Raw genomic sequence first — 56,570 nt, forward strand, 5'->3', positions numbered from 1 at the left:
GGCGTCCTCGTCTGGCACCTGCCGCTGCCCGGCGCCGCCAAGAGCGAGCTCTCCCTCGTCCGCCGGGGCGACGAACTGCTCCTCGGCGCCGGACCCTTCCGCCGCACCCTGCCCCTGCCCGCCGCCCTGCGCCGCTGCACCGTCACCGGCGCCGGCCTCGTCGACGGCGACCTCGGCATCCGCTTCGCCCCCGACCCCGGGCTGTGGCCCACGCCCTCCTGACGGCCCCCTCCGGCGTGTACCGTCGAAGGGAGGAGTCGAGGAGAGCCCGACGGAGGAGTACGCCATGAGCAGCGATCCGGACGCCTGGGCCGCGGCCTGCGCCGAGGACCTGGAGGCGGAGAAGACCCGCCGCCGCGCCGAGCACGGACAGGAACCCGGCACGCCCGCCGAGGAGTTCCGCAAGCTCTTCGAGGCCGTCGCCGAGAAGCTCTCCGGCGGACTCGGCGCCGCCGCCCCGCTCCTCGGCGACCGGCTCTTCGGAGGCCAGGGCGCCGCCGAGGCCGCCGACCGGGCCGCCGAGACCGTCAGGGGACTCGTCCACCAGGCGAAGGCCGCCGTCGAACCGGTCATCGAGCGCAACCCGCAGGTCTTCGACCACCTCGCCGCGGCCGGCGGCGAACTCCTCGCCGCCTACCGCTCGGCCGTCGAGGGCCACGAGACCCGCTGGACCCGCGGCCCCGCCGCCGGGGACGGCCCCCGGACCTCCGCCGACACCCCCCGCGAGCCCGGCTCCGAGACCGGCCGGGGCGGCGACGAGGGTCCCGCCACCGGCCGTCCCATCGACCTCGACTGACCGGCGGGCCGCCTCCCCTCGGGTACGGTGGGCCCTAGCGGGGCTCGACCGAAAACTGAGGGACACATGGGACTCACCATCGGCGTCGACATCGGCGGCACGAAGATCGCGGCCGGCGTGGTCGACGAGGAGGGCACGATCCTCGACACCCACACGGTGCCCACCCCGCCGACCCCCGAAGGCATCGTCGACGCCATCTGCGCCGCCGTCTCCGAGGCGGGCAAGGGGCAGCAGATCGAGGCCGTCGGCATCGGAGCCGCCGGATACGTCGACGACAAGCGCGCCACCGTCCTCTTCGCGCCGAACATCGACTGGCGGCACGAGCCGCTGAAGGACAAGGTCGAGCAGCGCGTCGGCCTGCCCGTCGTCGTCGAGAACGACGCCAACGCGGCCGCCTGGGGCGAGTACCGCTTCGGCGCGGGCCAGGGCCACGAGGACGTCATCTGCATCACCCTCGGCACCGGCCTCGGCGGCGGCATCATCATCGGCAACAAGCTGCGCCGCGGACGCTTCGGCGTGGCCGCCGAGTTCGGCCACATCCGGGTCGTCCCGGACGGCCTGCTCTGCGGCTGCGGCAGCCAGGGCTGCTGGGAGCAGTACGCCTCCGGCCGCGCCCTCGTCCGCTACGCCCGGCAGCGCGCCAACGCCACCCCCGAGCGGGCGGAGGTCCTGCTCGGCCTCGGCGACGGCACCCCCGAGGGCATCCAGGGCAAGCACGTCAGCGAGGCCGCCCGCGCGGGCGACCCCGTGGCCGTCGACTCCTTCCGCGAGCTGGCCCGCTGGGCCGGCGCCGGTCTCGCCGACCTGGCGTCGCTCTTCGACCCCTCCGCGTTCATCGTCGGCGGCGGCGTCTCGGACGAGGGCGACCTCGTCCTCGACCCGATCCGGAAGTCCTTCCGGCGCTGGCTGATCGGCGGCCAGTGGCGTCCGCACGCCCAGGTGCTCGCCGCCCAGCTCGGCAACAAGGCCGGCCTCGTCGGCGCCGCGGACCTGGCCCGCCAGGGCTGATCCCGCCGCCGTTCCGGGTCGATGCCCGCCGCGCCCCCTCGGGCGGGGCGGGCATCCGTCCTATGGTGGGCCCATGGCACCCGACGCGACCGGCGCGCTGCCCGCCTCCCGTACCGAGCCCGACGGCACCGCCGTGGTCCGCATCCTCAGCTACAACATCCGCTCGATGCGCGACGACGAGGACGCCCTCGCCCGGGTGATCCGGGCCTGTGCCCCCGACGTCGTCCTCGTCCAGGAGGCCCCGCGCTTCTTCCGCTGGCGCAAGCACGCGGCCCGGCTGGCCGCCAAGAGCGAGCTGGTCGTGCTCTCCGGCGGCGCCACCGCCGCCGGACCGCTGCTGCTCTGCTCGCTGCGCGCCACCGTCGAGCGGACCGAGGACGTGCTCCTCCCGCTCACCCCGGGCCTGCACCGGCGGGGCCTCGCCACCGCCGTCGTCCGCTTCGGAGCCGCCCGGCTGGGCCTGATCAGCTGCCACCTGAGCCTGCGCGAGGACGAGCGGTACGCCCAGGCCGGCCAGGTCCTCGACCGGGTCGCCGCGCTGGACGCCCCGTACGCGATCGTCGCCGGGGACCTCAACGAACGCCCCGGCGGCCCCGCCTTCACCCGGCTCACCGCCACCCTCCGCGACGGCTGGGAGGCCCGCCCCCTGGGCACCGGCCCCACCTTCCCGGCCGCCGCCCCGCGCAGCCGCGTCGACGCCGTCCTGGCGACGGACGGCGTCGAGTTCCTGGGCTGCGGCGTCCCCGCCGCCCCGGCCCCCGCCGACCTGACCGCCGCCACCGACCACCTGCCGGTACTGGCGGCGGTCAGACTCCGGGCGCCGGCCTGACGACCGGCCCGGCGGCCGGGGGCGGAGTCCGCCGCGGCCGGCCGAGGCCCGGGAGGCGCACCGGCGCCGAGTGGTGCGAGAGCGGCGTCGGGAGGCACGGCCCACCTGCCGGTGCCGGCGGCGGTCGGACTCCGGGCGCCGGTCTGACGACCGGCCCCGCCGCCGCGCCGGTGCCGACCGGGCGGCGGGTGACCGCCTGCCGGCGGGGCCTCACACCACCGCGCCGCGGCCCGGGTCGTCGTAGCCGTCGTCGTCCTCGTCGTCGCCCTTCATCCGGGCCACCAGCGTCGCGAAACCGCCCAGGAAGCCGCCCACGCACAGGGTGGTCAGCCACCAGGTCATGTCCCACCGCAGGAGCACCGCGAGCAGCATCAGGACCGGACCGCCGACCACGGCCAGCCAGGCGAACTTCGTCGTGGTGTCCGCCTCCGGCAGCGGCGGCGGCTCCGGCGGCACGAAGTGCCCCTCGTCCGTCCCGCCGCCCGCGGCCTCCGGCTCGGCCAGGCTGTAGTCGCGCGGGCCGCCGCTCGGCCGCACCCCGGGCGCGAAGACGACGGAGCTGCCGAGGGCCGGCCGTTCGTCCCTCTCGTCCCCCTCGTCGCCCGAGTCGGGACCCGGCTCCGGCTCCGGCGCGAGCGGCGACGGCGGCTCCCGCCGCACCGCGTCCGGCTTCGGCTTGTCCGGCTTCGGCACGTCACCGCCCGAGGCGGCCCGCGCCTCCCGGGCCTCCCTGGCCTCCAGCTCCTCCGGGTCCGGCAGCCTCAGGTTCTCGATCGGCCGGAAGGGCCGGGTGCCCGGGGGATCCGCGGGCTCCTCGCCGTACCCCGCGACGATCGCGGCCCACGCCGCCTCCTCGTCGATGGGCTGCGGCTCCCGCTCGCCGCCGTCCTGCTGGTCAGCCACCGCTCCTGCTCCCCTTCCCGCCCACGAGCCCCGGGGCGAGACGCTCGACGAACGCCAGACTCTCCGCGAAGATCCTCTCCGCGTCATGGTCCAACGTCGCGACGTGATAGCTCTGTTCCAGCAGGACCTCCCGCACGTCGGTGGAGGAGACCCGTCCGAGGATCCGCGCCGAGTCGGCCGGCGGCACCACGTGGTCCTGCGGGCTGTGCAGCAGCAGGAGGGGCTGGGTGACCTGCGGCAGCTCGCCGTCCACCAGCCGGAAGAACTGCCGCAGGGAGTGCGCCGCGTGCAGCGGCACCCGGGTGTAGCCGACCTCGGTCGCCCCCTCCTTCGCGATGTCGTCGGCGACGCCCTTCGTCGTCGGGACGAGGTGCCGCACCACCGGCAGGGCGTGCGCGGCGAGGCCGTGCACCTTGTTCCCCGGGTTGACGAGCACGATGCCCCGGACCGCGTCGCCGTGCTTCGCGGCGAGCCGCAGGGTCAGCGCCCCGCCCATGGAGAGACCGAAGACGAAGACGGTCGTGCAGCGGGCGGTGAGCTCGCGCAGCGCCCGCTCCACCTCCGCGTACCAGTCGCGCCAGGTGGTGAGCTGCATGTCCTGCCAGCGGGTGCCGTGCCCGGGCAGCAGCGGCACCGACACCGTCAGGTCGCGCTCCGCGAGGTACTCGGCCCACGGGCGCATCGACTGCGGGGAACCGGTGAATCCGTGACAGAGGAGGACGCCGACCTCTCCGCCCTCATGGCGGAACGGCTCGGCTCCGGGAAGGACCGGCACCAGAGTCTCCTGTTCGGTCGCGGCTCCGGGGCTTCGGGGGCGCCGGAGCCGTACGGCGACGGGGGGAAGGACCTTCACGGTACGCGACCGGACCGACACCGACCAGGGCCGCAGCGGGGGCGGCACGCCGCCACGGGATAAAGTCGTGACGACGGCACACGGAAGGCATGGCGAGTTGATCTACGGCGCAATGAAGTTCTCCCTCGGAGGGTCCCTCAAGATCGCCTTCCGGCCCTGGGTGGAGGGCTTGGAGAACGTGCCCGCCGAGGGTCCCGCGATCCTGGCCAGCAACCACCTGTCCTTCTCGGACTCCTTCTTCCTGCCCGCCGTCCTCGACCGCAAGGTCACCTTCATCGCCAAGGCGGAGTACTTCACCACGCCCGGCGTGAAGGGCCGTCTCACCGCCGCCTTCTTCAAGGGCGTCGGCCAGCTCCCGGTGGACCGCTCGGGCGCCCGCGGCGCCGGCGAGGCCGCCATCAAGGCCGGCATCGAGGTCATCGAGGGCGGCGGCCTCTTCGGCATCTACCCCGAGGGCACCCGCTCGCCCGACGGCCGGCTCTACCGCGGCAAGCCCGGCGGCCTGGCCCGGGTGGCGCTGGCCACCGGCGCCCCGGTCATCCCCGTCGCCATGATCGACACCGAGAAGATCCAGCCGCCCGGCAAGGTCCTCCCGAAGCTGATGCGCCCCGGGATCCGGATCGGCAAGCCGCTGGACTTCTCCCGCTACCACGGCATGGACGGCGACCGCTTCATCCTGCGCTCGGTGACCGACGAGGTCATGTACGAGATCATGAAGCTGTCCGGCCAGGAGTACGTGGACATCTACGCGACCGCCGCCAAGCGGCAGATCGCGGAGGCCGAGAAGGCCGCCAAGGAGGCCGTGAAGGCGGAGATCGCCGCACGGGAAGAGTCCGGCGCCTGACGTTCCCGTCGGGGGACGCCGGTGGGGGTGGGGGAGATGGCCAAGCGCGAGCGTGTCGTGCGCATGTCGGTCGAGCAGCCGCTGTGGCGGGCGCTGACCGGCTACCGCGTCCTGACGATGGTCTACGCCGTACTGATCTTCGTCACGGGCCGGGACCGCTACGAACGGCCCTGGATCGCCGTCGCCTACCTCGCGGTGCTCTGCGTCTGGACCCTCGCCACCCTCCCCAAGGTGGCGAACGCGGCCAGCTGCACCAAGCGCTTCCTCACCGCCGACCTCGCCCTCGCCCTCACCGGCATCCTCCTCACCCCGCTCGCCGACGCCCACGCCCAGTCCGTGGACGGCCCCACGCTGCCGACGATATGGACCGCCGGCTCGGTCCTCGCCTACGCCATCAAGGGCGGCTGGCGCTGGGCCGGATTCGCCTCCTCCCTCGTCGCCGTCGCCAACATCGTCGAACGGGCCCATCCCAGCCGGGACACCGTCCACAACGTGATCCTGGTCTGGGTCGCCTCCATCGCCATCGGCTACGTCGTCGAGGTCGCCCGCGCCTCCGAGCGCACCCTCGCCCGCGCCCTGGAGATCGAGGCCGCCACCCGCGAGCGCGAGCGGCTCGCCCGCGACATCCACGACAGCGTCCTCCAGGTCCTCGCCATGGTGCAGCGGCGCGGCACCGCCCTCGGCGGCGAGGCTGCCGAACTGGGCCGGATGGCCGGCGAGCAGGAGGTCGCCCTGCGCACCCTGGTCGCCGGCGGCCTCACCCGCACCAGCCACGTCTCCGAGGACGAGTCCGAGGGGGCCGTCGTCCGCGTCGTGGAGGTCGAGGACGAGCCCGGCGACGAGGTCCCCGTCGACCTGCGCACCCTGCTCGCCCCGCGCGCCGGCGCCCGGGTCACCCTCTCCGACCCCGGCGTGCCGGTGCCGCTGCCCGCCGTCGCCGCCCGCGAGCTGGCCGCCGCCGTCGGCGCGGCCCTGGACAACGTACGGGTCCACGCGGGCACGGACGCGCGCGCGTGGATCCTCGTCGAGGACTGGGACGACGAGGTCGTCGTCACCGTCCGGGACGACGGCCCCGGCATCCCGGACGGCCGGCTCGCCGAGGCGGAGGGCGAGGGCCGGATGGGCGTCGCCCTCTCCATCCGGGGACGCCTGCGCGACCTGGGCGGCACGGCCGAGCTGCTCTCGGTCCCGGGCCAGGGCACCGAAGTGGAACTGAAGGTCCCGCGACCGCCGCGGGACGCACGGGGGAAGGCAGGAGCGAAGTGAACGAGGCACCCTCCCAGACGGAGCCGCAGCGGACGATCCGGGTGATGGTCGTCGACGACCACCCCATGTGGCGGGACGCCGTCGCCCGCGACCTGGCCGAGGCCGGATTCGACGTGGTCGCCACCGCGGGCGACGGCGAACAGGCCGTCCGCCGCGCCCCGGCCGTCGCCCCCGACGTCCTGGTCCTGGACCTCAACCTGCCCGTCAAGCCGGGCGTCCAGGTCTGCAAGGAACTCGTCGGGACGCTGCCCGGCCTGCGGGTCCTGGTGCTCTCCGCGAGCGGCGAGCACGCCGACGTCCTGGAGGCCGTGAAGTCCGGCGCCACCGGCTACCTGCTGAAGTCGGCCGGCGCGGAGGAGCTGATCGACGCGGTCCGCCGCACCGCCGTCGGCGACCCCGTCTTCACCCCGGGCCTGGCCGGCCTGGTCCTCGGCGAGTACCGCCGCCTCGCCTCCGAGCCCGCCCCCGCCGCGGGCGCCGGGGAGCCGGAGGCCCCGCGCCTCACCGACCGCGAGACCGAGGTCCTGCGGCTCGTCGCCAAGGGCCTGAGCTACAAGCAGATCGCCGAACGGCTCGTCATCTCCCACCGCACCGTGCAGAACCACGTCCAGAACACCCTGGGCAAGCTCCAGCTGCACAACCGCGTCGAACTCGTCCGGTACGCCATAGAGCGCGGCCTCGACGAGGGCTGACCGGCCGGGGCGCCGGGCACACCGGGGGACAGAGCCGTATATTCGGGCACATATGCGGCCCGGTGGCGAGAGGACTGTCGTGGAGATCCTGGCATTCGGTGTGCAGGCGGACGAGAAGCCGATGATCGAGAAGGCGTTCGCGGGCCACCACGACGTCCGCTGCCTCGACGTCTTCCTCACCGAGGACACCGCCCCCATCGCGGCCGGCTACGAGATCATCTCCACCAGCGTCAACGCCAGCCTCGACCACCGGGTCCTCCAGACCCTGGCGGCCGGCGGCACCCAGATGATCGCCCAGCGCTCCACCGGCTTCAACAACATCGACCTGGAGGTCGCCGAACGCCTCGGCCTCACCGTCGCCCGGGTCTCGTACTACTCGCCGTACTCGGTGGCCGAGTTCGCCTGGACCCTCGCCATGGCGGTGGAGCGGCGGATCGTCCGCGCCTCCAACCGCACCCGCGACTTCGACTTCCGCCTCGACGGCCTCATGGGCCGCGACATGCGGGGCCGCACCGCGGGCGTCCTCGGCACCGGCAAGATCGGCGAGGCGTTCGCCCGGATCGCCCACGGCTTCGGCATGCGGCTGCTCGGCTGGGACGTCGCCGAGAACCCGGCCTGCGCCGCCCTCGGCATGGAGTACGTCGACAAGGACCGGCTCCTCGCCGAGGCCGACCTCGTCAGCCTCCACGTGCCGCTGCTGCCCTCCACCCGCCACATCATCGACGCCGCCGCCCTCAAGGCCATGAAGGACGACGCGACCCTGATCAACTCCAGCCGCGGCGGCCTCGTCGACACCGAGGCCCTCGTCACCGAACTCCGCGCCGGCCGCTTCACCGGCGTCGGCCTCGACGTCTACGAGGCGGAGGCCGGCCTCTTCTTCCTCGACAAGTCCCTCGCCGGCGTCGAGGACGACACCCTGGCCCGCCTGGTGACCTTCCCCAACGTGGTCGTCACCAGCCACCAGGCGTACTACACCACCGACGCGGTCGGCCAGATCATCGACGCCACGGTCCAGAACGTCCTCGACCACCTCGCCGGCCGGCGGGGCGAGAACGTCCTGGTCCCGCGCACCGCCTCCTAGACGAGCACCCCCGCCAGCAGCCCCGCGGTGACCGCCGCGCCCTCCAGGGTCAGCACCGACTCCGGGTGGAACTGCACGCCCGCGAAACCGGGGCCGCGTAGGGCGTGCACCTCGCCGGTCCCCGCGTCCCGGCTCACCTCGATCCGGTGCAGCGCCAGCTCCGTCGCCTCCCGGTCGTCGCAGCGGGCCGTGAAGCTGTTGTAGAAGCCGACCGTGCGCTCCTGGCCGAACAGGTCGATCCGGACCTGCGCGCCCTGGAACGGGATCCGCTTGCGCACGATGTCCAGGCCCAGCTCGGCCGCGATCAGCTCGTGGCCGAGGCACACCCCCAGCAGGCCGTGCCGGTGCCCGCGCAGCAGCTCGGCCGTGAGCCCGCGCAGGAACCGCATCTTCGGGTCGGCCGCGTCCGACGGGTCGCCGGGCCCGGGGCCGAGCACCACGGGCCCCTCGTGGGCGAGCGCCAGCTCCCGCAGCCCCGGCTCGCCGTGGCGCAGCACCGACACCTCCAGACCCGAGGAGCGCAGCAGATGGGCCAGCATCGCCGTGAAGGTGTCCTCCGCGTCGATCACCAGCGCGTGGCCGGCCAGCTCCGCCGTACGGGTCTGCATCCGCAGCCAGAACGGCGCCAGGTCCGCCCGCCGGGCGTCCAGCGCGGCCCGCACCCGCGGATCGTCCGCGAGCCGCGGCCGCCCGGACGCCTCCTCCGCCGCCGGGCGCCCCTCCCGCACGCCGAGCGCCGCCAGCACGCCCGCCGCCTTCGCGTGCGTCTCCGCGACCTCGCCCGCCGGGTCCGAGTGCCGCACCAGGGTCGCCCCCACCGGCACCCGCAGCCGCCCGTCGAGGGCGATGTCGGCGGTCCGGATCAGGATGGGCGAGTCCAGCGTCTGCGCCCCGCTCCCGTCCGTGCCGAGCAGCGCGAGCGCCCCCGCGTAGTAGCCGCGCCCGCCGGTCTCGTGCCGCTCGATCACCCGGCAGGCGTTCTGCACCGGCGAACCCGTGACGGTCGCCGCGAACATCGTCTCCCGCAGCACCTCCCGCACGTCCAGCGAGGAACGGCCCCGCAACTCGTACTCGGTGTGGGCGAGATGGGCCATCTCCTTCAGCCGGGGCCCGACCACCACCCCGCCCATGTCCCCGACCGTGCACATCATCTTCAGCTCCTCGTCGACCACCATGGAGAGCTCCTCGGTCTCCTTGCGGTCGCCGAGGAAGCCCAGCAGCTGCTCGGCGGTCGGCGCGACCCCGTCCGGGTAGCGGTACGTGCCGCTGATCGGGTTCATGACGACCGTCCCGCCCGCCATCCGCACGTGCACCTCGGGACTGGCCCCGACGAGCACCCGGTCCCCGGTGTGCACGACGAAGGTCCAGTACGCGCCCCGCTCGCCCGCGAGCAGCCGCCGGAAGAGGGCCAGCGCGTCGGCCCGCCCGAAGCCCGGGATCCGGCCGGCGTAGGTCCGCCGGATGACGAAGTTGGCGCCCTCGCCGCCCCCGATCTCCTCCGCGACGACCCGCCGGACGGTCTCCGCGTACTCCTCGTCGGAGACGTCGAAGGCCCCGTCGGCGACCTCGACCCGGTGCGCCGGCAGCGCGTCGAGGACCTCGCCGAGCGGCAGCTCGTACGTCTCCTCGGCGACCAGCACGGAGAGCGGGGTGCCGTCGTCCCGCACGTCGAAGCCGCGCTCGCGGATCTGCCGGAACGGCACCAGCGCGAGCACCGGCCGCTCGCCGACCGGCAGTTCCGCCAGCCGCTCGGCCTCGTGGACGGCGCCGATCAGCACCTCGACGGTGTCGTGGTCGCGGCCGGGGGTGCGGCGCCGCAGCAGGGCGAAGGGCGGGGCGGAGTCGTCGAGGAGACGGGAGAGGTCGAAGTCCATGGCAGTGGGGTTCCTTCCGGGGGAGTGCGGAGAGGAACGGCCTCGCGGGTACGAGAAAGGCCGCCCCTCGGGCGGCCTTCGCGTGGTCTTCGGATACGCGCAGTCAGTGGGCCGCCGGAGGGACGGTCCACCACCAGTTCTGGACGAGGGGCGCGTACATGCGAGCACTGTAACCCAGCCGGACACGGGAGCGGGGCCCGTCCCGCACCGTGGACGGCGCGGAACGGACCCCGTGGAGCCCCCGGAGCGGGGTCAGACGATCAGGTTGTAGACGCCCCAGCCGCCGCCGATGCTCACGCGCGTGGCGTACGGGTTCGGGTAGCCGTTCGTGTTCTTGTAGAACCACAGCGCGCCGGTCGTGTCCCGCGCGATCAGGTCCGGCCTGCCGTCCTTGTCCAGGTCGCCGGGCCCGACCATGACGTTGTAGACCCCCCAGCCGCCGCCGACCTTGGCGCGGGTGGCGTACGGGTTCGGCGAGGCGCCCGTGTTCTTGTACATCCACAGCGCGCCGGTGGTGTCCCGGGCGATCAGGTCCGGCTTGCCGTCCTTGTCCAGGTCACCGGTGGCGATCAGCTCGTTGTACGTGTTCCACCCGCCGCCGACGCGGACCCGCGTCGCGAAGGGGTTCGGCGAGGCGCCCGTGTTCTTGTACATCCACAGCACGCCGGTGGTGTCCCGCGCGATCAGGTCCGGCCGCCCGTCCGCGTTCATGTCGCCGACGCCGAGCAGCTTGCTGTACGCGTTCCACCCGCCGCCGACCTTGAGCCGCGTCTTGAACGGCACGGAGGGGTTCCCGGTGCCCTTGTAGTACCAGAGCACCCCGTCCTTGTCCCGCGCGACCAGGTCCCCCACGCCGTCCGCCCGCAGCGTCGTCATCGGCGTGATGGCGTTGTAGACCTGCCACCCCGGCCCGACCCGGTACTTCGTCAGGAACGGCGCGGACCCGCTCCCACTGCCCTGGTACTGCCAGAGCACGCCGTCCTTGTCGCGGGCGATGACGTTGTTGCGGTCGGTGGCGGTGACGGCGGGCTTGGTCGCGACCTCCTTGACGTCGCTCGCCTTCACGTACGCCAGGCGGTGGTTGTAGCGGATCGGGATGAAGACGTTCGTCGTGCCCGCGACCCGGATGCCGTCCTTGTTGTACGCGCTGTAGTAGTAGTCGCCCTTCACCGGGTCGCCGGCCTTGGTGTACAGCTGTCCGGCGGGGAGGGAGTACTTCGTCAGGGAGGCGTTGTTGTTCGTCTGGACGGGGACGCCTGTGCCTGCGTAGGCGCCGTCCTCGGGGTACGCGCGGCCGTAGACCGGGACCGAGGTGGCGCCGTCCTTGGCGGTGACCGCGTTCTTCACGCCGACGACGGACGTGTACTGGCCGCCGGGGTTGTAGAACCAGGCCTTCTTCCCGCCGTACCAGACGGCGGTCCAGTTGCTCCGGACGTCGGCGACGACGTGGGTGCTGCCGGCGGTGACCTTGTTCGCCCAGTTGGAGCCGTACTGCCAGTTCTCCGTGAAGTACGGGTCGGTCAGCGCCTTGGTCTGGTCGGCCACCGGCTCCGAGTAGAGGTACCCGAAGTTGACCGGGAGCGGGACGGTGGTCTTGACGACCGTCGTTTCGCCGACCTTCTCCCTGTACTTCATCGCCTGCTGGTTGGCGGACGTGAAGGGCGGGACGATCCGGACCAGCTGTCCGGCCTGGAGCAGGCCGCCCGCGCCGCCGGCGCCGGTGGGGGCGCCGAGCAGCTGCATGAAGTGGTTCCAGTCCCAGAAGGGGCCGGCGTCCCAGTGGTCCTGGGTCAGGTGGTCGAGGACGCTCGGGGCCTCGTCGTGGCCGATGACGTGCTCGCGGTCCAGCGGGATGTTGTACTTCGCGGCCAGGAACTTCACCAGGGTCGCGGAGGACTCGTACTGCGGCTCGGTGTACCAGCCGGCGTCGCCCTTGATGGCGTAGCCCTCGTGCTCGATGCCCAGCGAGTGCATGTTGATGGTCTTGTTGTTGGCGTGGTACGCCTCGTTCTTGGTCTCGACCATCTGCGTCACGCGGCCGTCGGCCCGCACGATGTAGTGCGCGCTCGCGAGTGACCCCGGCGTCTGGAAGACGTTCACGGTGCCGTCGTGGCCGCCCTCGGTGTCGTGGATGACGATCTGACGGACGTCGAAGCCACCGGTGCCGTTCGCGGTACGGCTCGCGATGTTGTAGTTCCCGTCGTCCTCCGTGTACACGGCGGGAATGAACGTGCACGCCACACTGGACGGGCACTCGACCGCCGGAGTCGCGGTGGTGCTCGCGAAGCTCGCGGCGAGGGGCACGTTCGACGGTCCGACCGGCTCCACCGAGGGGTTCGCGGGCAGGACGACCTGCTCGCCGTCCGCCGTGACCTCGGCCTCACCCGTCCTGATGGACTCGAAGACGCGCTGTGCGAAGAGGTCGGCGCCCTTGCGGTCGGACTGGCTGTAGCGGGCCACGGCCGGGTACCAGGCACCCGGGTCGTCGGACAGCTCGGCACCGGCCTGCTTCTGATAGTCGGCGAGGAGCGCGGCACCGGCCCGGATCGACTCCGCCGAGTTCTTCTGGACGGAGTCGGTCGAGCCGTCGATCAGCTCGGCCGCCTTGTCCAGGGTGTGCAGCTTCGGGTCGCCGGTGTCGACGGCCTTCTTGCGGAGCGCCGCCAGCACCTTCTTCTCGTCGAACTTCTTGTCGAGTGCCGGGTCGCCCGCTCCGTTGAGGAGGTGGGCGAGGCTCTCCGTCGAGTCCTCCGCGATGTCCTCCGGGTCGACCTTCGTCAGACCCATGACGTTGTAGGCGCCGGTGACGCTCGGCTGCCCGTCGTGCGACTCCCACCGCGTCTGGCGGTACGACACCGCCATCAGCACGCTCTGCGGCACGTCGAACTCCCGCGCCGCCGACGCGAACTGTTCCTGGAGGGTGGACGCGGAGCCGGGCGCGGCGGTGCCGGGTGCGCCGAGGAGGCCCGGCGAGGCGACCGCGATGGTCCCGATCGTGGCGGTGGCGACGACCGCGGCCGCCGCTCCGTACAAGAGTCGTTTCTTCTTGCGATCCCTGCGGTGCCTCTGGGTCACACCCACCCCTTAGTTATCCGCTGTGCTTTTGGCGAGCCGTTTGCTCGTTTGCTGAAACGGGGCTGAGGGTAACATCACCCGATGGCGTGAAGATCACGTCCGGGGAGACGGGATTCGCGTCTCAGCCACTGGGCAGGGGACAGGACCGGACGAAGAACCCCGTACTGTGGTCCGTGTGACCGTGAACGCCGAATCCCACGCCGTCGCCAAGGCGACCTGGCGAGACCTGCCCGCGGCGCAGCAGCCCGAGTACCCCGATGCCGAGGCTCTGCGCGATGTGATCGCGGACCTCGAGTCGTATCCTCCGCTCGTCTTCGCCGGCGAGTGCGACCAGCTGCGCGCCCGGATGGGAGCCGTCGCCCGTGGCGAGGCGTTCCTGCTCCAGGGCGGCGACTGCGCGGAGGCCTTCGACGCGGTGTCCGCCGACCACATCCGGGCCAAGCTCAAGACCCTGCTCCAGATGAGCGCCGTCCTGACGTACGCGGCGTCCGTGCCCGTCGTCAAGGTCGGCCGCATCGCGGGGCAGTACTCCAAGCCCCGCTCCAAGGGCACCGAGACCCGCGACGGCGTGACGCTGCCCACCTACCGGGGCGACTCCGTCAACGGCTTCGACTTCAACGAGAAGGCCCGGATCCCGGACCCCGAGCGCCTGAAGCGGATGTACAACGCCTCCGCCTCCACGCTCAACCTGGTCCGCGCCTTCACCACCGGCGGTTACGCCGACCTGCGCCAGGTGCACGCCTGGAACCAGGACTTCGTGAAGTCGTCCCCGTCGGGCCAGCGCTACGAGGCGCTCGCCCGCGAGATCGACAACGCCCTGAACTTCATGAAGGCCTGCGGCACCGACCCGGCCGAGTTCAAGGCGGTCGAGTTCTACGCCTCCCACGAGGCGCTGCTGCTCGACTACGAGGGCGCCCTGACCCGTACGGACTCCCGCACCGGGAAGCTGTACGACACCTCCGGCCACATGGTCTGGATCGGCGAGCGCACCCGCCAGCTGGACCACGCCCACATCGAGTTCGCCGCGCGGATCGCGAACCCGATCGGCATCAAGCTGGGCCCGACGACGACCCCGGAGGAGGCGCTGACGTACATCGAGCGCCTCGACCCGGACCGCGAGCCGGGCCGGCTGACCTTCATCGTCCGCATGGGCGCCGACAAGGTCCGGGACAAGCTCCCCGAGCTGGTCGAGAAGGTCACGGCCTCGGGCGCCACCGTCGCCTGGGTCACCGACCCGATGCACGGCAACACCTTCGAGGCGGCCTCGGGCCACAAGACCCGCCGCTTCGACGACGTGCTCGACGAGGTCAAGGGCTTCTTCGAGGTCCACAAGGAGCTGGGCACCCACCCGGGCGGCATCCACGTGGAGCTCACCGGCGACGACGTCACGGAGTGCGTGGGCGGCGGCGACGAGATCTTCGTCGACGACCTGCACCAGCGCTACGAGACGGCCTGCGACCCGCGCCTCAACCGGAGCCAGTCGCTCGACCTGGCGTTCCTGGTGGCGGAGATGTACCGCGATCAGTAAGTAGGTACCTACGACGATGGGGCGCGGATCCTTGTGATCCGCGCCCCATCGTCGTGACGAAGGCTTTTGCGCTCCCCGGCCGCCGGGTAAGGTTAGGTTAGCCTAATCGATCTCGGCGGGAGGTGAACCGCGTGTACGTCTGCTCATGCTTCGGTGTCACGGAGAAGCAGGTCAAGGAGCACGCGGAAGCCGGCGCCTGCACGCCCCGCCAGATCGCCTCCGCCTCCAAGGCCGGCACGGACTGCGGTTCGTGCGTCCGGCACATCCAGGCCCTGCTCGGGCGCGGCAACTGCCCGCGCCGGGAGCTCCTGGACCGGGGCGCGCCCGCCCTCACGGCGGAGGTCTCCGAGGTCCCCGACCTGTCCGAGGCCGCCTAGGCCGCACGGGCCGCTCGGACCGTCTAGCTCGGCTGCTCGATGAGCGTCGAGATGTAGAGCGCCTCGCCCAGCGACTCGATGAGCTCCAGCTGGGTGTCCAGGTAGTCGATGTGGTGCTCCTCGTCCGCGAGGATCTCCTCGAAGAGGTTGGCCGAGGTGACGTCGCCCTTGGCGCGCATGACCTCGATGCCCCGCTTGAGGCGGTCGATCGCCTCCACCTCGACCTGGCGGTCCGCCTGGAACATCTCGGTGAGGGTCTGGCCGACGCGCACGTGGAAGAGCCGCTGGTAGTTGGGCAGGCCGTCGAGCATCAGGATGCGCTCGGTCAGCTTGTCCGCGTGCTTCATCTCGTCGATGGACTCTTCGCGGGTGTACTTCGCGAGCTTCGTCCAGCCCTTGTTGTCCTGGATGCGGTAGTGCAGCCAGTACTGGTTGATGGCCGTCAGCTCGCCGGTCAGCTGCTCGTTCAGAAACTCCAGGACCTCGGGGTCGCCCTGCATCGCTCCAGGTTCCTTCCATCACGGGGTGCAACCACCCCGTCACGGGGCGGGATGTCCGCATCCTCGCACTCCGAATGGGTGGCGTCCAGTAAGTGCATGCTTAGTAGGACTTGCCCGAATGGGCGCGTCCGGGCGGGTGGCTGGTCATGACCACCCCTCGCGGTCTGTCACCATGGATGACATGGGTCAGCCGGAGAGCGGGGTACACCGGGAAGCGGGGAAGACGGAGATTTCGCCCGAGCTTCCGCCGGGGCAGCGGCTCCAGCGGGGCTGGCCGGTCACCCACTACGGGCCCGTGCCCAAGTTCAAGCCGGAGCGCTGGGAGTTCCGCGTCTTCGGGGCGACCGCCGACGGCGACAAGCGGTGCTGGAACCACGAGGAGTTCTCGGCCCTGCCGTTCTCCACGGTGGTGGCCGATCTGCACTGCGTGACCAAGTTCAGCATGCAGGACGCGGAGTGGGGCGGGGTCCCCGCCCGGACGATCCTGGAGCTCGCGCCGCCCGCGCCGCACGTCACGCACGTCATGGTCTGGGCCGAGTACGGCTACAGCGCCAACATGCGGCTCTCCGACTTCGCCGACGAGCGCACGATCTTCGCCACCCACAAGGACGGCGAGCTGCTCACCGCCGAGCACGGCTTCCCTCTGCGGCTCGTCGTGCCGCACCTGTACGCCTGGAAGGGCCCGAAGTGGGTCCGGGGCGTGGAGTACATGACGGCCGACCGCCGGGGCTTCTGGGAGGAGCGCGGCTACCACAACCTCGGCGACCCGTGGACCGAGCAGCGCTACTCGTACCAGGAGGAACCGGGCGACGGCCCGGAGCTCTGAGCGGACCCGGGCCGTCGCGCACGGCTCCCCGTGGCGCCGGCGGCCCTCAGTGGTACCGGTGGACCACGGCGTGGCCCTTGCCGCGGCCGATCATCCACTTGTTGACCGGCGTGGTGACCAGGAACGCGACGGCGAAGGCGAAGGCGAGCGCGCCCCAGAAGAGGGCGTCGTCCAGGTGTGCGTCCATCGCACCCGGGACGAGCAGCAGCACGCCGTTGTCGACGATCTCCATCACGACGATCGAGACGGTGTCGGCGGCCAGCGCGACCTTCACGGCGGACCGGAGGCCGAGGCCGGCGGCGAGGACGCCGCGCAGCGTGAGCGCGTAGCCGAAGAAGAACGCCAGGACGATCGCGAGGGCCATCGTCGCGCCGTTGCCCCAGCCGAGCGCGGTGCCGATGATCATGCCCAGGACCTCGCCGATCGCGCAGCCCGTGAGGCAGTGGAGGGTGGCCTTCGCCGCCGTGCTCCAGGACGCCCCGGCGCCATGGTGGTCGTGGCCCGGGTGGTTCTCGTGGCCCGCGTGATGGTCGTGGCTCGCGTGGTTCTCGTGGCTCGTGTGGTGCTCGTGCTCCATGTGGGTGCCCCCAGCCTCGGGTGTACGGCGCCTGCCCGCCTGGGAGCCGTATACCCCTCAGGGGTACCCTCAATCGGAGTGATCAGTCCCGGAGCTTCTTGAGCAGCTCGATGTCGGCGGTGTGCCCCGCCTGGCCTCCGGGCGTCTCGATGACCAGCGGCACGCCCTCGGTCGCCGGATGGCGCAGGAGCTCCCGGAAGCCCTCCTCGCCGATGTGGCCCACGCCGATGTTGGCGTGCCGGTCCTTGTGCGCGCCGACGACGTCCTTGGAGTCGTTGGCGTGGATCAGCCGCAGCCGGCCCTCGCCGACGGTGGCCACCAGCTCGTCCAGCGTGCGGGCCGCGCCGCCCGGCTCCGCCAGGTCGTGGCCCGCCGCGAAGACGTGGCAGGTGTCCAGGCAGATCCCGAGCTTCGGGTGGTGGTCCAGGGCGTCGAAGTACGGGCCGAAGTCCTCCACCAGGGAGCAGAGCGAGAAGCCCTGGCCGGCCGTCGACTCCAGGAGCAGGTACGGGTCGTCCTCGTGCGTCAGCTCGTCGAGCAGCGGCAGCATCCGCTCCCGCACCTGCGCCAGGGCCTCCGCGCGCGGCCGTCCGCCGGTCGCCGAGCCGGTGTGGACGACCACGCCCCGCGCGCCGATCTCCCGGCCGCGCCGCAGCGAGTGCCGCAGCGACTCCACCGACTTCTCGACGGTGGCCTCGGTGTGCGAGCCGAAGTTGATCAGGTACGGGGCGTGCACCCACGCCGACAGGGACGCGGCCGCGCACTCCTCCCGGAACCGCTCGTCCTGGGCGGGGTTGCCGGTGGGGGTGGCCCAGCCGCGCGGGTTGGCGACGAAGACCTGGACGGTCTCGGCGCCCAGCTCGCGGGCGTAGCCGAGACCGACGGTGGCGAGACCGCCGGCCACCGGGACGTGACCGCCGACGGGGTTGCGCATGGGTTTCTCAGATTCCCTTGATGGTGATGGCGACGGTGGAGCCCTCCGGGGCCGTCTCGCCGCCCTCGACGGACTGGCCCGTGACCTCGTCGCCGAGGAAGGGGAAGGACTTCTCGACCTTCACCTCGAAGCCGGCGTTCTCCAGCTCCTCGCGGGCCTCGTCGGTCGTCATGCCGACGACGTCCGGGACCTCGACCGGGCGCGGGCCCTTGGAGACCGTCAGGGTGATCGCGTCGCCCTTCGCGGCCCGGCTGCCCTCGGCGAGGGACTGGGCCGCGACCGCGCCCGCGTCCTCCGGGGAGTGCACCCGCTCCGGGGCGACGATCACCTTCAGCCCCGCCTCCTGGAGGCTCGCGGTGGCGTCCTCGACGGTCTCGCCGGTCACGTCCGGGACGTCGACCGGGGCGCCCTTGCTGACGACGAGCGCCACGGCGGAGTCCGGGGACCGCTCGGTGCCCGGCTCCGGGTCGGAGCCGATCACCGCGCCCTGGGCGACGGTCGTGCTGAAGGCGGAGGTGACCACGCCGGGGGCGAGGCCCTCCTCGGCCAGGATCCGCTTGGCCTCGCCGAGCGGCTTGTTCTTCAGGTTGGGCACCTTCACCAGCTCGGGGCCCCGGGAGAGGGTGAGGGTGACGGTGGTGTGGCTGCGGATCCGCTCGCCGGGCGCCGGGTCGACGCCCATCACGGTGCCGCGCTCGTACACGTCGCTGAAGGCGCGCTTCGTCGTGCCCAGGTCGAGCCCGGCGTCGGACAGCCGCTTCGCCGCCACCGCCTCCGGCTGGCCGAGGACGGCGGGAACCCGGGTGAACTGGCCGGAATTGATGTACCAGACGCCGGTGCCCAGACCGAGGGCGAGCAGGACGCCGAGGACGATCAGGAGCGGGCCGCGCGGCGCCGGTCGCCGGAGGCGGCGCGGGCGGGACGGCGGCGGCTCGGGGGCCGAGAGGCGGCTGGTGTGCTGCACCGCGTGCGGCTCCCCGGCCTCCGGCGCGGGCACGGGCCGGGCGATCACGCCGGTGCGGTCCTCGCCGGTGTCCCGCTCCCCGGCCCGGGCCCGCGGCGGCAGCGCGTCCAGCTGCTCGTCGGTGAGCGCGGCCCGCGCCTCCCGGGCCAGGGCGAGCAGCGCCACCGCGTCCTCGGGGCGGACCTCGGGATTGCGGGCGGTCGCGGCGGCGACCAGGTCGTCCAGGGCCGGCGGCAGCCCGGGGACGGCGGCGGACGGGGCCGGCACGTCGGTGTTCAGGTGCTGGTAGAGGACCTGGGCGGGGGTGTCGCCGGAGTGCGGCTTGGCGCCCGTCAGCATCTCGTAGAGGACGACCCCGCAGGCGTACACGTCGGCCCGGGTGTCGGCGGTGCCGTGCTCGATCTGCTCGGGGGCGAGGTACGAGACGGTGCCGAGGACCGCGCCGGTGGTGGCGGTCGCCGAGCCGACCGACCGGACGAGGCCGAAGTCGGCGACCTTGACCCGGCCGTCGTCCCCTATCAGCACGTTCTCCGGCTTCATGTCCCGGTGCACGAACCCGGCCCGGTGCGCGGCGCCCAGCGCGGCGAGCACCGGCTCCAGGACGTCCAGGGCGGCGCGGGGCTGGAGCGCGCCGCGCTCGCGGAGCACGTCGCGGAGCGTGCAGCCGGAGACGTACTCCATCGCCAGGTAGACGTACGCCCCCTCGGCGCCCTGGTCGAAGACGCCGACGACGTTCGGGTGGGCGAGGCGGGCCACGGACTTCGCCTCGCGGATGAAGCGCTCCACGAAGACGGCGTCGGCGGCCAGCGCCGGGTGCATCACCTTGAGCGCGAGCACCCGGTCGAGGCGGGTGTCGACGGCCCGGTAGACCGTGGCCATCCCGCCGACGGCGATGCGCGCGTCGACGCGGTAGCGGCCGTCGAGCAGCCGCCCGACGAGGGGGTCCTGAAGGGTCGTGTCCACGGCGTCGAGTCTACGAGCCGCCGCGGACACCCCCCGCCGCCCGGGCCCGACCGCAGCACGCTTGTGACGTACCCCGCGCGGCGGCGTCAGAAGGCGGGCCGCTCCGGGTCCAGCCGGGCCAGCCCCTCCGCGGGGGAGGAAGCCTCCGCGAAGTGGCGGCGGGGGATGCGGCCCGCGCGGCGGGCCAGCCGCCCCGCGTCCACCGCGTGCCGCATCGCCGAGGCCATCAGCACCGGCTCCTGCGCGCGGGTCACCGCCGAGGCGAGCATCACCGCCGCGCACCCCAGCTCCATCGCGAGCGCCGAGTCCGAGGCCGTCCCCGCGCCCGCGTCGAGGATCACCGGCACGCCGGCCCGCTCCACGATCAGCTCGAAGTTGTGCGGGTTGCGGATGCCGAGGCCGGAGCCGATGGGGGAGCCGAGCGGCATGATCGCCGCGCAGCCGACGTCCTCCAGCTTCCGGGCCAGGACCGGGTCGTCGTTGGTGTAGGGCAGCACGGTGAAGCCGTCGTCCACCAGGGCCTCCGCCGCGTCGAGCAGCTCCACCCCGTCGGGCAGCAGGGTCCGCTCGTCCGCCACCACCTCCAGCTTGACCCAGTCGGTGCCCAGCGCCTCCCGCGCGAGCCGGGCCGTGAGCACGGCCTCGCCCGCGGTGTGGCAGCCCGCCGTGTTCGGCAGGACGCGGATGCCGAGCCGGTCCAGGACGGAGAGCACCGAGCCCTGCACGGTCGGGTCGAGGCGGCGCATGGCGACCGTGGTGAGCTGGGTGCCGCTCGCCACCAGGGCCCGCTCCAGGACGTCCAGGCTCGGGGCGCCGCCGGTGCCCATGATCAGGCGGGAGGAGAACTCCGTACCGCCGAGGACGAACACGTCGTCGGACATCGCGCTCAGCCCCCCTGCACCGCGGTCAGCACCTCGACCCGGTCGCCCTCGGCGAGCGGGGTCGCCGCCCACTCGCCGCGCGGCACGACCGTCTCGTTGAGGGCGGCGGCGACCCCGGCGGGGGCGGTGGTGAGGGTGGCGACCAGGGAGGCCAGGGTGGCGGGGCCGGCGAGCGCGCGCGGCTCGCCGTTCACGGTCACGTTCATGCGGGCTGCTCCTGACGTGCGGAGAGGACGGCGGGGAAACGGCGGGGGGAGAAGGGGCGCGCCTCGTCGGGGAGGACGCCCGTCGTGAGCACCTCCGCCATGACGTCGCCGGTCACGGGGGTGAGGAGGACCCCGTTGCGGTAGTGCCCGGTGGCCAGGTGGAGGCCCGGCAGGGCGCTCGGCCCGAGCAGCGGCGCGTTGTCGGGGGAGCCGGGCCGCAGCCCGGCGAGGGTCTCGGTGAGCGGCAGCTCGGTCAGGCCGGGCACCAGCTCGTGGGCGTCGCGCAGCAGCTCGTACACCCCGCCCGCGGTCACCGTGGTGTCCCAGCCCAGCTCCTCGCTGGTGGCGCCGACGACCAGCTCGCCGTTCTCGCGCGGCACCAGGTAGACGTGGCTGCCGCGGACCACGGCCCGGACGGTGCGGGAGAGGAAGGGGGCGTACGGGGCGGGGATCCGCAGCCGCAGGACCTGGCCCTTCACCGGGCGGACCGGCGGCACGACCGCCGGGGGCAGGCCCGCGAGTCGGCCGCTGAGGCTGCCGGCGGCGAGGACGGTCTGCCCGGCGGTCAGCTCCGTGCCGTCCCGCAGGACGACGCCGCGCGCCCGGTCGCCGGCCACCGAGAGCCGCTCGGCGAGGGCCCGGTGGAGGACCACCCCGGCCCGCTCGCAGGCGACGAGCAGCGCGGCGGCCAGCCGCCGCGGGTCCACCTGGTGGTCGCCGTCCACCCGGAGGCCGCCGCGGACCCCGGGCGCCAGCATGGGTTCGAGCCGGCGGCAGTCGCGGCCGCTGAGCCATTCGGAGGCCAGCCCGCAGCGGGTCTGGAGGGCGTGCAGTTCGCGCAGGTGGGCCCGGTCGTCGGCGTCGAGGGCGACGGCGAGCGTGCCGCAGGCGCGGTAGCCCACGCCGAGGCCGGCGGCCTCCTCCAGCTCGGCGACGAAGGCGGGGTAGCGCGCGGCGGAGGAGAGGTTGAGCCCCAGGAGGGTCTCCTCGCCGTAGTGCAGTTCGGTGACGGCGGCGAGCATGCCGGCCGCGACCCGCGCGGCGCCGCCGCCCGGCTCGGGGTCGACGACGGCGACGGTCAGCCCGCGCCGGGCGGCCCGCCAGGCGGTGACGAGGCCGATGACGCCGCCGCCGATCACGAGGACGTCGGTGGTCCGACGGTCTTCTGTTCCTTCGGAAGGACGCATGGGCGTTCCCGCCCCTCCCTTCGCCGGCATGACCCGGATCAGGTTCGTACGGTCGGAGGCCGGCCAGCCTCCCTCTCAGCCCGGTGCGTCCGGGCTCCCGCGAGTGGTGTGTGCCCGCCACCCTAGCCGCCGTCGCCGGGGCGCCACAGGGGGCCTCTGTTCTGACGGTTCGTCAGGTGCGTAAGGTGGACGGGTGAGCGAGCAGAAGCAGACCCAGCGGCACGTGGTGATCGTCGGCGCGGGCATGGCGGGCGTGCAGACCGCCGTCGCCCTGCGCGAACAGGGCTTCGAAGGCCCCGTCACCCTCATCGGCGCCGAACCCCACCAGCCCTACGACCGGCCCCCGCTCTCCAAGGCGGTCCTCCTCGGCAAGGCCGAACACTCCGCCTTCGACGTCGACTTCGAGTCCCTCGGCGTCGACCTCCGCCTCGGCCTCGACGTCACCGGACTGCGCCCCGCCGACCACGAGCTCGTCACCGAGGAGGGCCGCTTCCCCTACGACGTCCTCGTCATCGCCACCGGCGCCCACCCGCTCACCCTGCCCGGCACCGAGGGCGTCCCCGGCGTCCACCTGCTGCGCACCCTCGACGACGCCGTCCGCCTCGGCCCCGTCCTCGCGGACCGCAGCTCCGTCGTCGTGGTCGGCGCCGGCTGGATCGGCGCCGAGTTCGCCACCGCCGCCCGCGAGGCCGGCTGCGCCGTCACCGTCGTCGAGGCCGCCGCCCTCCCGCTCGCCGGCGCCCTGCCCGCCGAGGTCGCCACCGCCATGGCCGGCTGGTACGCCGAGAGCGGCGCCGAACTCCTCACCCACGCGCGCGTGGACACCGTCCGGCCCGGCGCCGTCGCCCTCGCCGACGGCCGCGAACTGCCCGCCGACGCCGTCGTCGTCGGCATCGGCGCCCGCCCCGCCACCGGCTGGCTCGACGGCTCCGGCATCGCCCTCGACCCGAGCGGCGCCGTCACCGCCGACGACCGGCTGCGCACTTCCCTGCCCGACGTGTACGCGGTCGGCGACTGCGCCTCCTTCCCCTCCGCCCGCTACGGCGAGCGGCTCCTCGTCCACCACTGGGACAACGCCCTCCAGGGCCCCCGCACGGTCGCCGCCGACATCCTGGACGCCGCCCCCGCGCCGTACGACCCCGTCCCGTACTTCTGGTCCGAGCAGTTCGGCCGCTTCGTGCAGTACGCGGGCCACCACGAGGGCGCCGACACCCTGGTCCGGCGCGGCGACCCGGCCGGCGCCTCCTGGTCCGTGCTCTGGCTGCGCGCCGGGGTCCCCGTCGCCCTCCTCGCCGTCGGCCGCCCCCGCGACCTCGCCCAGGGCCGCAGGCTCATCGAGGCAGGCACCCCCCTCGACCCGGTCCGCGCCGCCGACCCCGCCGTCCCCCTGAAGTCGGCCGTCCTCCAGGAGCCGTAGGGGCCGTCCGCCGATTTCCGCCGGGCCCGGCACCCCCGGACGGAGGCGGTCGGACGGGGCCCGACTACCGGCTGTCGGTCCCGGATGGCAGGCTTGTCCCGTGACCGAGATTGACGCAAACATCGATGCTCTCGTCCCCGCCTGGCTCTACCTCCCCGACATCGCCGAGATGCTCGACGTGGAGGTGACGCGGGTGCGGCAGCTGGTGAAGGAGGGCCAGCTGATCGCCGTGCGCCGCGGAGAGAACAACGCTCTCCAGGTGCCCGCCGCCTTCATCCAGGACGGCAAGGTCGTCAAGGGCCTCGTCGGCACCCTGACGCTCCTGCGGGACGACGGCTTCTCCGACGAGGAGATGCTGGAGTGGCTCTTCACCGCCGACCCGACCCTGCCCGGCACCCCCGCGCAGGCCCTCGGCGAGAATCGCGGCACGGAGGTGAAGCGCCGCGCCCAGGCGCTCGCCGTCTGAGACACCGGACCACCACGCCGGTGCCGGGGCCCCGCGCCGCGGCACCGGCGCCACCCGACGGGGGGAACCACCATGCCCACGCCTCGTGAGCGGCTCGCCGACGCCCGGCTCTACCTGTGCACCGACGCCCGGAAGCGCCAGGGAGACCTGCCCGACTTCCTCGACGCCGTGCTCTCCTCCGGCGTCGACGTCGTCCAGCTCCGCGACAAGGGCATGGAGGCCGGCGAGGAGCTGGAGCACCTCGCCGTCCTCGCCGACGCCTGCCGCCGCCACGGCACGCTCCTCGCCGTGAACGACCGCGCCGACGTCGCCCACGCCATCGGCTCCGACGTCCTCCACCTCGGCCAGGGCGACCTGCCCGTCCCCGCCGCCCGCGCCATCCTCGGCGAGGGGGTGCTGATCGGCCGTTCCTGCCACGCCGAGTCCGAGGTGGACGCGGCCGCCGCCGAGCCCGGCGTCGACTACTTCTGCACCGGCCCCTGCTGGCCCACCCCCACCAAGCCCGGCCGCCACGCCCCCGGCCTCGACCTGGTGCGTCACGCCGCCGGGCTCGCCCAGGACCGCCCCTGGTTCGCCATCGGCGGCATCGACGCGACCAACCTCGACCAGGTGCTGGACGCCGGCGCCCGCCGGATCGTCGTGGTCCGCGCCCTCACCGAGGCCGACGACCCGGCCGAGGCCGCCGCCTCCCTCGCCAAGCGCGTCCGGGAGCGGGCCGGCGCCTGACGCCCGCCCGGCGTCCCGTCCTCCCGGGGCGCGCGGGCGGCCCCGGCGAGGGCCGGGACCTGCCCTCGCGGCCGGAACCATCCGTACCGGTGTCCGAAAAAGTGTCCAGTACGCGGACGCGGTTTCCACGGCCCCCTGGACCCCGTCTAACCTGCCCGTATGGCCCTTGGAACCGCTTCCGTCCGCACGGACCGCGCCCGCACGGTCCGCGAGATCCTCGCCGCCGGGACGTCGTACTCCTTCGAGTTCTACGCCCCCCGGACGGCCAAGGGCGAGCAGGTCCTCTGGAACGCCATGCGCCGCGTCGAGGCCGTCGGCCCCAGCTTCGTCTCCGTGACCTACGGCGCCGGCGGCTCCACCCGCGGCGGCACGGTCAAGGCCACCCAGAAGATCGCCTCGGACACCACCCTCACCCCGGTCGCCCACCTCACCGCCGTCGACCACTCCGTGGCCGAACTGCGCAACGTCCTCGGCCAGTACGCCGACGCGGGCATCCGCAACATGCTGGCGCTGCGCGGCGACCCGCCGGGCGACCCGCTGGGCGACTGGGTCGAGCACCCCGAGGGCGTCCGCTACGCCGCCGACCTGGTCCGCCTCATCAAGGAGTCCGGCGACTTCTGCGTGGGCGTCGCCGCCTTCCCCGAGATGCACCCCCGGTCCACGGACTGGGACACCGACGTCCGCCACTTCGTCGACAAGTGCCGGGCCGGCGCCGACTACGCCGTCACCCAGATGTTCTTCGACCCGGAGAACTACCTGCGGCTGCGCGACAGCGTCGAGAAGGCGGGCTGCGAGACCCCGATCATCCCCGAGGTCATGCCCGTCGTGACCGCGAAGACCCTCGACCGACTGCCCCAGCTCAGCAACGCGGCCTTCCCCCCGGACGTGAAAGAACGCATCCTCGCGGTCAAGGACGATCCCGCCGCTGTACGCTCCATCGGTATCGAGTTCGCGACGGAGTTCTGCGCGCGTCTGCTGGCCGAGGGTGTCCCCGGACTGCACTTCATCACGCTCAACAGCTCCACCGCGACGCTCGAGATCTACGAGAATCTCGGACTGCACCAGCAGTCCTGACCGGTCACACCCGCCCCGACCCGCGGCGGAGGCCGTAGAGAGGGGCGGCGGGGCATGGGGTGGACGGTCCTCTACATCGCGTTCGGTCTGGTGGCGCTCTGGCTGCTGGGCGAGGTGCTCCTCCAGTACAAGGCGCGGCTGCGCTGGCGGATCCTCGCCTTCTGCGGCTTCCTCGGCGTCGTCGCCGGCGTGATGATGTCCTCGGAGGCGGTCATCATCGCCGGCGCGGTCGCCTTCGCCGTCGGCCAGACCTTCGTGACCCTCTCCTTCCGCCGCGGCTTCTCCACCGGCTGGGCGATCGGCGGCAGCCCCGGCGCCAGCCGCCGCCGCAAGGCGGCCCCCGCCCCCGAGGCCGGCCCCACCCTGGAGGTCTCCGGCCTCTCCTACGAGGACGCCGGCGCGGCCCACGCCCCCGGCCCCGACGCCGAACACCTCCACGCGGGCGACGACCCCACCTCCGTCTACGAACCGCAGCCCCTGCCCGAGGACACCGGACAGTACGGCGTCTACGGCGGCGGCCCGGCCGACCAGGCCCCGCAGGCCCCCGCGTACGGCGGCTACGACACCGGCGCCTACGACGCCGCCCCCGGCCACGACGCCGGCTACGCCCCCGCCGCGCCCGCGTACGACCCCTACGCCGCCGGGTACGAGCAGCAGCCCGCCTACGACTACGGCGCCACCGGAGGCCCCCAGCAGTACGCCGCCTACTCCGACCCGTACATCGGCCCCGGCACGGACGGCCAGCAGTACACCTCGTACTACGGCGACCCCTACGCCCCCTCGTACACCTACGACACCCCGCCCGGCGGCGTCTGGGTCCCGCAGCAGCGCGACACCGACGAGCAGCAGCCCCAGCCGCACGCCCCGGGCCAGTACGGCCACGAGCCGCACCCGGACGGGCAGTCCGGGTACCGCTACTGAGGTCCCGCCCGGCCGGGCCCGGTCACCGCGAGCCGCGGAAGTCCGCGCCCTCCACGATCAGCCCGGCCACCAGCGCACCCGACATGCCCGCGTGGGCGAGCCCGCCGCCGGGGTGCGACCAGCCGCCGGCGAAGTAGAGGCCGGGGACGGGGGAGACGTTCGCCGCCGGCAGCAGGGCGACCGCCCCGCCCAGCGCCGGACCCGGCACCTCGGCCGTGCCGGTGTCCGCGCGCACGTCGTCCGGTGTCCGCACGTGCCGCCACAGCTCCCGTCCGGCCAGCCCGGGGACGGCCCGCCCGGCCGCCTCCACCATCAGGCCGGCGTACTCCTGCCAGTCCCGCGCCGGATGCGTCGGCACCGTGGCCGTCACCGTCACCGCCTCGTGCTCCGCGTCGGGCCGCAGCGCCGGATCGTCGGGCCGCAGCACCGTCACCGTCGGCCGGCCGTCCTCGGCGTGCACGACCGTGCGGTGCGCCACCCCCTCCTCCCGGGCCCCGCGCAGCGCCAGGTGGACCGTCACCCTGCTGGTGCCCAGCACCTGGTGGGGCGCCCAGTCCTCGCTGCCGCCCCAGTCCACCAACTGGTCCACGTAGAGCGCGGGCACCGGGATGCCGGAGACGACGTGGTCGGCGTCGACCGTCTCGTCCGTCTCCAGGCCGACCCCCACGGCCCGCCCGTCCTTCTCGACGACCTCCGTCACCGCCGTGTCGAAGACGAACTCCACCCGCCGCTCCCGGCACCGCTCGTACACCGCGTCCGCGAGCGCCCGGATGCCGCCGGCCACGTACCAGCTGCCGAAGGTCTGCTCCATGTACGGCAGCACGGCGGCGGACGCCGGGGCGGAGGACGCCGGGAAGCCGTACGCCTCCGCGTACGAGCCCAGCAGGGCGATCAGCCGGGGGTCGCGCAGCTCGCGCTCCCCGACCTGCGCGAGCCTCCGCGTCGGACGGCGCAGCAGCCCCGCCTTCAGGGCCGGGTACGGCTCCTGGGCCAGCCGCTTCGGGTCGGCGGGCTGCGGCTCCTCCAGGAGCGGGCGCCGGGTGCGGTCCCACGCCTCGCGGGCCCGCACCAGGAAGTCGCCCCAGCGCTCGCCCGCGCCCGCGCCGAGCGCGGCGTCCAGGGCGGCGAGCGTGCCCGCCCGGGAGGCGTTCGGCAGGTCCACGCGCGTGCCGTCGGCGAAGACGTGCCGGGCGGCCGGGTCGACCTGGCTCAGGCCGACGCACTCCTCCAGCGGCTTCTTCCCCGTCTTCACGAACAGGTCGCGGTAGACCGCCGGCAGGTGCAGCAGCCCCGGCCCGGTGTCGAAGGCGAAGCCGTCCCGCTCGAAGCGGCCGACCGCCCCGCCGTACGTCGACGACCGCTCGTACACCGTCACCGCATGTCCGGCGACCGCCAGCCGCGCCGCCGTCGCCATGGCGCCCAGACCCGCGCCGATCACCACGATCCGTCCCATGTCAGGGACCCTATCGGCCTCCGCCGGCGGAACGGTCCGCAGGTGGGCCGCCCCCGGCCGCCGCGAGCCTGCGCTCCTCGCGGCGCTGTGCCCGGCGGCGGAGGAAGCGCCGGATCCGGGACGCGAGGAAGACCAGCAGCCACACGCCGAGCGCCAGCAGCACGGCGGCGATCACCGCCGCCGCCACCGGGTGGAAGATCGCGAAGGTGATGACGCCCGCCACCGCGAGGTCCTCGCCGGTGCTGAGCGCGATGTTGGAGAACGGCTCCGGCGAGGTGTTCACCGCCATCCGGGTGCCCGCCTTGACCAGGTGGCTCATCAGCGCCGTCGAGCCGCCGATCGCCCCCGCCGCCAGCTCCGGCAGCGAACCGCTCTCCCCGGCCAGCAGCGCCGCCACCACGGCGCCCGCCACCGGCCGGATCACCGTGTGGACGGAGTCCCACACGTTGTCCACGTAGGGGATCTTGTCCGCGACCGCCTCGCAGAGGAACAGCACGCCGGCGACGATCAGGACGTCCGTGCGCTGGAGCGCCTCGGGCACCTCGTCGGTGAGACCGGTCGCGCCGAAGACGCCGAGCAGCAGGACCACCGCGTACGCGTTGATCCCGCTCGCCCAGCCGCTCGTGAAGACCAGGGGGAGTACGGACACGTCCGCGATCGTAACGAGACGGCGCCCGTCCGTCACGGCTGAGTACGCGTACTCAGCCCCCGAGATGAGTACCCGCGCGGATGGGGGAGGGGCCGCCCGGAGGAGAGAGTGGAGCCCACGGAAGGGGCGCGGCTCCGGGACCGCCGGCACGGGGCGGCGGAACGGAGCCGCGCGCCTGCCGGCACGGGGGACGTGCACGGGGGTGTACGAAACGGAGCGCCGGTCCGGCGTGGCTCGGGGGGATCGAGCCTCGCGGGACCGGCGCTTCTCGTCGTCCGGACGGGGCGGGGACGGCTCAGCGGCCCCCGCCCACGCGCCCGTGCAGCAGCAGCGACAGCGCCGCGTGCACGTCGTCGAGGGAGCGTTCGCTCTGGAATGCCTTCCAGTCGAGGGCGGCCACGAGGACCATGCCCACCAGGGCGGCCGCCGTGAGCTGGACGTCGATCTCCTCGCTCAGCTCGCCGGCCTCGACGCCCTCGCGCAGCACCCCCTCCACCACCGCGACCGCCTCCTGGCGCACCACCAGGAGCGTGGAGTTCCACGCCCGGTTGGTGCGCCAGAGCTCGGCCACGTACAGCTGGGTGAAGGCGGGGTAGCGGTCGATGAAGACCAGGCCCGCGCGGATCATCCCGTCCAGCGCGGCGACCCGGCTGCCGCCGCGGGCCGCCGTCTCCTCGGCCGCCGTCCGCAGGGAGGCGGTGAGGAGGGAGACGCCGTGGCGCAGCAGCTCCTCGAAGAGCTCGGTCTTGCTCTTGAAGTTGTAGTAGACCGTGCCCTTGGCCACCCCGGCCCGCTCGGCGATCTCGTCGACCGTGGTGGCCGAGAACCCCTGCTCGGCTATGAGGGTGACGGCCGCCTCGTAGAGCTTGGCGCGGGTGGCCCGGCGGCGGGTGCTGCTGCTGTCCATGGGGTCGATTCTCACAGAGGCGGCGCGGGTCACAGGGACAGTTCCGGGTGGAGCCGGTCCAGCGTCCACACCTGCTTGCGCCTCGCGGTGACGGCGGTCAGGGCGAGCGCGCCGAGGGTGAAGGCGGCCAGGACGGCGACGGCCTCCCAGACCGGGCCGAGCCCGCCGCCGGTGATGAGCCGGCGCAGCGCCTCGACCACGTGGGTCATCGGCAGGAAGGGGTGGACGGCGTTGAAGAACCCGGGGCTGGTCTGCACCGGGTAGGTGCCGCCCGCCGAGGTCAGCTGGACCATGAGCAGGGCCAGGACCAGGATCCTCCCGGCCGCGCCGAAGCGGGCGTTGAGCCACTGGATGATCGCGGCGAAGCAGCAGGTCACCAGGGCGAGGAAGCCGACCGTGCCGGCCGCCCGGTCCATCTCCAGGCCGAGTCCCCAGTGCAGGACGGACAGGAGCGCGCCGACCTGGAGGACGCCGATCGCCGCCACCGGGAGCCAGCCGGCCAGCGCGATCCGCCAGGCGGAGGCGCCCGCGGCGAGGGCCCGGCGGTTCATCGGCTGGATGATCATGTAGGCGACCATCGCGCCGACCCAGAGGGAGAGCGGGATGAAGTACGGGGCGAAGCCCGTGCCGTAGTTCGGCGCCTTGTGGAGCGACTGGGCGGCCAGCTTCACCGGGTCGGCCATGACCTCCGTGCGCCGGTCGCGCTCGTCCTTGTCGTAGTCCGGGATCTTGTCGACGCCGTCCTTGAGGCCCGTGGCGAGCGAGCCGGAGCCGTCGGCCAGTTTGAACAGGCCGCCGTCGAGGTCGCCGGCGCCCTTCTTCAGCTTCCCGACGCCGCTGTCCAGGCTGACCGACCCGGCCCGGGCGCCGCTGACGCCGGTGTGCAGCTGCTCGGCGCCCTCGGCGACCTTCTTCGCGCCCCTGTTGAGCTCGTTGATCTTCCGGATGGCGCCCTCGACGTCCTCGTCCAGGTGCGGGGCGCGGGCCGCCAGCTCGTCGGCCTCCTTCTTGAGCTTCTTCAGCCGGGTGTCGAGCGTCTTCAGGTCGCCCTTGCTGTCCTTGGTCAGCTCGTGCACGTCGTCCGCGACGGTGGCCACGTCGCCGGCGGTGGTCGACGCCTCCTTCAGGGCGGCGCAGAACTCCTTGGTGTCCGGGAGGACGAACCCCTCGGGCAGGGTCACGCCCTCGGGGAGCTCCACCGGCGGGGTGGTGGCGGCGCCGGGCTTCTCGCAGGACTCGCGGTGGAGCCGGCCGAGGGTGTCGTCCGCCTTGTGGGCGGCGGAGCGCAGGAGCGGGGCGCGCTCGACGAGGTCGGCCAGGTCGTTGCGGGCGGCGGTGGCCGAGTCGGAGACCAGCTTGGCGGTGTCGCGGATCGACCTGCCGTTGTTCGCCAGGTAGGGGCGGACCTTGTCGGCGGTGCCGTTCACCTTGTCGGCGAGGGTCTGGGTGCCGTTCGCGACCTTGCGGGCGCCGCTCTGGAGGTCCTTGGAGCCCTTGTCGAGCTTCTTCAGGCCGGAGGCCAGGTCGCTGCTGCCGGTCTTGGCGTCCTTCAGGCCGTCCGAGAGGTCCTTGGACCCCTTCTTCGCCTTGTCCACGCCCTTCTTCAGGTCGGCCGCGCCCTTGGCGGCCTCGGCGGTGGCCTCGTGGATGTCGGAGAAGGAGATGAAGATCTTGTCGAGGAAGGTGCGGGAGGACTTGGTGGAGGCGGCGGTGCGCACCTCGGAGAAGACCGTCCGCGAGATCTGGCCGACGATGTAGTTGTTGGAGTCGTTCGTGCGGACCTTCAGGGCGCCGGTCTCGGGGGAGTCCCCGGAGCTGGACGCGATCCGCTCGCTGAAGTCGCCGGGCACGGTCAGGGACAGGTAGTACCTGCCGTCCTCGACGCCCTCGCGCGCCTCGGCGTCGCTCACGCGGTGCCACTCGAAGGTCCTGCTGTCCAGCAGCCCCTCGGTGATGTCCTCGCCCGCGGTGATCCGCCTGCCGTCGGCGGTGGCGCCGCGGTCCTCGTTGACCAGGGCCACGGGGAGCCGGTCGAGCCGGCCGTACGGGTCCCAGAACGAGTACAGGTACAGCGCGCCGTACAGCAGCGGCAGCAGCAGGACCGCGACGAGCGCGGCGCGCGGCAGCTTGCCCCTGCCGAAGCGCCTCAGCTCAAGCGCGGCCAGTTTCGGCGAGCGCATCGGCCGCCCCCTCCTCGGTGATGTCGTCTTCGGTGGCCGCGGCGGGCCCTTCGGCCGCGGCGGGCTCGGTGGCCGGGGTGGTCTCGGCGGTCTCGGCGGGCTCTTCGGCCGCGGCGGGCTCGGTGACTGCGGTGGGCTCGGTGGCCGTGCCGGGCCCGGCGGCCGTGCCGGGCCCGGCGGCCGTGCCGGGCTCGGTGGGCTCTGCGGGCCCGGTGGCCGGGGTGGCCGCGGCGGTGCCGACGGTGGTGATGCGCAGGGCGTCCGCCGGGGCCTCGCTGCAGACGGCGAGGACGGTGGTGCCGCCGGCGGCCACCGCGCGCAGCAGCGCCCACGCCTCGGCCCGGTCGGCGTCCGACAGCTTCAGGTCCGTGTCGTCCACGCCGATCAGCCGGGGCCGGCCCATCAGGGCCAGGGCGATCGACAGGCGCAGCGCCTCCAGGCGCTCCAGGTCCCGTACGGAGGTCCGCTCGCCCTTCGGCAGGGCGGCGAGGTCGAGCCCGGCGGCCGCCAGCGCCTCGGCGATCCGGGCCCTGGCCTCGGCCGCCCGGGTGCCGGGGCGGCGCAGCAGGGCGCGGACCGAGCCGTCGAAACGGCGCTGGAGCAGCGCCCGCTCGCGCAGGTGCTCGGCGACGGTGAGGGAGGGGTCGAGCTCGCTCACGCCGGGGACCTGGCCGAGCCCGGCGATCCGGCGCACGGCGGCCATCTTGCGCGGCAGTCGCAGCCCGCCGACCTCGGCGTGCCCCTCCTGGGTCTTCATCCGGCCGGTGAGCGCGAGCAGCAGACAGGTGCGGCCGGTGCCCGAAGGCCCTTCGAGCGCGACCAGGGCGCCCGCCCCGGCGCGCAGCGACACGTCCCGGAAGGCCCAGCCGCGGGGGCCCTTGAGCCCCAGCCCCTCGGCCACGACCTCGGCGCCGCGCGCCGCCGGCCCGCCGCCGGAGCCGCTCTCCCCGCCGGCCCCCTCCGGAGCCGGTCCTGTGCTCAGGTCCTCGGATCCCACGGACCCACCCCCCCGCTTCCCCTCTTTTGGACTGACTGGTCAGTCCAAAAGTTACCCGGGAGTCGCTTCGCTGGCAAAGTCCCAGGTCAGCGTGATTGTCAGTGGGTGCCTGCACGATGGACACAGACGGCGACAAGACCGTCACACGACGACAGGAGGCTCGTCATGGCCAGTCCTTTCGCAGCAGCCGACGTCCACCCCGTGTCCCGCAGGACCGCCGCCCCGCCCGCCGCCCTCGACCTGCTCGCCAAGGCCCGCGCCGGACTCGACGAGGCCGCGGCCCTCGACCGCCCCCACGAGAGGTACGCCACCGCGCACCTCGCCGCCCTGCGCACCGCGGCCGCCGTCCTCGCCGCCCGCGCCCGGCCCGTGCCCCCCACCCGCCGCCGCCAGGCCATAAGGAGCGCCTGGGAGCTCCTGCCGCAGCTCGCGCCCGAGCTCACCGAGTGGAGCGTCCTCTTCGCCTCCGGCGCCCGGCGCAGGGCGCTCGCCGAAGCCGGGGTCGCCGACGCCGCGACCGCGCGCGACGCCGACGACCTCCTCAGGGACGCCGCCCACTTCCTCCGCCTGGTGGAGCGGCTGCTCGCGCTCCGGCCGGTGCTGCCCCGGCAGCCCCCCGAGGACGGGGCCGCCGGTTGATCCGCGCGGCGCCCCGGAGGCCATAGGGTGGGGAGGTCCGTACCCGTCACCGAGGAGTCAAGAGCCGTGCCGGACCCTTCCCCCGCCTTCGGCCGTGAGGCGTCGTCGCGCCCGTCGCGCGCCTCTCTGCGAACCGCCGTCGTCTGGGACGTCCTGAAAGACGCCCTCGACCGCCGCGTCGGGACCACCGGCAAGGGCAGCCTGGACGTCCTGGACACCGGCGGCGGCTCCGGCAACTTCGCGGTGCCGGTGGCCCGCCTCGGCCACCGCGTCACCGTCGTCGACCCCAGCCCCAACGCGCTCTTCGCGCTGGAGCGCCGCGCCGCCGAGGCCGGGGTCGCCGAGCTGGTGACCGGAGTCCAGGGCGACGTCCGCGGCCTCTTCGACGTCGTCGAGCGCGGCGCCTACGACGCGGTCCTCTGCCACGGCGTCCTGGAGTACGTGGACGACCCGGCCGAGGGCGTGCGGAACACGGTGGCCGCGCTCCGCCCCGGCGGCGCGCTCAGCCTGCTCGGAGCCGGACTCGGCGGCGCGGTCCTCGCCCGTGCCCTCGCCGGACACTTCACCGAGGCCCGCACCGCACTGGGCGACCCCGACGGACGCTGGGGCGACGGCGACCCCGTGCCCCGGCGCTTCACCGCCGAGCAGCTCACCGGACTGGCCGAGGAGGCCGGGCTCTCCGTCGGCGCCGTCCACGGCGTCCGGATCTTCGCCGACCTCGTGCCCGGCGTCCTCGTCGACACCGAGCCCGGCGCCGCCGAGGCCCTGCTGAAGCTGGAGGCGGCCGCCGCCGAGCTGTCCGCCTTCCACGCCGTCGCCACCCAGTTGCACGTCCTCGCCGAGAAGCCCGTCTGAGACGGCGGAACCCAGGGCCCCCGCCACCCGTTCGGAGGTGTGGGCCCCGCTCTGCCGCAGGCAGCCCCGCAGACGGCTTCGCGCCGTATGATCGAGTGAAACCATCCGGCATGACGGGCGGGCGGCTGGGGAATCAACGCCTCACCAACCGATCCGCGTGGCGGCCCGGATTGGCTGTTCGGCATTGAGGGCGGGTTTCACGGGGGCGATTCCCTGCCTATCCTGAAAGGGCCGCAAACCGGTCGCCCCCGCGGCCGACGACTAGGAGGACTCCGTGCCGCTCTCGGAGCACGAGCAGCGAATGCTCGAGCAGATGGAGCGAGCGCTGTACGCCGAAGACCCCAAGTTCGCGACAGCGCTCGAAGGAAGCGGGCTGCGCACGTACACCCGGCGACGGGTGTATCAGGCAGTCGCCGGCTTCCTGGTGGGTATCGCGCTCCTCATGGCCGGGCTGGTCTTCTACGAGGACGGCCTGATCTGGATCAGTGTGGTGGGATTCCTCGTCATGCTGGGCTGCGCGGTCCTGGTGGTGACCGGATGGCGCAAGGCGCCCCGGCCGGGAGAGCAGTAGCAGGTCAGGGGCGGGACGGCGGCCGGAGGCCGTCGGACCCAGGCGCGACGCTCCATGATGGACCGGATCGAGGCGCGGTGGCAGCGACGCCGCGACGAACAGCAGGGCGGCGGCCACTGACGCCCCCCTGAGCGGACGCCCCGCACCCCCGTGACCCCAGCCCCGCCGGCCCCGAGCCCCGGCGGGGCCGAGTCGTTCCAGGGCCCTTGCGCCGACGCGGTGGCGCCGTTCCGTTGTGGGCAGTCGTTCCGCCGGGGCGGAACCGGTGGGCACGACGGAACGGCACCCTGCGCGGATGCTTCCGCTTCCGGGCCTGGACCCGCACCCCGTGCGCAGTGCGCTTGAGGTGCGGGTCCAGGCCCGGAGAGCCTCGGCCCGGCAGGGGGCGCCGTCCCTGTGCCCGCCCGTCCCGCCCCTGGCGGGACGCATGCCCACAGGGACGGGCGGGAGGCCCGTCAGGGGGAGGGGCGGAGACGGGAGAGGGCGTGGGAGGAGCGGGTTCTCAGGGCGGTCCAGCGGGCCGAGGCGGTCCAGTGGAGACGGGCCGCCGAACGCGGGGCGAAGCGGGCCCGGAGCCGCCCGCCGCGCGAGGCGTTCGCGTGGAACCCGGCCCGTACCCGCTCCGCGTCCCGCGCCAGCCCGGAGACCGGCCGCGGCACGGGCGCGTAGAGGACCTCCTCCACGGCACCGGCCACCCGGTGCACCGCCTCGGCCGCCGCGCCGTCCAGCCCGCCCGCCCGGACGATCCGCTCCGCGGTCCTCCGGGGGGTCTGCGCCTCGTCCGGTTCCACGCCGTGGTCCCAGGCGGTGTCGCCGATCTCCCGCCACACCGCCAGCGGACCGGCGGACGGGGCGAGCCGGCGGGCCCGCACCCGGGTCCGCCACAGCATCGGGGCGAAGGGGACGGCGAGCAGCAGCAGCGCGCCCAGCGTCCACAGGGCGACCGCCGGCAGGTTCGTACCGCCGCCGGAGGAGGCGTCGTCGGCCGCCGCCGGGTTCTTGTCGCACTCGCCGAGGCGGCGCAGCTCCGGCGGGCAGCTCTCCGAGGCGCTCGGCGCCGCCGAGGGCTGCGCGGAGGCCGACTGCGAGGGCTGCGCGGGACCGGTCGGCCCCCCGGTGGGGGACGCCTGCCGGGTGTAGGAGGGAGTGGAGCCGCGGGACGGCGTCGGCTCGAAACGGGTCCAGCCGGCGCCCTCGAAGTACAGCTCGGGCCAGGCGTGGGCGTCCCGGATGCCGACCGAGACCGAGCCGTCGGACTGGGTGGTGCCGGGCATGAAGCCGACCGCGACCCGCGCCGGGATGCCCAGCGTGCGGGCCATCGCCGCCATGGAGAAGGAGAAGTGGATGCAGAACCCCTCCTTGTCCTTCAGGAAGCGGGAGATCGCCTGCGTACCGGTCCCGGACGTCACGTCCACGTCGTAGCGGAAGCCGCCGTCCTCGGCGAACCAGTCCTGGAGCCGGACGGCCCGCTCGTAGTCGTTCCGCGCGCCCTTGGTGACCTCCAGGGCCGTCGCCCCGACGTCGTCGGGGAGGCTGTCGGGCACCTTGGTGTAGTCGCGGCGCAGCTGCTCCGGCGGGGGGCCCGCCGCGGAGAGCTGTTCGCCGGTGGGCTGCACGTCGAGGCTGGTCACCTGGTAGCGGACGCCCTTGGTGGTCTGCTTGTCGTCGCCGACGAGCATCCGGCCGGCCGGCTCGAACCGCCAGCGGCCCTCGATGTCGACCCGGGCGGCCGGGAACGGCATCGGCAGCCACTTCTGGTCGTACCCCTCGGTGGCGACGAAGTTGCTGGTCACCTCGGAGGTGCGGACGGACTGGGAGAGGCCGTCGGGCCAGGGCAGCGTCTTCGGCACCGCCTCGATCGGGCGGACCGAGGACTTCCACGAGGTGCCGTCGAACTGGTCGAGGGCGACGAGCCGCAGGTACAGCCCGCTGTTGTCCACGGCGTTGGTCCGGTAGCGCAGGACCTCGAAGTCCTCCGGCTGGCGCAGGTTGTCCTGGAGGGAGACCAGCGGGTTGACGGCCGCGATGGTGCCGCCGCCTCCGCCGCCCTCGCCGGGGCCGCCTCCGCCGCCGTTGCCCAGGAGCCCGCCGGAGAAGCCGGGCAGGACCAGCGGCACCACCAGGGCGGTGCCCATGGCGACGGCGCCGATCCGGCGGCCGGTGCGGACCGGGGCGAAGCCCGTCGCGCCGCTGCCCACGGTGGTGCCGGACCGGCCGGTGCGCTGGGCGCCGCCGAAGACCCGTCCCCAAGCGGAGAGCCGGTCGCGGCCCTCGGCGAGGAGCAGCAGGAGGTAGCCGGTGGCGGCGAGCACGAACCAGAGCCGTCCCGCGCCGCCGCCGGACAGTCCGGCGGCCACCGAGTACAGCGCGAGCAGCGGCAGCCCGGCCGGGGCGGCGCGGCGGAAGGTGACCGCCAGGACGTCCACGAGCAGCCCGATCGCCAGCACGCCGACGACCAGGATGAGCCGGATGCCCTCGGTGTCCGGGGCGGGGACCGCGTAGGTCCCGATGTCGTCGGTGCCGAGCCGGAAGAGCTCCACCACGCGCGCCCCGGCGAGCGGTCCGGGCAGGAAGCCGAAGAGCGCCTGCTCCCGGGCGAAGACCACGGTCAGCGCGATCACGTCGACCAGCAGCTGGGCGCCGATCGTCAGCGGCCGGGCCAGCGGGACCCGCCGCCCCAGCATGCCGACGGCGCTCTGGAGGGCGAGGAGGAAGGCGGCGGTGAAGATCCAGGTGGCCGGCTTCACCAGGGGCAGCAGCGCCCCCGCGGCCAGCAGGGAGGCCGCCCACGCGGCCAGGGTCAGACGGGTGAGTCCGCTCATGCCAGGCCCCCGTGTCCGTCCGTGACGACACCGTCCCGCAGGTCTCCCGCGGCCTGCTGCCAGAGGTCGGAGGGCCGGGCCCCGGGCGGGACGGGGACGACGGTCCAGCCGGCCTCCCGCAGCTGCCGGACCCGGGTCTCCACGGGCCCGGTCACGGCGCCGGCGGTGAGCCAGGAGCCGGAGTCCAGGACGAAGGCGACGGCCGTGCCGGCCCGGCCGCGCATCCGGCCGACCAGGGCTGCCTGTTCCTCGTCCAGGTCGCCGAGGAAGGCGACGAGCAGTCCGTCGCTCCCGGCGCGCAGCACGTCGGAGGCGCGGGAGAGCCCGGCGCCCTCGGAGTGGTCGACGATCGCGAGGGTGTCCATCATCAGTCCCGCGGTCTCCACGGAGTCGCCGCCGGACGCGCCCGCGTAGCCGTCGGAGCCCTCGCCGGGGACCGCGGCACCGGTGTCGGTGAGCAGCCGGACCGCGTAGCCGCGCTCCAGCATGTGGGTGAGGACGGAGGCGGCGCCGGAGACGGCCCACTCGAAGGCGGAGTCGGGGCCCGAGCCCTGGTAGCCGACCCGGCGGGTGTCGAGGAGGACCGTGCAGTGGGAGCGCTGCGGCTGCTCCTCGCGGCGGACCATCAGCTCGCCGTACCGGGCGGTGGAGCGCCAGTGGACCCGGCGCAGGTCGTCGCCGTGCCGGTAGGCGCGCGGGATGACGTCGTCGTCGCCGGCGAGCGCCAGCGCGCGGTGCTGTCCGTCCCCGTAACCGGAGGCCTCGCCGCCGAGCCGGACCGCGGGCAGCGGCGTGGTGCGCGGGACGACGGTCAGGGTGTCGTACGCGCTGAATGAGCGGGTGAGCTCGCACATCCCGAAGGGGTCGCTCAGCCGGAGCTGGAGCGGGCCGAGCGGGAAGCGGCCGCGCAGGTCGGAGCGGACCCGGTAGGAGACCTCGCGCCGGCCGCCGGCCTCGACCCGGTCGAGGACGAAGCGGGGGCGGGGCCCCAGCATGTACGGCACGTGGTCCTGGAGCATGAGCAGGCCGGTGGGGAGCTTGGAGACGTTCTCCATGCGGAGCTGGACGCGGGCCTCGGTGCCGGCCTCCACCCGCTGCGGGGTGAGCCGCCGGGAGGTGGCGACCCGGTAGCGGGTGCGGTGCAGGACGAGGGCGCAGATCAGCGGCAGCGCGGCGAGCAGCAGGCCGACGCGGAGAAGGTCGGCCTGGCCGAGCACGTAGGCGCAGACGGCGGCGGCCGCCCCGGCGGCGAGGAAGGAGCGGCCGCGGGTGGTGAGGCCGCCGAGGGTGGCCCGCAGGTCCCCCCGGCCGTCCTCGGCCGGGGGGACCTGCGGGCCGTCGCGGTCGTCGGCCCGCTGCCCCTCGGGTGCGGCGGGGGTGGCCATCACAGCTGTCGGCCCCCGGGCTGCCGGCCGTAGGGCTGTGCCGCGGGCGGGGCCGCGGACGGGACGGGGGTCCGCTGGAGGATGTCGAGGACGACCTGCTCCGCGTTGCGGCGGCCCAGCTGGGCCTGCGCGGTGGGCAGCAGGCGGTGGGCGAGGACCGGCACGGCCAGTGCCTGGAGGTCGTCGGGGAGCACGTACTCGCGGCCGGCGAGGGCGGCGGAGGCCCGGGCGGCGCGCAGCAGGTGGAGGGTGGCGCGCGGGGAGGCGCCGAGCCGCAGGTCGGGGTGGACGCGGGTGGCGCCGACGATGTCCACGGCGTACCGCCGCACGGAGTCGGCGACGTGCACCGAGCGGACCGCGTCGATCAGCTTGAGGACGTCGTGGGCGTGGGCGACCGGCTGGAGGTCGTCCAGCGGGCTGACCGCGCCGTGCACGTCGAGCATCTGGAACTCGGCCTCGGGGCTCGGGTAGCCGATGGAGACGCGGGCCATGAAGCGGTCGCGCTGGGCCTCGGGCAGCGGGTAGGTGCCCTCCATCTCGACCGGGTTCTGGGTGGCCACGACCATGAAGGGGCTGGGCAGCTCGTAGGTCTGCCCGTCGATGGTGACCTGCCGCTCCTCCATGGACTCCAGGAGCGCGGACTGGGTCTTCGGCGAGGCGCGGTTGATCTCGTCGCCGATGACGATCTGGGCGAAGATCGCGCCCGGCTTGAACTCGAACTCCCGACGCTGCTGGTCGAAGATCGACACGCCGGTCACGTCCGACGGCAGCAGGTCGGGAGTGAACTGGATGCGGCGCACCGAGCAGTCGATGGACCGCGCGAGCGTCTTGGCGAGCATGGTCTTGCCGACACCGGGCACGTCCTCGATGAGGAGGTGGCCCTCGGCGAGCAGCACCGTCAGCGCGAGACGTACGACCTCGGGCTTGCCCTCGATCACGCTCTCCACCGAACCGCGGATCCGCTCCGCGGTGGTGGTCAGATCTGTGAGGCTCGCTCGGTCGTCATAGGTCGTCACCCCGGCCCTCCTCGGCCTTGCAGGAACACGGACACCTGCCCCCGCTGGGATGTACGGGGGGTGTCACCCGAGCATTCTTGTTGGGATTGCCGGGCCCTGTCACTCGCCTGTGGACAACCGCGGGCGAATTGCCGAGGTTTGTCGTCTTACGCGGCGGTGGAAGTGGTGCTCCGACCCGTGCCGGACCCTTTCTCCACAGGATCGATCTCGCGCAGCAGCCCCGTCGCGACGTCGAAGACGAAGCCCCGGACGTCGTCCGTGTGCGGCAGGAACGGGGAGGTCCGGACCCGCTGCATCGACTGCCGTACGTCCTGGTCCACGTCCCGGAAGGCCTCGACCGCCCAGGCCGGCCGCTGGCCCACCTCGTCCTCCAGCTCGTGCCGGAAGTCCTCGGTGAGCGACTCCAGGCCGCACCCGGTGTGGTGCACGAGCATCACCGCGCGGGTGCCCAGCGCCCGCTGGCTGATGGTGAGCGAGCGGATCACGTCGTCGGTCACGACGCCGCCCGCGTTGCGGATGGTGTGGCAGTCGCCGAGTTCGAGGCCCAGGGCCGCGTGCAGGTCGAGGCGGGCGTCCATGCAGGCGACGACGGCGACGCGGAGCACCGGACGCGCGTCCATGCCCGGGTCGGTGAAGTCGGCGGCGTACCGCGCGTTCGCCTCGACGAGCCGCTCGGTGACCGAGGGACCGGCGGGTATCGCGCCGGGCGAGCCGGGGGAGGGATGTGCGGAGGTCGTCATGGCTTCGACGGTAGTGGGCACCACCCCCGCGAGGCCGCTGTGAGAAGAGGACAAAGAACCACGATGATCCTGTGTGTGAGCGAGCCCACAGCAGGTGCCGGATGCCGCCGATCGAGTGAACCGCCCCGAATGTCCGCACGCGCGTCCGGCGCCGCGCGACGCGCCAGCCGGTTGGTTGACCGGCCCGGCCTGTGGACTAGAGTGACGCGGAGTCCATGGAGACAATCGAGCGGTTTGAAGCGGTTTCTCCCCTGTGTGCGCGGCGGTACCCACGGCTCGCCTCCTCCCGCTCGCCGGCCGGCCGACGCGCCCCACCGGCGCCGGACGACCGCGTTCGACCCGAGAGCGGGCGGTGATCCGGCGGTACGTACCCCGTGTCCGTCCTGAGAGGGTGCGTTGAGCAACGACCGACACGTCCCGGTGATGCTCCAGCGGTGCCTGGACATGTTGGCCCCTGCCCTCCGGGACCCCGGGGCCGTCGTCGTCGACTGCACCCTGGGTCTCGGCGGCCACAGCGAGGCCCTGCTCCGCGCCTTCCCCGAGGCCCGGCTCGTCGCCCTCGACCGCGACAAGGAGGCCCTGCGCCTCTCCGGCGAGCGCCTCGCCCCCTACGGCGACCGCGCCACCCTCGTCCACGCGGTCTACGACGAGCTGCCCGAGGTCCTGGACCGGCTCGGCATCGACAAGGTCCAGGGCGTCCTCTTCGACCTCGGCGTCTCCTCCATGCAGCTCGACGAGGCCGACCGGGGCTTCGCCTACGCCCAGGACGCCCCGCTCGACATGCGCATGGACCAGACGACCGGCATGAGCGCCGCCGAGGTCCTCAACACCTACCCGGCCGGCGAACTCGTCCGCATCCTGCGCGCCTACGGCGAGGAGAAGCAGGCCAAGCGGATCGTCTCCGCCGTCGTCCGCGAGCGCGAGAAGGAGCCGTTCACCAACAGCGCCCGGCTCGTCGAACTCATCCGCGACGCCCTCCCGCAGGCCGCCAAGCGCACCGGCGGCAACCCGGCCAAGCGCACCTTCCAGGCCCTGCGCATCGAGGTCAACGGCGAACTGAGCGTCCTGGAGCGGGCGATCCCGGCCGCCGTGAAGGCCCTCGCCGTCGGCGGCCGCGTCGCCGTCCTCTCGTACCACTCCCTGGAGGACCGGCTCGTCAAGCAGGTCTTCGCGGCCGGCGCGGCCACCACCGCCCCGCCCGGCCTCCCCGTCGTCCCCGAGCAGTACCAGCCCCGCCTCAAGCTCCTCACCCGCGGCGCCGAACTCCCCACCGAGGAGGAGATCGCCGAGAACCGCCGGGCCGCCCCCGCCCGGCTCCGGGGCGCCGAGCGCATCCGGGAGGACGTGCTGTGAGCACGGCGAGGGGGCCGCTCAAGGGCCGGGCCGCGCGGCTCGGACGGCTGATGCCGTCCGGACCCAGCTCGGCCGCCCGCACCCCCTTCGTCCTGCTCGTCGTCCTCCTCCTCGGCGGCGGCCTCATCACCCTGCTGCTGCTGAACTCCGCCCTCAACCAGGGCTCCTTCGAGCTGCGCGAGCTCAAGGACCGCACCACCGAGCTCACCGACGAGGAACAGGCCCTCCAGCGGGACGTCGACGCCTACGCGGCCCCCGACGCCCTGGAGCGCCGCGCCCGCGAGCTCGGCATGGTCCCCGGCGGCAGCCCCGCCTTCCTCGGGCCCGACGGCAAGGTCCTCGGCGATCCCACCGTCGCCCCCTCCCCGGAGCCGACCCGGACGCCGTCCCGCGCCCCCTCCCGCACCGGCGCCCCGGACCCCGCCCGTACGCGGGAGGCCGGCGCCGCCCCGAAGCCCACCGCCACCGCCCCGACCGGAACCGCCCCGAACGCCCCGACGACCTCCGGCAGGTGACCGAGCAGTGCCCTCCCAGGAGCCCCCGCGCCGCCGCGTCCCCGGTCCTTCGCGCCCGGTCCGCCCCCGCCCCCCGTCCGCCGGGGACCCCCGCGCCCGAGGCCGCGCGCCCCGGCCCGCGCAGCGCCCCGCCGCCCGCCGCCCCGCGGCCCGTCCGGCCGCCCGCAAGCCCCGCACCATCACGCTCGGCCGCCCCCGGCCCCGGCTGCGCCTGATCTCCCTCGGCCTGACCCTCGTCATGCTGGTCTTCGTGGTCCGGCTGCTCCAGGTCCAGGCCGTCGACGCCAGCGCGTACGCGGCCAAGGCCGACAAGTACCGCTTCCAGGAGTACACGCTCTCCGCCGAGCGCGGCGAGATCACCGACCGCAACGGCATCGCCCTGGCCACCAGCGTCGACGCCTACGACATCACCGCCGACCCGAAGCTCTTCACGCCGGAGGAGTCCAAGCGCCGCGACGCGCCCGAGCAGGCCGCCGCCCTCCTCGCCCCGATCCTCGGCAAGGAGCCGGCGGAACTGGTGAAGAAGCTCCGCACCCCCAAGTCCCGCTACACCCTGCTCGCCCGCAAGCAGACCCCGCAGGTCTGGAACCAGATCAAGGACCTCAAGAAGGTCTACGCGGAGAAGTCCGCCGAGCCCGGCGGCACCGGGGTCAACCTCCTCGGCGGCGTCCTCAGCGAGCCCAGCACCAAGCGCGTCTACCCGAACGGCGAACTCGGCGCCGGGATACTGGGCTACGTCAACGCCGAGGGCCGCGGCGCCGGCGGCATCGAGTCCATGCTCGACCCCGAACTCGCCGGCCGGGACGGCAAGATCCGCTTCACCGCCTCCGGCGGCCGGCAGGTCCCCACCGCCGGATCCCAGGGCACCCCCGCCGTCCCCGGTTCCGACATCGAGCTCACCATCGACCGGGACATCCAGTGGGCCGCCCAGCGGGCCATCACCGACCAGGTCCGCAAGTCCAGGGCCGACCGCGGCTACGTCGTCGTCCAGGACACCCGCACCGGCGAGGTCCTGGCCATGGCCAACGCCCCCGGCTTCGACCCCAACGACCTCTCCGCCGCCAACGCCGCCGCCATGGGCAACGCGGCCCTCCAGGACGCCTACGAGCCCGGCTCCACGGCCAAGGTCATGTCCATGGCCGCCGTCCTGGAGGAGGGCAAGGCCACCCCCGACACCCACGTCACCGTCCCCAACCGGCTCCACCGCGGCGACCGGCTCTTCAAGGACGACGTCGACCACAAGACCTGGTACCTGACGCTCAACGGCGTCCTCGCCAAGTCCAGCAACATCGGCACCATCCTCGCCACCGGCCAGCTCGGCAAGGACCAGGCCGAGTCCAACCGCGTCCTCGACGGCTACCTCCGCCGCTTCGGCATCGGCAGCCCCACCGGCCTCGGCTTCCCCGGCGAGACCCCCGGCATCCTCGCCAAGCCCGAGGACTGGTCCACCTCGCAGCAGTACACGATCCCCTTCGGCCAGGGCCTCTCCGTCAACGCCCTCCAGGCCGCCTCCGTCTACTCGACCATCGCCAACGGAGGCGTACGGATCGAACCCACCCTCGTCCGCGGCACCAAGGGCCCCGACGGCCGCTTCACGCCCACCGGGAAGCCCGCCGAGAACCGGGTCGTCAGCGAGAAGACCGCCACCACCCTGGCCCGGATGCTGGAATCCGTCGTCGACGACCGCGAGGGCACCGGCACCAGGGCCGCCATCCCCGGCTACCGCGTCGCCGGCAAGACCGGCACCGCCAACCGGGTCGACCCCGAACTCGGCCGCTACAAGGGCTACACCGCCTCCTTCGCCGGCTTCGCCCCCGCCGACCAGCCCCGCGTCACCGTCTACTGCGCCATCCAGAACCCCACCAAGGGGAGCTACTTCGGCGGCCAGATCTGCGGCCCCATCTACAAGGAGGTCATGGAGTTCGCGCTCAAGACCCTCCACGTGGCCCCCACCGGCAGCGAGCCCGCCCGCCTGCCGGTCACCTTCGAACCCACCCCGTGACCCCCGGGAGCACCACCAGTGACGACGATCACCCCCCACTCCGGGAACCGGAAATCGAACTCCGGCGACGCCCCCCGCTCGTTTGGTCCCCCGCAGGGTGCGCCCGGTACGCTCACCGCCGTGCCACACGCTGATCAGTCCCGAACCACCCCGCCCCGCCCGGAGCGGGCCCGCCCGACACCCCTGGGCGAGCTCGCGGCACGGCTGGGCGCCGAGATCCCCGACGCCGCACAGGACGTCCCGGTCTCGGGCATCACCCACGACTCCCGGGCGGTACGCCCCGGGGACGTGTACGCGGGCCTCGCCGGCGCCCGCCTGCACGGCGCCGACTTCGCCGCCCAGGCCGCCGGCCTCGGCGCCGTCGCGGTCCTCACCGACCCGGCGGGCGCCGAGCGCGCCGCCGCCACCGGCCTGCCGGTCCTCGTCGCCCCGGACCCGCGCGGCCGGATGGGCGAACTCGCCGCCGAGATCTACGGCCGTCCCGGCGAGGACCTCCTCCAGATCGGCATCACCGGCACCTCCGGCAAGACCACCACCGCCTACCTCGTCGAGGGCGGACTGCGCGGCGCCGGGAAGCACACCGGACTCGTCGGCACCGTCGAGATGCGCATCGGCGACGAGCGCATCAAGTCGGAGCGCACCACCCCCGAGGCCACCGACCTCCAGGCCCTCTTCGCCGTCATGCGCGAGCGGGGCGTCGAGGCCGTCGCCATGGAGGTCTCCAGCCACGCCCTCGTGCTCGGCCGGGTCGACGGCTGCGTCTTCGACGTCGCCGTCTTCAACAACCTCAGCCCGGAGCACATGGAGTTCCACTCCGACATGGAGGACTACTTCCGGGCCAAGGCGGCGCTCTTCACCCCCGAGCGCAGCCGGCTCGGCGTGGTCAACGCCGACGACGAGTACGGCCGCAGGCTCGCGAAGGAGGCCGGGGTCCCGGTCGTCACCTTCTCCGCCGAGGGCCGCGCCGACGCCGACTGGCGGGCCGAGGACGTCGTCCTGGGCGCCGCCGGCTCCACCTTCACGGCCGTCGGCCCCGAGGGCCTGCGGATCCCCGCCACGGCCCCGCTGCCCGGCCCCTTCAACGTCGCCAACACCCTCGCCGCGATCGCCACCCTCGCGACCGCCGGGCTCGACCCGCGCACCGCCGCCGAGGGCGTCGCCGCCGTGCCCGGCGTCCCCGGCCGCCTGGAGCGCGTCGACGCCGGCCAGCCGTACCTCGCCGTCGTCGACTACGCGCACAAGACCGACGCCGTCGAGTCGGTGCTGCGCTCGCTGCGCGAGGTCACCGAGGGCCGGCTGCACGTGGTCATCGGCTGCGGCGGCGACCGGGACACCACCAAGCGCGGCCCGATGGGCGCCGCCGCGGCCCGGCTCGCCGACACCGCCGTGCTGACCTCCGACAACCCCCGCTCCGAGGACCCGCTCGCGATCCTCACCGCGATGCTCGCGGGCGCCGCGGAGGTGCCCGCGGACGACCGCGGCGACGTCCTGGTCGAACCCGACCGGGCCGCCGCCATCGCCGCGGCCGTCGCCCGCGCCCGGCCCGGCGACACCGTCCTGGTCGCCGGCAAGGGCCACGAGCAGGGCCAGGAGGCCGCCGGGAAGGTGCGTCCCTTCGACGACCGCCTGGTCCTCCGCGAAGCGATCGAAGCAGTGCACGCAGCAGGGACCGCGGCGGCGCACGACGCAGCGGTCGGACACCGTCACCAGAACAGTCAGGGATGAAGCAGTGATCGCCCTCTCCCTCGCCGAGATCGCCGAAATCGTCGGCGGGCAGGCGCACGACATACCGGATCCGGACGTCCGGATCACCGGGCCCGTCGTCATCGACTCCCGCGAGGTGAAGCCCGGCAGCCTCTTCGCCGCCTTCGCCGGCGAGCGCGTCGACGGCCACGACTACGCGGAGCGCGCCGTCGCGGCGGGCGCGGCGGCGGTGCTCGCCGTCCGCCCCCTCGGCGTCCCCGCGATCGTCGTGGACGACGTGCAGGGCGCCCTCGGCGCCCTCGCCCGCGCGGTGGTCGAGCGGCTCGGCACCGACGTCGTCGCCCTCACCGGGTCGGCCGGCAAGACCTCCACCAAGGACCTGATCGCCCAGGTCCTCGACAGCCACGCGCCCACCGTCTGGACGCCCGGCTCCCTCAACAACGAGATCGGCCTGCCGCTCACCGCGCTGAAGGCCACCGGGGAGACCCGGCACCTCGTCCTGGAGATGGGCGCCCGCGGCATCGGCCACATCCGCTACCTGACCGGGCTCACCCCGCCCCGGATCGGGCTCGTCCTCAACGTGGGCAGCGCCCACATCGGCGAGTTCGGCGGACGCGAGCAGATCGCCGTGGCCAAGGGCGAGCTGGTCGAGTCGCTGCCGTCCGCCGAGGACGGCGGAGTGGCGGTCCTCAACGCCGACGACCCGCTCGTGCGCGCCATGGAGAGCCGGACCAAGGCCCGGGTGATCCTCTTCGGCGAAGCGGACGAAGCGGCCGTACGTGCCGAGAACGTCCGCCTCACCGACTCCGGCCGGCCCGCTTTCACGCTTCACACACCCACCGGGTGCAGCGACGTGACCTTGCGCCTGTACGGTGAGCACCACGTGTCGAACGCGCTCGCAGCGGCCGCCGTCGCGCACGAGCTGGGCATGCCTGTCGAGGAGATCGCCACCGCGCTCTCCGAGGCCGGCTCCCTTTCGCGCTGGCGCATGGAGGTCACCGAGCGTCCGGACGGCGTGACGATCGTCAACGACGCCTACAACGCGAACCCCGAGTCCATGCGAGCCGCCCTGCGCGCGCTCGCGGCCATGGGCCGGGCCGGACAGGCCCGGGGGGCCCGCACGTGGGCGGTGCTCGGCAAGATGGCCGAGCTCGGTGACGCGTCGCTGGCCGAGCACGACGCGGTCGGACGGCTCGCCGTCCGGCTCAACGTCAGCAAGCTCGTCGCGGTCGGGGACAGGGAAGCGTCCTGGCTGCAACTGGGCGCCTATAACGAGGGTTCGTGGGGTGAGGAGTCGGTGCACGTGTCCGACGCGCAGGCGGCGATCGACCTGTTGCGCAGGGAGCTGCGCCCGGGGGACGTGGTCCTGGTGAAGGCGTCCCGTTCGGTCGGTCTCGAGCAGGTCGCCCTGGCGCTGCTCGACGCTGAGGGCGAGGTGTCGGGCCGATGAGGCAGATCCTCTTCGCGGGGGCCATCGGCCTCTTCCTCACCCTGATCGGCACCCCGCTGCTCATCAAGCTGCTCGCCCGCAAGGGATACGGGCAGTTCATCCGTGACGACGGCCCGCGCGGCCACGCCGGGAAGAAGGGCACGCCCACCATGGGCGGCATCTCCTTCATCCTGGCCACGCTCATCGCGTACGCGCTGGCCAAGGTCATCACCGGCGAGGACCCGACGTACTCGGGCGTCCTGGTGCTGTTCCTGATGGCGGGCATGGGCCTGGTCGGCTTCCTCGACGACTACATCAAGATCGTCAAGCAGCGCTCGCTGGGCCTGCGGGCCAAGGCGAAGATGGCCGGCCAGCTCATCGTCGGCATCGCCTTCGCGATCCTCTCGCTCCAGTTCGCGGACGTGCGCGGCCAGACCCCCGCCTCCGACAGGCTCTCGTTCATCACGGACTTCGGCTGGTCCATCGGCCCGGTGCTCTTCGTGGTCTGGGCGCTCTTCATGATCCTGGCCATGTCCAACGGCGTGAACCTGACGGACGGCCTGGACGGTCTGGCGACCGGCGCCTCCGTGATGGTCTTCGGCGCCTACACCTTCATCGGGCTGTGGCAGTTCCAGGAGTCCTGCGCCAACGCGCTGACCCTCACCAACCCGAACGCCTGCTTCGAGGTCCGCGACCCGCTGGACCTCGCGGTCGTGGCCTCCGCGCTCATGGGAGCCTGCTTCGGCTTCCTGTGGTGGAACACCTCGCCCGCCAAGATCTTCATGGGCGACACCGGCTCCCTCGCGCTCGGCGGCGCGCTGGCCGGCCTCGCCATCTGCTCCCGTACGGAGCTGCTGCTCGCGCTGCTCGGCGGCCTGTTCGTGCTGATCACCATGTCCGTGGTCATCCAGGTCGGCTCGTTCAAGATGACCGGCAAGCGCGTCTTCCGGATGGCCCCCCTCCAGCACCACTTCGAACTCAAGGGGTGGTCCGAGGTCCTGGTCGTCGTCCGGTTCTGGATCATCCAGGGCATGTGCGTCATCGTGGGCCTGGGCCTCTTCTACGCGGGATGGGCAGCCGACAAGTGAGCGAAGAGCTGGACTGGCGGGGCAAGCACGTCACGGTCGCGGGTCTCGGCGTGTCCGGGATCCCGGCCGCCCGGGCGCTGGCCGCCCGCGGCGCCGTGGTGACCGTCGTCAACGACGGGGACGACGAGCGCTCCCGGGCGCAGGCCGCCGAGCTGGAGGCGGAGGGCGTCGCCGTCCGCCTCGGCGACGGGGCGACCCTGCCGGCCGGCACCGAGCTGGTCGTCACCGCCCCCGGCTGGCAGCCGGACAAGCCGCTCTTCGCGGCCGCCGCCGAGGCGGGCGTGGAGATCTGGGGCGACGTCGAGCTGGCCTGGCGCCTGCGGGGCCCGGACGCGGCCCCCTGGCTGGCGGTCACCGGCACCAACGGCAAGACCACCACGACCCGGATGCTCGTCTCCATCCTGGAGGCGGCCGGGCTGCGGACCGCCGCCGTCGGCAACATCGGCGTCTCGCTCCTCGACGCCGTCCTCGGCGACGAGGAGTACGACGTGCTCGCCGTGGAGCTGTCCAGCTACCAGCTGCACTGGGCGCCCTCCGTGCGCGCTCACTCGGCCGCCGTGCTCAACCTGGCGCCCGACCACCTCGACTGGCACGGCTCCATGGAGGCGTACGCCGCCGACAAGGGCCGGATCTACGAGGGCAACCGGGTCGCCTGCGTGTACAACGTCGCCGACCCGGCCACCGAGGACCTGGTCCGCGAGGCCGACGTCGAGGAGGGCTGCCGGGCGATCGGCTTCACCCTCGGCACCCCCGGCCCCTCCCAGCTCGGCGTCGTCGAGGGCATCCTCGTCGACCGGGCCTTCGTCGAGAACCGGCAGAAGAACGCCCAGGAGCTGGCCGAGGTCGCCGACGTGCGCCCGCCGGCCCCGCACAACATCGCCAACGCGCTCGCCGCGGCCGCCCTCGCCCGCGCCTTCGGCGTCGACGCGAAGGCCGTACGGGACGGACTGCGGGCCTTCCGGCCCGACCCGCACCGGATCGAGGAGGTCGCGGAGGTCGGGGGCGTGACGTACGTCGACGACTCCAAGGCCACCAACACCCACGCCGCCGAAGCCTCGTTGGCCGCCTACGACCCGATCGTCTGGATCGCCGGCGGCCTCGCCAAGGGCGCCACCTTCGACGAGCTGGTGGAACGGTCCGCGAAGCGGCTGCGCGGGGTCGTCCTGATCGGCGCGGACCGCGCGCTGATCCGGGAAGCCCTGGCGCGACACGCCCCGGAGGTCCCGGTGGTGGACCTCGACCGGACCGACACTGGGGCGATGTCCGAGGCGGTCCGCGAGGCGGCCCGGCTCGCCCGTCCGGGGGACACCGTCCTCCTGGCCCCGGCCTGCGCCTCCATGGACATGTTCACCAACTACAACAAGCGGGGCGAGGCGTTCGCGGACGCGGTCCGCGCCCTCGCCGCCACCGGCGACGCCTGACCCGACCACTGCGAGGGTCCGGCCGTACCGGGCCTGACCGGAGGGGGCAGCGACCATGCCGAGCAAGATTGCCGGGACACGCCGGCCCTCCGCCCGACCGGGCGGAGGGCGGGCCCCCGCGCCCCCGAGGGGGGCGCGCGGCGGCGTGCGCGGGTTCTACACGCGGGCGAAGCGGGCCTGGGACCGGCCGCTCACGGCGTACTACGTGATCATCGGCGCGGGGCTGCTCATCACCACGCTCGGCCTGGTGATGGTCTACTCGGCCTCGATGATCACCGCGCTCCGCTACGAGCTGGTGCCGTCCTACTTCTTCCGCAAGCAGTTCTTCGCCGCCCTCCTGGGCACCGGACTGCTGCTCGTCGCCTCCCGGATGCCGGTGAAGCTGCACCGGGCGCTCGCCTACCCGATCCTGGTCGGCGCGGTCTTCCTCATGGTGCTCGTCCAGATCCCGGGGATAGGGCACTCCGTCGGCGGCAACCAGAACTGGATCTCGCTGGGCGGCCCCTTCATGCTCCAGCCCAGCGAGTTCGGCAAGCTGGGGCTGATCCTGTGGGGCGCCGACCTGCTCGCCCGCAAGCAGGACATGAAACTCCTCACGCAGTGGAAGCACATGCTGGTGCCGCTGGTCCCGGGCGCTTTCATGCTGCTGGGGCTGATCATGCTCGGCGGCGACATGGGCACCGCGATCATCCTCACCGCGATCCTCTTCGGCCTGCTGTGGACGGCCGGCGCGCCCACCCGGCTCTTCGTCGGCGTGCTCGCGGTGGCCACCGCGATCGGCGTGCTGCTCATCAAGACCAGCCCCCACCGGATGGACCGCTTCCAGTGCATCGGCGCCACCGACCCGGGCGGCGAGGGGGCCCCCTGCCTCCAGGCCGCGCACGGTATCTATGCTCTGGCGTCGGGCGGATGGTTCGGTTCCGGACTCGGTGCGAGTGTGGAAAAATGGGGCCAACTGCCCGAAGCGCACACCGACTTCATCTTCGCGGTCACCGGTGAGGAGCTGGGCCTCGCGGGGACGCTGTCGGTGCTCGCCCTGTTCGCGGCTCTAGGCTATGCGGGTATCCGCGTGGCCGGAGGCACGGAGAACCCCTTCGTGAGATTCGCCGCGGGAGGCGTGACCACCTGGATCACGGCCCAGGCCGTGATCAACATCGGTGCGGTGCTCGGTCTGCTGCCGATCGCCGGAGTGCCCCTCCCGCTGTTCTCGTACGGGGGGTCGGCCCTGCTGCCGACCATGTTCGCCGTCGGACTGCTGATCGCCTTCGCGCGACAGGAGCCCGCCGCGAAAGCGGCCCTGGCCATGCGCCGCCCCGGCTGGGGCAAGCGGGCCGGGGTGAGATGGAAGTCGATGCGACGGCGCGTCAAGAAGCGCCCGTCCGGAGAGCGGTGAATTTCGGTGCATGTCGTACTCGCCGGCGGGGGGACCGCCGGTCACATCGAGCCGGCGCTCGCCCTCGCGGACGCCCTGCGCAGGCAGGACCCGAGCGTGGGCATCACGGCGCTGGGCACGGAGAAGGGCCTGGAGACCCGGCTCGTGCCCGAGCGGGGCTACGAGCTGGCGCTCATCCCGGCCGTACCGCTGCCCCGCAAGCCCACCCCCGAGCTGATCACCGTCCCCGGACGCCTGCGCGGCACCATCAAGGCCGCCGAGCAGATCCTGGAGCGCACCAGGGCGGACGTCGTGGTCGGCTTCGGCGGTTACGTGGCGCTCCCCGGCTATCTGGCGGCCAAGCGCCTCGGCGTGCCGATCGTGGTCCACGAGGCCAATGCCCGGCCCGGCCTGGCCAACAAGATCGGCTCCCGCTACGCGGCCGCCGTCGGCGTCTCCACGCCGGACTCCAAGCTGCGGAACGCCCGTTACATCGGCATCCCGCTGCGCCACACCATCGCCACCCTGGACCGGGCCCGGGTCCGCCCCGAGGCGCGCGCCGCCTTCGGGCTCGACCCCAACCTGCCCACGCTCCTCGTCTCCGGCGGCTCCCAGGGCGCCCGCCGGCTCAACGAGGTCGTCCAGCAGGCCGCCCCGGTGCTCCAGCGCTCCGGCATCCAGATCCTGCACGCGGTCGGCCCGAAGAACGAGGTGCCGCGCGTCGACAACATGCCCGGAATGCCGCCGTACGTGCCGGTACCGTACGTGGACCGGATGGATCTCGCGTACGCCGCGGCCGACATGATGCTCTGCCGCGCCGGCGCCATGACCGTCGCCGAGCTCTCGGCCGTCGGACTGCCCGCCGCCTACGTCCCGCTGCCCATCGGCAACGGCGAACAGCGGCTCAACGCGCAGCCGGTGGTCAAGGCCGGCGGCGGCCTCCTCGTCGACGACGCGGAGCTGTCGCCGCAGTGGGTGCAGGCCAACGTCCTGCCCGTACTGGCCGATCCGCACCGGCTGTACGAGATGTCCCGCGCCGCCTCCGAGTTCGGCCGCCGGGACGCCGACGAGCTGCTCGTCGGCATGGTGTACGAGGCGATCGCCGCCCGCCGGCAGGCGTAGCGGGGACCGAGGGAAGAGGCGCGCGTGGCAGCCGGACCGACGACCGCGGAGAAGAGCGGCACCGGGAAACCCCAGGGGCCGTCGGACCGGCGGCCCCGGCCGGAGGGCCGGGGCGGGCTCCTGCGGTCCACCGGACTGCGCCTCGCCCTGATCGCCGCCGGCGTGCTCCTGCTCGCCGGCGGCACGGTCTGGGCCCTCTACGGCTCCACCTGGTTCCGTGTGGAACGTGTGAAGACTTCGGGCACGGAGGTGCTCACCCCGGCCCAGGTCGAGGCCGTCGCCGCCGTCCCGGTCGGCGCCCCGCTCGTCACCGTCGACATCGAGGCGATCGAGGCACGACTGCGGGAGGAACTGCCCCGTATCGACTCGGTCGACGTGTTCCGTTCCTGGCCGCACGGAATCGGTCTGAAAGTGACCGAACGGAAACCCGTGCTCCTTCTGGAAAAACGCGGCTCCTTCACCGAAGTCGACGCGACGGCGGTCCCGTTCGCGACCGTCACCACTCCGCCCCGCGGCGTCCCCCGCCTCGTCCTCGACGCGGCGGCTTCGCCCAGCCTGCGCCGCTTCGACGCGGACCGGCTGCTGGCCGAGGCGGTGCGCGTACGGGGTGAACTCCCGGACGCGATCGCGAAGGACACTCGTGTCGTCCGGCTCTCGTCGTACGACTCCGTCACTCTGGAACTGACCCGGGATCGCACCGTCTTCTGGGGCAGTGCCGAACACGGGCCCGTCAAGGCCCGGGTGCTCACCGCCCTCATGAAGGCGACCCCCAAAGCGGGACACTTCGATGTAAGTGCCCCCAGTGCGCCCGCCTCGTCGGGGAGTTGACGCGCATTCGCGCCCGTCAGCACCCTGGTTGGCCAGCGCTACGGGTGATCACATAGGGTGAAAAGAAAAACGGGAGGTTCGGCGTGTTCGTTGAACGCGCGCCACTTGTCGACTTAGTGTCCTGTTCGGAAGAGTCCAGGGAACAGAGACACTGGTAACCCTAAACTTCAACGTTAGGGTTGGGGTCGGCGTCCGGACCACCCCATCGGCATCCGTCGTCGCCGCGCCCCAACCACAGCGCAGCGACGGCATGTAACTCGAGGCGAGAGGCCTTCGACGTGGCAGCACCGCAGAACTACCTCGCAGTCATCAAGGTCATCGGTGTCGGCGGCGGTGGTGTCAATGCCATCAACCGAATGATCGAGGTCGGCCTCAAGGGCGTCGAGTTCATCGCCATCAACACCGACGCACAGGCGCTGTTGATGAGCGACGCCGACGTCAAGCTCGACGTCGGCCGTGAACTCACCCGCGGTCTCGGCGCGGGGGCCAACCCCGCCGTCGGCCGCAAGGCGGCAGAGGACCACCGCGAGGAGATCGAGGAGGTCCTCAAGGGGGCCGACATGGTCTTCGTGACCGCCGGCGAGGGCGGCGGCACCGGCACCGGCGGCGCGCCCGTCGTCGCCAACATCGCGCGCTCGCTCGGCGCCCTGACGATCGGCGTGGTCACCCGCCCGTTCACCTTCGAGGGCCGCCGTCGCGCCAACCAGGCGGAGGACGGCATCGCCGAGCTCCGCGAAGAGGTCGACACCCTCATCGTCATCCCGAACGACCGCCTGCTGTCCATCTCGGACCGCCAGGTCTCGGTCCTCGACGCCTTCAAGTCGGCCGACCAGGTCCTGCTCAGCGGCGTCCAGGGCATCACCGACCTCATCACCACCCCCGGCCTCATCAACCTCGACTTCGCCGACGTCAAGTCGGTCATGTCCGAGGCCGGCTCCGCCCTCATGGGCATCGGCTCCGCCCGCGGCGACGACCGCGCGGTGGCCGCCGCCGAGATGGCGATCTCCTCGCCGCTCCTGGAGGCGTCCATCGACGGCGCCCGCGGTGTGCTGCTCTCCATCTCCGGCGGCAGCGACCTCGGTCTCTTCGAGATCAACGAGGCCGCCCAGCTGGTCAGCGAGGCCGCCCACCCGGAGGCCAACATCATCTTCGGCGCCGTCATCGACGACGCCCTCGGCGACGAGGTCCGGGTCACCGTCATCGCGGCCGGCTTCGACGGCGGCCAGCCGCCGGCCCGCCGGGACAACATCATCGGGTCGGTCTCGGCCAAGCGCGAGGAGCCGGCCCCGGCCCCCCGCGTGGAGACCTCCCGCCCGCTCGGCGGCCTCGGCACCGTGACGCCCCGCGAGGAGCCCGCCCCCGCCCCGGCCGAGCCGGCCCCGCCGGTCCACGAGACCCCGCTGCCGCCCGTCCCGCCGGTGGTCCCGCCGGCCCGTCCGTACGCGGACAGCCCCGCCGAGGAGCTGGACGTGCCGGACTTCCTGAAGTGATAGGGCACCGCTTCGCCACGAACGGCGCGCACTTCGCCTTCACCGACCGGTGGGGCGGGGTGAGCGCCGTTCCGTACGAGGAGCTCAACCTCGGCGGCGCCGTCGGCGACGACCCGGAGGCCGTACGGACCAACCGGGCCCGCGCCGCCGCCGCCCTCGGCCTCGACCCCGCCCTGGTCGTCTGGATGAACCAGGTCCACGGCGCCGGCGTCGCCGTGGTCGACGGCCCCTGGGACGGCGGGGCGGTCCCCGCCGTCGACGCGGTCGTCACCACCCGCCGCGGCCTCGCCCTCGCCGTCCTCACCGCGGACTGCGTCCCCGTCCTCCTCGCCGACCCGGTCGCCGGGGTCGCCGCCGCCGCCCACGCCGGGCGGCCCGGCATGACCGCCGGGGTCGTCCCCGCCGCCGTCGCGGCGATGGCGGAACGGGGCGCCGAACCCGGCCGGATCACCGCCCGCATCGGCCCCGCCGTCTGCGGGCGGTGTTACGAGGTCCCCGAGGCGATGCGCGCCGAGGTCGCCGCCGTCGAACCGGCCGCCCGCGCCGAGACCTCGTGGGGCACGCCCGCCGTCGACGTCGCCGCCGGTGTCCGCGCCCAGCTGGCCCGGCTCGGGGTGACCGACGTCGAGGACACCGGGGTCTGCACCCTGGAGTCCGGCGACCACTACTCGTACCGACGCGACCGCACCACCGGGCGACTCGCGGGATATGTCTGGTTGGACAGGGAAGACGCATGACGGACCGTACGGCCGAACTCGCCGGGAACCTCGCGCGGGTGGAGGAGCGGATCGCGGCCGCCTGCGCCGCCGCCGGACGCCCCCGCGAGGAGGTGACCCTGATCGTGGTCACCAAGACCTACCCCGCCAGTGACGTGCGGATCCTGCACGGACTCGGGGTGCGGCACGTGGCGGAGAACCGCGACCAGGACGCCGCCCCGAAGGCCGCCGCCTGCGCCGACCTCGATCTCACCTGGCACTTCGTCGGTCAGTTGCAGACCAACAAGGTCAGATCCGTGGTGGGTTATGCCGATGTGGTGCAGTCCGTCGACCGGATCAAGCTCGTCTCCTCCCTCTCCGCGGCCGCGGAGAGGGCCGGCCGCGAACTCGGCTGTCTGATCCAGGTCGCCCTCGACGCCGAGGCCGGCGGGCGCGGCGACCGCGGCGGGGTCGCGCCGGACGGGGTGGAGGAGTTGGCCGCCGCGCTCGACGCGGCACCGGGACTGCGGCTCGGCGGGCTGATGACCGTCGCCCCGCTCGTCGGCGAG

General features: G+C 73.6%; 52 protein-coding genes, 1 pseudogene and 1 riboswitch (2 of these 54 running past the window's edge). Of the genes and pseudogenes, 32 read left to right on the top strand and 21 right to left on the bottom strand.

Translation table 11 applies throughout. The annotated features are described in order from the left end of the window. The 4 genes from IE326_RS28900 to IE326_RS28915 form a co-directional block, all read left to right on the top strand. Window positions 1-222, top strand: partial view of an ArsA family ATPase gene (locus IE326_RS28900; protein ID WP_190043740.1) — the 3' end only. Its footprint begins 990 nt before the window's first position; the window shows 222 of its 1,212 coding nt (coding positions 991-1,212); its start codon lies off the left edge, out of view; the stop codon is at window positions 220-222. 64 nt (window positions 223-286) lie between these two features. After that, the gene (locus tag IE326_RS28905; RefSeq protein WP_150227769.1) at window positions 287-796 is read left to right on the top strand and encodes a DUF5304 domain-containing protein; all 510 of its coding nucleotides are present in this window, start codon (window positions 287-289) and stop codon (window positions 794-796) included. A gap of 66 nt (window positions 797-862) precedes the next feature. Next, the gene (locus IE326_RS28910; protein ID WP_030756618.1) at window positions 863-1,804 is read left to right on the top strand and encodes an ROK family glucokinase; all 942 of its coding nucleotides are present in this window, start codon (window positions 863-865) and stop codon (window positions 1,802-1,804) included. A 73-nt stretch (window positions 1,805-1,877) separates the two neighbouring features. After that, window positions 1,878-2,633 (top strand): endonuclease/exonuclease/phosphatase family protein, encoded by a 756-nt coding sequence (locus tag IE326_RS28915; protein ID WP_150227768.1) that lies wholly within the window; start codon window positions 1,878-1,880, stop codon window positions 2,631-2,633. A 210-nt stretch (window positions 2,634-2,843) separates the two neighbouring features. Here the strand turns inward: IE326_RS28915 and IE326_RS28920 are convergent, their stop codons facing one another. Both IE326_RS28920 and IE326_RS28925 read right to left on the bottom strand, forming a co-directional pair. Further along, a complete protein-coding gene (locus IE326_RS28920; protein WP_150227767.1) occupies window positions 2,844-3,536 on the bottom strand; it encodes a hypothetical protein in 693 nt (230 codons plus the stop codon). Next, window positions 3,529-4,311, bottom strand: a complete 783-nt coding sequence (locus IE326_RS28925) for an alpha/beta hydrolase (RefSeq protein WP_190043741.1) — start codon at window positions 4,309-4,311, stop codon at window positions 3,529-3,531. The genes IE326_RS28920 and IE326_RS28925 overlap by 8 nt, the downstream gene beginning before the upstream one ends. Before the next feature lie 190 nt (window positions 4,312-4,501). Between IE326_RS28925 and IE326_RS28930 the strand changes: the two genes are divergently transcribed. The 4 genes from IE326_RS28930 (at window position 4,502) to IE326_RS28945 (ending at window position 8,272) form a co-directional block, all read left to right on the top strand. Continuing rightward, entirely contained in the window at window positions 4,502-5,233 is a 732-nt protein-coding gene (locus IE326_RS28930; RefSeq protein ID WP_150232599.1) for a lysophospholipid acyltransferase family protein, read from the top strand. A 36-nt stretch (window positions 5,234-5,269) separates the two neighbouring features. Then, entirely contained in the window at window positions 5,270-6,499 is a 1,230-nt protein-coding gene (macS, locus tag IE326_RS28935; protein WP_150227765.1) for a MacS family sensor histidine kinase, read from the top strand. 44 nt (window positions 6,500-6,543) lie between these two features. After that, complete coding sequence (locus IE326_RS28940; protein WP_051804626.1) at window positions 6,544-7,191, top strand: response regulator; 648 nt, start codon at window positions 6,544-6,546, stop codon at window positions 7,189-7,191. Window positions 7,192-7,270: 79 nt separating this feature from the next. Then, complete coding sequence (locus IE326_RS28945) at window positions 7,271-8,272, top strand: 2-hydroxyacid dehydrogenase (RefSeq protein WP_150227764.1); 1,002 nt, start codon at window positions 7,271-7,273, stop codon at window positions 8,270-8,272. Here IE326_RS28945 and IE326_RS28950 read toward each other — a convergent pair. From IE326_RS28950 to IE326_RS28960, 3 genes are all read right to left on the bottom strand, one after another. Beyond that, window positions 8,269-10,146 (bottom strand): anthranilate synthase family protein, encoded by a 1,878-nt coding sequence (locus tag IE326_RS28950; protein WP_190043742.1) that lies wholly within the window; start codon window positions 10,144-10,146, stop codon window positions 8,269-8,271. The genes IE326_RS28945 and IE326_RS28950 overlap by 4 nt on opposite strands. A gap of 103 nt (window positions 10,147-10,249) precedes the next feature. Continuing rightward, window positions 10,250-10,306, bottom strand: a complete 57-nt coding sequence (locus IE326_RS41935) for a trp operon leader peptide (RefSeq protein ID WP_350973168.1) — start codon at window positions 10,304-10,306, stop codon at window positions 10,250-10,252. Window positions 10,307-10,398: 92 nt separating this feature from the next. Further along, complete coding sequence (locus IE326_RS28960; RefSeq protein WP_190043744.1) at window positions 10,399-13,221, bottom strand: N-acetylmuramoyl-L-alanine amidase; 2,823 nt, start codon at window positions 13,219-13,221, stop codon at window positions 10,399-10,401. A 175-nt stretch (window positions 13,222-13,396) separates the two neighbouring features. On the opposite strand from IE326_RS28960, the gene IE326_RS28965 reads away from it, so the two are divergent. Both IE326_RS28965 and IE326_RS28970 read left to right on the top strand, forming a co-directional pair. Then, window positions 13,397-14,749 carry a class II 3-deoxy-7-phosphoheptulonate synthase gene (locus IE326_RS28965; protein WP_106978979.1) on the top strand — a complete coding sequence of 451 codons (1,353 nt, stop codon included), beginning with the start codon at window positions 13,397-13,399 and terminating at the stop codon, window positions 14,747-14,749. A gap of 122 nt (window positions 14,750-14,871) precedes the next feature. Continuing rightward, a complete protein-coding gene (locus tag IE326_RS28970) occupies window positions 14,872-15,126 on the top strand; it encodes a (2Fe-2S)-binding protein (protein ID WP_150227760.1) in 255 nt (84 codons plus the stop codon). Window positions 15,127-15,149: 23 nt separating this feature from the next. Here the strand turns inward: IE326_RS28970 and bfr are convergent, their stop codons facing one another. Further along, window positions 15,150-15,626, bottom strand: coding sequence for a bacterioferritin (gene bfr / locus IE326_RS28975; protein WP_073806778.1), 477 nt, complete (start codon window positions 15,624-15,626; stop codon window positions 15,150-15,152). A 181-nt stretch (window positions 15,627-15,807) separates the two neighbouring features. Between bfr and IE326_RS28980 the strand changes: the two genes are divergently transcribed. Beyond that, window positions 15,808-16,452: a sulfite oxidase-like oxidoreductase gene (locus tag IE326_RS28980; protein WP_150227759.1), complete on the top strand. Its 645-nt coding sequence runs from the start codon at window positions 15,808-15,810 to the stop codon at window positions 16,450-16,452. Between the two features lie 46 nt (window positions 16,453-16,498). Here IE326_RS28980 and IE326_RS28985 read toward each other — a convergent pair whose 3' ends face one another. The 6 genes from IE326_RS28985 to thiO form a co-directional block, all read right to left on the bottom strand. Beyond that, window positions 16,499-17,029, bottom strand: a complete 531-nt coding sequence (locus IE326_RS28985) for a DUF4396 domain-containing protein (protein ID WP_190043745.1) — start codon at window positions 17,027-17,029, stop codon at window positions 16,499-16,501. Window positions 17,030-17,111: 82 nt separating this feature from the next. Beyond that, entirely contained in the window at window positions 17,112-17,963 is an 852-nt protein-coding gene (locus IE326_RS28990; protein WP_190043746.1) for a deoxyribonuclease IV, read from the bottom strand. Between the two features lie 7 nt (window positions 17,964-17,970). Next, window positions 17,971-19,890, bottom strand: coding sequence for a Stk1 family PASTA domain-containing Ser/Thr kinase (gene pknB, locus IE326_RS28995; protein ID WP_190043747.1), 1,920 nt, complete (start codon window positions 19,888-19,890; stop codon window positions 17,971-17,973). Between the two features lie 86 nt (window positions 19,891-19,976). Continuing rightward, window positions 19,977-20,771: a thiazole synthase gene (locus IE326_RS29000; RefSeq protein WP_190043748.1), complete on the bottom strand. Its 795-nt coding sequence runs from the start codon at window positions 20,769-20,771 to the stop codon at window positions 19,977-19,979. A 5-nt stretch (window positions 20,772-20,776) separates the two neighbouring features. Continuing rightward, window positions 20,777-20,977, bottom strand: coding sequence for a sulfur carrier protein ThiS (gene thiS, locus IE326_RS29005; protein ID WP_150227755.1), 201 nt, complete (start codon window positions 20,975-20,977; stop codon window positions 20,777-20,779). Further along, on the bottom strand, window positions 20,974-22,164 hold the full coding sequence (thiO, locus tag IE326_RS29010) for a glycine oxidase ThiO (RefSeq protein WP_150227754.1): 1,191 nt from the start codon (window positions 22,162-22,164) through the stop codon (window positions 20,974-20,976). The genes thiS and thiO overlap by 4 nt, the downstream gene beginning before the upstream one ends. Then, window positions 22,162-22,275, bottom strand: a riboswitch (TPP riboswitch). Its footprint overlaps the gene before it by 3 nt. 82 nt (window positions 22,276-22,357) lie before the next feature. Here thiO and IE326_RS29015 point away from each other — a divergent pair. From IE326_RS29015 to IE326_RS29035, 5 genes are all read left to right on the top strand, one after another. Then, complete coding sequence (locus IE326_RS29015) at window positions 22,358-23,581, top strand: NAD(P)/FAD-dependent oxidoreductase (protein WP_190043749.1); 1,224 nt, start codon at window positions 22,358-22,360, stop codon at window positions 23,579-23,581. Window positions 23,582-23,681: 100 nt separating this feature from the next. Beyond that, window positions 23,682-24,047, top strand: a complete 366-nt coding sequence (locus IE326_RS29020) for an Rv2175c family DNA-binding protein (RefSeq protein ID WP_030756553.1) — start codon at window positions 23,682-23,684, stop codon at window positions 24,045-24,047. Between the two features lie 72 nt (window positions 24,048-24,119). After that, entirely contained in the window at window positions 24,120-24,773 is a 654-nt protein-coding gene (gene thiE, locus IE326_RS29025; RefSeq protein WP_190043750.1) for a thiamine phosphate synthase, read from the top strand. Window positions 24,774-24,932: 159 nt separating this feature from the next. Continuing rightward, on the top strand, window positions 24,933-25,847 hold the full coding sequence (metF, locus tag IE326_RS29030; RefSeq protein WP_150227751.1) for a methylenetetrahydrofolate reductase [NAD(P)H]: 915 nt from the start codon (window positions 24,933-24,935) through the stop codon (window positions 25,845-25,847). 54 nt (window positions 25,848-25,901) lie between these two features. Then, on the top strand, window positions 25,902-26,768 hold the full coding sequence (locus IE326_RS29035) for a chromosomal replication initiator protein DnaA (protein ID WP_190043751.1): 867 nt from the start codon (window positions 25,902-25,904) through the stop codon (window positions 26,766-26,768). Window positions 26,769-26,790: 22 nt separating this feature from the next. Here IE326_RS29035 and IE326_RS29040 read toward each other — a convergent pair whose 3' ends face one another. The 5 genes from IE326_RS29040 to IE326_RS29060 all read right to left on the bottom strand — a co-directional run bounded on the left by IE326_RS29040 (window position 26,791) and on the right by IE326_RS29060 (window position 32,858). Next, window positions 26,791-28,221, bottom strand: coding sequence for a phytoene desaturase family protein (locus tag IE326_RS29040; RefSeq protein WP_190043752.1), 1,431 nt, complete (start codon window positions 28,219-28,221; stop codon window positions 26,791-26,793). A gap of 10 nt (window positions 28,222-28,231) precedes the next feature. Next, entirely contained in the window at window positions 28,232-28,870 is a 639-nt protein-coding gene (locus IE326_RS29045) for a DUF4126 domain-containing protein (RefSeq protein WP_150227749.1), read from the bottom strand. A gap of 295 nt (window positions 28,871-29,165) precedes the next feature. Further along, a complete protein-coding gene (locus IE326_RS29050; RefSeq protein WP_150227748.1) occupies window positions 29,166-29,777 on the bottom strand; it encodes a TetR/AcrR family transcriptional regulator in 612 nt (203 codons plus the stop codon). A 29-nt stretch (window positions 29,778-29,806) separates the two neighbouring features. Further along, window positions 29,807-31,957 (bottom strand): YhgE/Pip family protein, encoded by a 2,151-nt coding sequence (locus IE326_RS29055; protein ID WP_190043753.1) that lies wholly within the window; start codon window positions 31,955-31,957, stop codon window positions 29,807-29,809. After that, complete coding sequence (locus IE326_RS29060) at window positions 31,929-32,858, bottom strand: ATP-binding cassette domain-containing protein (RefSeq protein ID WP_229915781.1); 930 nt, start codon at window positions 32,856-32,858, stop codon at window positions 31,929-31,931. The genes IE326_RS29055 and IE326_RS29060 overlap by 29 nt, the downstream gene beginning before the upstream one ends. A 261-nt stretch (window positions 32,859-33,119) precedes the next feature. Here IE326_RS29060 and IE326_RS29065 point away from each other — a divergent pair, with 261 nt between their 5' ends. The 3 genes and pseudogenes from IE326_RS29065 (at window position 33,120) to IE326_RS29075 (ending at window position 35,139) form a co-directional block, all read left to right on the top strand. Then, window positions 33,120-33,593: an SAV_6107 family HEPN domain-containing protein gene (locus IE326_RS29065; RefSeq protein ID WP_170313798.1), complete on the top strand. Its 474-nt coding sequence runs from the start codon at window positions 33,120-33,122 to the stop codon at window positions 33,591-33,593. Between the two features lie 66 nt (window positions 33,594-33,659). Further along, window positions 33,660-34,448 (top strand): class I SAM-dependent methyltransferase, encoded by a 789-nt coding sequence (locus tag IE326_RS29070; protein ID WP_150227745.1) that lies wholly within the window; start codon window positions 33,660-33,662, stop codon window positions 34,446-34,448. A 274-nt stretch (window positions 34,449-34,722) separates the two neighbouring features. Beyond that, a pseudogene (locus tag IE326_RS29075) lies at window positions 34,723-35,139 on the top strand (SCO2097 family morphological protein). Between the two features lie 335 nt (window positions 35,140-35,474). Here IE326_RS29075 and IE326_RS29080 read toward each other — a convergent pair. From IE326_RS29080 to IE326_RS29095, 4 genes are all read right to left on the bottom strand, one after another. Then, a complete protein-coding gene (locus IE326_RS29080) occupies window positions 35,475-37,841 on the bottom strand; it encodes a transglutaminaseTgpA domain-containing protein (RefSeq protein ID WP_190043754.1) in 2,367 nt (788 codons plus the stop codon). Next, window positions 37,838-39,226 carry a DUF58 domain-containing protein gene (locus IE326_RS29085; RefSeq protein WP_190043755.1) on the bottom strand — a complete coding sequence of 463 codons (1,389 nt, stop codon included), beginning with the start codon at window positions 39,224-39,226 and terminating at the stop codon, window positions 37,838-37,840. The genes IE326_RS29080 and IE326_RS29085 overlap by 4 nt, the downstream gene beginning before the upstream one ends. Further along, a complete protein-coding gene (locus tag IE326_RS29090) occupies window positions 39,226-40,242 on the bottom strand; it encodes an AAA family ATPase (RefSeq protein ID WP_150227741.1) in 1,017 nt (338 codons plus the stop codon). Before IE326_RS29090 ends, IE326_RS29085 begins: the two co-directional genes overlap by 1 nt. A 146-nt stretch (window positions 40,243-40,388) precedes the next feature. Then, window positions 40,389-40,982: a beta-class carbonic anhydrase gene (locus IE326_RS29095; RefSeq protein WP_229915727.1), complete on the bottom strand. Its 594-nt coding sequence runs from the start codon at window positions 40,980-40,982 to the stop codon at window positions 40,389-40,391. Window positions 40,983-41,378: 396 nt separating this feature from the next. Between IE326_RS29095 and rsmH the strand changes: the two genes are divergently transcribed. From rsmH to IE326_RS29160, 13 genes are all read left to right on the top strand, one after another. After that, window positions 41,379-42,335, top strand: a complete 957-nt coding sequence (gene rsmH, locus IE326_RS29100) for a 16S rRNA (cytosine(1402)-N(4))-methyltransferase RsmH (RefSeq protein WP_150227740.1) — start codon at window positions 41,379-41,381, stop codon at window positions 42,333-42,335. Continuing rightward, window positions 42,332-42,850, top strand: a complete 519-nt coding sequence (ftsL, locus tag IE326_RS29105; RefSeq protein ID WP_229915728.1) for a cell division protein FtsL — start codon at window positions 42,332-42,334, stop codon at window positions 42,848-42,850. Before rsmH ends, ftsL begins: the two co-directional genes overlap by 4 nt. Before the next feature lie 7 nt (window positions 42,851-42,857). After that, window positions 42,858-44,852: a peptidoglycan D,D-transpeptidase FtsI family protein gene (locus IE326_RS29110; protein WP_150227739.1), complete on the top strand. Its 1,995-nt coding sequence runs from the start codon at window positions 42,858-42,860 to the stop codon at window positions 44,850-44,852. Window positions 44,853-44,870: 18 nt separating this feature from the next. Further along, entirely contained in the window at window positions 44,871-46,577 is a 1,707-nt protein-coding gene (locus IE326_RS29115; RefSeq protein WP_190043756.1) for a UDP-N-acetylmuramoyl-L-alanyl-D-glutamate--2,6-diaminopimelate ligase, read from the top strand. A gap of 4 nt (window positions 46,578-46,581) precedes the next feature. Further along, window positions 46,582-48,006 carry a UDP-N-acetylmuramoyl-tripeptide--D-alanyl-D-alanine ligase gene (locus IE326_RS29120; RefSeq protein ID WP_190043757.1) on the top strand — a complete coding sequence of 475 codons (1,425 nt, stop codon included), beginning with the start codon at window positions 46,582-46,584 and terminating at the stop codon, window positions 48,004-48,006. Next, a complete protein-coding gene (mraY, locus tag IE326_RS29125) occupies window positions 48,003-49,073 on the top strand; it encodes a phospho-N-acetylmuramoyl-pentapeptide-transferase (protein ID WP_150227736.1) in 1,071 nt (356 codons plus the stop codon). The genes IE326_RS29120 and mraY overlap by 4 nt, the downstream gene beginning before the upstream one ends. Beyond that, window positions 49,055-50,494 (top strand): UDP-N-acetylmuramoyl-L-alanine--D-glutamate ligase, encoded by a 1,440-nt coding sequence (murD, locus tag IE326_RS29130; RefSeq protein ID WP_150227735.1) that lies wholly within the window; start codon window positions 49,055-49,057, stop codon window positions 50,492-50,494. Before mraY ends, murD begins: the two co-directional genes overlap by 19 nt. A 55-nt stretch (window positions 50,495-50,549) precedes the next feature. After that, complete coding sequence (ftsW, locus tag IE326_RS29135; RefSeq protein ID WP_150227734.1) at window positions 50,550-51,887, top strand: putative lipid II flippase FtsW; 1,338 nt, start codon at window positions 50,550-50,552, stop codon at window positions 51,885-51,887. Between the two features lie 6 nt (window positions 51,888-51,893). Beyond that, complete coding sequence (gene murG, locus IE326_RS29140) at window positions 51,894-52,988, top strand: undecaprenyldiphospho-muramoylpentapeptide beta-N-acetylglucosaminyltransferase (RefSeq protein ID WP_030748406.1); 1,095 nt, start codon at window positions 51,894-51,896, stop codon at window positions 52,986-52,988. A gap of 24 nt (window positions 52,989-53,012) precedes the next feature. Beyond that, window positions 53,013-53,816: a cell division protein FtsQ/DivIB gene (locus IE326_RS29145; RefSeq protein ID WP_150227733.1), complete on the top strand. Its 804-nt coding sequence runs from the start codon at window positions 53,013-53,015 to the stop codon at window positions 53,814-53,816. Between the two features lie 278 nt (window positions 53,817-54,094). Beyond that, the gene (gene ftsZ, locus IE326_RS29150) at window positions 54,095-55,306 is read left to right on the top strand and encodes a cell division protein FtsZ (protein ID WP_150227732.1); all 1,212 of its coding nucleotides are present in this window, start codon (window positions 54,095-54,097) and stop codon (window positions 55,304-55,306) included. Next, window positions 55,303-56,043, top strand: a complete 741-nt coding sequence (gene pgeF / locus IE326_RS29155) for a peptidoglycan editing factor PgeF (RefSeq protein WP_190043758.1) — start codon at window positions 55,303-55,305, stop codon at window positions 56,041-56,043. Before ftsZ ends, pgeF begins: the two co-directional genes overlap by 4 nt. Continuing rightward, on the top strand, window positions 56,040-56,570 hold the 5' portion of the coding sequence (locus tag IE326_RS29160) for a YggS family pyridoxal phosphate-dependent enzyme (protein WP_150227730.1). It continues 189 nt past the right edge of the window; the window shows 531 of its 720 coding nt (coding positions 1-531); it begins with the start codon at window positions 56,040-56,042; the stop codon falls past the right edge of the window. Before pgeF ends, IE326_RS29160 begins: the two co-directional genes overlap by 4 nt.

Source organism: Streptomyces filamentosus (assembly GCF_014654895.1).
GTDB lineage: Bacteria > Actinomycetota > Actinomycetes > Streptomycetales > Streptomycetaceae > Streptomyces > Streptomyces filamentosus.

Excerpts from the sequence above, each read along its gene's own strand:
- IE326_RS29055 (WP_190043753.1), bottom strand. The coding sequence starts at position 31,957 with ATGCGCTCGCCGAAACTGGCCGCGCTTGAGCTGAGGCGCTTCGGCAGG.
- IE326_RS29040 (WP_190043752.1), bottom strand. The coding sequence starts at position 28,221 with ATGGGACGGATCGTGGTGATCGGCGCGGGTCTGGGCGCCATGGCGACG.
- metF (WP_150227751.1), top strand. The coding sequence starts at position 24,933 with ATGGCCCTTGGAACCGCTTCCGTCCGCACGGACCGCGCCCGCACGGTC.
- IE326_RS29065 (WP_170313798.1), top strand. The coding sequence starts at position 33,120 with ATGGCCAGTCCTTTCGCAGCAGCCGACGTCCACCCCGTGTCCCGCAGG.
- thiO (WP_150227754.1), bottom strand. The coding sequence starts at position 22,164 with ATGCGTCCTTCCGAAGGAACAGAAGACCGTCGGACCACCGACGTCCTC.
- murD (WP_150227735.1), top strand. The coding sequence starts at position 49,055 with ATGGGCAGCCGACAAGTGAGCGAAGAGCTGGACTGGCGGGGCAAGCAC.
- IE326_RS28910 (WP_030756618.1), top strand. The coding sequence starts at position 863 with ATGGGACTCACCATCGGCGTCGACATCGGCGGCACGAAGATCGCGGCC.
- bfr (WP_073806778.1), bottom strand. The coding sequence starts at position 15,626 with ATGCAGGGCGACCCCGAGGTCCTGGAGTTTCTGAACGAGCAGCTGACC.
- IE326_RS28950 (WP_190043742.1), bottom strand. The coding sequence starts at position 10,146 with ATGGACTTCGACCTCTCCCGTCTCCTCGACGACTCCGCCCCGCCCTTC.
- thiE (WP_190043750.1), top strand. The coding sequence starts at position 24,120 with ATGCCCACGCCTCGTGAGCGGCTCGCCGACGCCCGGCTCTACCTGTGC.
- thiS (WP_150227755.1), bottom strand. The coding sequence starts at position 20,977 with ATGAACGTGACCGTGAACGGCGAGCCGCGCGCGCTCGCCGGCCCCGCC.
- mraY (WP_150227736.1), top strand. The coding sequence starts at position 48,003 with ATGAGGCAGATCCTCTTCGCGGGGGCCATCGGCCTCTTCCTCACCCTG.
- IE326_RS28990 (WP_190043746.1), bottom strand. The coding sequence starts at position 17,963 with ATGCGCAACCCCGTCGGCGGTCACGTCCCGGTGGCCGGCGGTCTCGCC.
- IE326_RS28930 (WP_150232599.1), top strand. The coding sequence starts at position 4,502 with ATGAAGTTCTCCCTCGGAGGGTCCCTCAAGATCGCCTTCCGGCCCTGG.
- IE326_RS29095 (WP_229915727.1), bottom strand. The coding sequence starts at position 40,982 with ATGACGACCTCCGCACATCCCTCCCCCGGCTCGCCCGGCGCGATACCC.
- IE326_RS29035 (WP_190043751.1), top strand. The coding sequence starts at position 25,902 with ATGGGGTGGACGGTCCTCTACATCGCGTTCGGTCTGGTGGCGCTCTGG.
- IE326_RS29000 (WP_190043748.1), bottom strand. The coding sequence starts at position 20,771 with ATGTCCGACGACGTGTTCGTCCTCGGCGGTACGGAGTTCTCCTCCCGC.
- macS (WP_150227765.1), top strand. The coding sequence starts at position 5,270 with ATGGCCAAGCGCGAGCGTGTCGTGCGCATGTCGGTCGAGCAGCCGCTG.
- ftsW (WP_150227734.1), top strand. The coding sequence starts at position 50,550 with ATGCCGAGCAAGATTGCCGGGACACGCCGGCCCTCCGCCCGACCGGGC.
- IE326_RS29085 (WP_190043755.1), bottom strand. The coding sequence starts at position 39,226 with ATGGCCACCCCCGCCGCACCCGAGGGGCAGCGGGCCGACGACCGCGAC.
- IE326_RS28980 (WP_150227759.1), top strand. The coding sequence starts at position 15,808 with ATGGGTCAGCCGGAGAGCGGGGTACACCGGGAAGCGGGGAAGACGGAG.
- IE326_RS28915 (WP_150227768.1), top strand. The coding sequence starts at position 1,878 with ATGGCACCCGACGCGACCGGCGCGCTGCCCGCCTCCCGTACCGAGCCC.
- IE326_RS28985 (WP_190043745.1), bottom strand. The coding sequence starts at position 17,029 with ATGGAGCACGAGCACCACACGAGCCACGAGAACCACGCGAGCCACGAC.
- IE326_RS29050 (WP_150227748.1), bottom strand. The coding sequence starts at position 29,777 with ATGGACAGCAGCAGCACCCGCCGCCGGGCCACCCGCGCCAAGCTCTAC.
- IE326_RS28905 (WP_150227769.1), top strand. The coding sequence starts at position 287 with ATGAGCAGCGATCCGGACGCCTGGGCCGCGGCCTGCGCCGAGGACCTG.
- IE326_RS29080 (WP_190043754.1), bottom strand. The coding sequence starts at position 37,841 with ATGAGCGGACTCACCCGTCTGACCCTGGCCGCGTGGGCGGCCTCCCTG.
- IE326_RS28940 (WP_051804626.1), top strand. The coding sequence starts at position 6,544 with ATGGTCGTCGACGACCACCCCATGTGGCGGGACGCCGTCGCCCGCGAC.